Origin of the sequence: Mycobacterium sp. IS-1742, from assembly GCF_001500125.1 — a bacterium.
GTDB lineage: Bacteria > Actinomycetota > Actinomycetes > Mycobacteriales > Mycobacteriaceae > Mycobacterium.
Genome location: NZ_LQIV01000003.1, coordinates 1 through 56674, shown reverse-complemented (window position 1 = coordinate 56674; position 56674 = coordinate 1). Strand labels below are relative to the sequence as shown.

The window sequence follows — 56674 nt, the reverse complement described above, 5'->3', positions numbered from 1 at the left end:
CGACTGCGGATCCCGTTTGGACAGCTTCTTGTTGCCGTCGCCGAGCACGCTCGGCAGGTGGGCGAACTCCGGCACCCCGTCGGCCACCCCGATGCGGATCAGCGCCTCGTACAACGCGATCTGACGGGGCGTGGACGGCAGCAGATCCTCTCCCCGCAGCACGTGGGTGATCCTCATCAGCGCGTCGTCGACCGGATTGACCAACGTGTAGAGCGGTTCACCGTTGCCGCGGGTGAGCGCGAAGTCGGGGATCGTCCCCGCCCCGAAGGTGGTCTCCCCGCGCACCAGGTCCCGCCAGGTGACGTCGTGATCGGGCATCCGCAGGCGGATCACCGGATTGCGGCCCTCGGCGCGGTGGGCGGCCCGCTGCTCGTCGGTGAGGTCGCGGTCGAAGTTGTCGTAGCCCAGTTTCGGATTGCGCCCCGCGGCGAGGTGGCGCGCCTCCACCTCCTCGGCGGTCGAGTAGGCCTCGTAGGCCTCCCCTGCCTCGACCAGGCGGGTGATCACGTCGCGGTAGACGTCGCGCCGCTGCGACTGGCGGTACGGCGCGTAGGGCCCGCCGACGTCGGGCCCTTCGTCGTAATTCAGCCCGAGCCAGCTGAGCGCGTCGAGGATCGCCCGGTAGCTCTCCTCGCTGTCGCGCGCCGAATCGGTGTCCTCGATGCGGAACACGAACGTGCCGCCGGTGTGCCGGGCGTACGCCCAGTTGAACAGCGCGGTGCGGATCAGACCGACGTGCGGAGTGCCCGTCGGCGAAGGACAGAATCGGACGCGGACGCCCTTATCGCTCATCGTTTTCCTTTTCGCACAACGGGATTGGTGAGAGTCCCGATGTTCTCGACGGTGACCGAGACGGTGTCGCCGTCCTCGATCGGGGATACGCCTTCCGGGGTGCCGGTGAGGATGAGATCCCCGGGAAGCAGGGTCATCACGGCCGAGATCCACTCCACGATCGCCCCGACGTCGTGCAGCATCATCGACGTCCGGGTGAGCTGACGGGTCTCTCCGTTGACCTCGGTGCGCAGCTCGAGGTCCGACGGGTCCAGGTCGGTGACGATCCACGGACCCACCGGACAGAACGTGTCGTGCCCCTTGGCGCGGGTCCACTGACCGTCCTGCTGCTGCTGATCGCGCGCCGACACGTCGTTGGCGATCGTGTAGCCGAGGATGTTCTCGGCCACCCGCGCGGCGGGCACGTCCTTGCACGGGCGCCCGATGACGACGGCCAGCTCCCCCTCGAAATGCACGGGACTGGCGTTGGCCGGCAATTGGATCGGGATGTTGGGACCGATGATGGAGGTGTTCGGTTTGAGGAAGATCACCGGATCGGGGAAGTGTCCGCCGCCCATCTCCTCGATGTGGGCGGCGTAGTTCTTCCCGATGCACACCACCTTGCTGGCCAGGATGGGCGCCAGCAGCCGGACGTCGGCCAGCGGCCACGACCGCCCGGTGAAGGTGGGCGTGCCGAAGGGATGTTCGGCGATCTCCTTCACGACCGCGGCGGGGTCGTCGGGGGTGCCCTCGACGCCGACGAAGGCGACCCCGTCGGGACTGGCGATTCGACCAAGGCGCATGGCTGCCAGCCTAGTGTCCGCCGCGCGCACCCAGTCGGGCCATGTGCATGTGTCCATATGGTGAGACGTGAGTTCAAATAGGTGGGATTGGCGTGCCACCATGGACGAATGACCCCACCGGTGATCGGCACAGCGCGCCGCTGGTCGATGCTGGCCCTGGGCGTCGCCGCGACGATGTGCGCCAACGTCTTCATCTACGGCGCCGCATTCCTGATTCCGACCCTGCACGCCGAGCGCGGCCTCGATCTCGCGCTGGCGGGCCTGATGGCGTCGATGCCGAGTTTCGGCATGGTCGTCACCCTGATCGCGTGGGGCTACGTCGTCGACCGGGTCGGCGAACGTTTCGTGCTGACGGTGGGCTCGGGACTCACGGCGGCCGCCGCGTTCGCCGCGGCCGCGGTCGATTCGCTTCCGGCCGTGGGCGCACTGCTGTTCCTCGGGGGGATGGCCGCCGCGGGCAGCAACTCGGCCAGCGGCCGCCTGGTGGTCGGATGGTTCGCACCGCAGCAGCGTGGCCTCGTGATGGGGATCAGGCAGGCGTCGATTCCACTCGGTGTCGGCCTCGGGGCCTTGGTGATTCCGCCGGTCGCCCAGGACCACGGCGTCGCGGCGGCGCTGCTGTTCCCGGCGGTCGTCTGCGCGGCGTCGGCGGTTCTGTGTCTGGTCGGCGTCCTCGATCCACCGCGGCCGCCGCGCGCGGAGGCGGCGGCCGAAGTCCTCGCCAACCCGTACCGGGGCGGCGCGGTGCTGTGGCGGATCCACGCCGTCTCGGTCCTGCTCGTCGTGCCGCAGGCGGTGGTGTGGACGTTCACCCTCGTGTGGCTGATGTCGGAGCGGGGATGGCCGGCGACCTCGGCGGGGGCGCTGGTGACCCTCGCCCAGATCCTGGGCGCGGGCGGCAGGATCGGCGCGGGCCATCTGTCCGACCGGGTCGGCGACCGGTTGCGCCCGATCCGCTGGATCGCCTGCGCGGCCGCGGCGGTGATGGCCCTGGTCGCGCTCACCGACGCGTTGGGGTCACCGCTGAGCGTCGCGCTGATGGTGGTCGCCTCGGTGGTCACGGTGTCCGACAACGGTTTGGCGTTCACCGCCATCGCCGAGATCGCGGGGCCGTTCTGGAGCGGACGCGCCCTGGGTGCGCAGAACACGAGTCAGCATCTGGCGTCGGCCGCGTCCGCCCCGGTGTTCGGCGGGCTGATCGGGGTGTTCGGCTACCCGGTGGCGTTCGCGCTGCTGGCGGTGCTGCCGCTGTTCGCCCTGCCGCTCGTGCCGGTCGGACGGGAGGTCCACCACCGGCCGTGACGGGTGCGCTAGGTTGACGACGATGAAGCGTCTACTGCTGCACCACGCCACGCTCATCGACGGAACGGGCGCCGCACCGCTGCCGGACGCGGCGGTGCTGGTGGAGGACGGCCACATCCGTTGGGCCGGAAAGGCTTCCGAGGCCCCGGCCGATGACGCGACCCGGGTCGATCTCGGGGGTCACACCATCTGTCCGGGATTCTTCGACTGCCACGTCCACTTCAGCCTCCCCGGCGCCGGGGCGACGCCGATCGACCGGGCGCTGAATCCTCCGTCGTACCACTACTTCCAGCTGATCGACCGGCTGCGGGTGACGTTGCACAACGGGGTCACCACCGCGCGCGATCTGATGGGCATCGACGCCGGGGTCCGGGATGCGGTCGCCCACGGGCTCATCGAGGGCCCCCGGCTGCTGGTGGCGATCAACATGATGAGCCAGACGTGCGGCCACGCCGACTTCCATCTGCCGTCCGGGATCGACCTCACACCGATGATCGGCGGCTCCCTGGTCGACACCGTCGACGAGGCGCGGCGGCGCACCCGCGAGCTCATCGCCGCGGGCGCCGACGTCATCAAAGTCGCCTCCAGCGGCGGCGTGTCCTCTCCCAGCGACCAACCCGAATGGCTCGGCATGCGCCGCGAACTCATCACCGCGGTGGTGGAGGAGGCCGCGGCGTACGGCCACAAGCGGGTGGCCGCGCATGCGATCGGCCACGCCGGTATCGAAGCCGCCGTCGAGGCCGGCGTCACCAGCGTCGAACACGGTTACCAACTCGATGACGCCTTGCGGCAGCGCATGGTCGACGCGGGTATCTTCCTGGTGCCGACCCTGCTCGAGACGATGGCGGACGTGACCTCCTCACCGGCCGGTCAGGCCAAGAGCGCGCACTGGCATGCCGTCGCACAGGAGTCGATCGCCGCATCGGCGGCCGCGGGGGTGAAGATCGCCGTCGGCACCGACGCTGGCCTGAGCCCCGAACACGGCACGAATTTGCGGGAACTCGGGCTTCTCGTGCGCTTCGGCGGCCTGACCCCGATGCAGGCGATCGTCGCCGCCACCTCGACCTCGGCCGAATTGTGCGGTCTGTCCGATCAATTGGGCACGGTCGAAGCCGGCAAGCTGGCCGATCTGGTGATCGTGCGGGGCGACCCGTTGGCCGACATCGAGTCCGTCGGGGACTCCGACAACATCCTGCTGGTGCTCAAAGAGGGCCGCCCGGCGATCGACCGCGCGGGCTTCCTGCCCGCCTAGGCGGAAGCACCCGCAGCGCCGCCGCCAGGAAGCACAGCGCTCCGACGAAGGTTCCGGTGTTGGCCAGCAGCGCGTCCTCGGTGACGCCTGCCGGTGTGACGAACGCTCCGAGCGCGGACGCGCCGAACGCCACACAGCCGGCCATGTTCACCCACTGCGCCTGCCAGTCCCGCGACCCGGGCGCGAACGGTCCCGCCGCGGCGGTGACGGCGGCGATCCCCAGCGCGCCGCTGACGAGGAACGCCACGGACCCGGTGGCGTCCGGCGCCCACACCAGGTGACGCTGCTCGGTCGCCGCATGCGCCGACAGCGCAGCGCCGGTGCTGACGTTGAACAGCAGGGTGCCCATGAATTGCGTTGCCGCCGAGGCGTACTCGACACGAGAACCGCTCCTCGACCGGACCAGTTGCAGCCACCCGGCGCTGGTGAAGAAGAACGACCCCGCGAAGCACAGCCCGTTGGCGGCGCCGGCACCGGCCGCCGCGGCGAAACCGGGCACCGTGGCGAGTGCGAACAGGGCCGAGCCGATCGCGAACAGCCGGCACTGCCGTGCCAGCGTCACCTACAGCAGACCGGCGATCCGGTCGCCGACGGCCGCGGTGCGCAGTTCCTCTGCGCCACGGCCGGACAGGTGCGCTTCCACCGCTTTGTCCACCCGCGCGGCCGCGTCGTGTTCGCCGAGGTGCGCCAGCAGCAGCGCCACCGACATGATCGCCGCGGTCGGATCGGCGATGCCCTGTCCGGCGATGTCCGGGGCGCTCCCGTGCACCGGCTCGAACATCGACGGGTTGGTGCGGGTCGCATCGATGTTGCCGCTGGCCGCCAGCCCGATTCCGCCACACACCGCCGCGGCCAGGTCGGTGACGATGTCGCCGAACAGGTTGTCGGTGACGATCACGTCGAACCGGCCGGGGTCGGTGACGATGTGGATCATCGCGGAGTCGACGTGCTGGTAGGCGATCTCGACATCCGGGTAGTCGGCCCCCACCTCCTGCACGGTGCGCCACCACAGCGCGCCGGCGAAGGTCAGCACGTTGTTCTTGTGCACCAGCGTCAGATGCTTGCGCCGCTGCTGGGCGCGCCGGAACGCGTCGTCGACCACGCGGCGCACGCCGAAGGCGGTGTTGAGGCTCACCTCGGTGGCCACCTCATGGGGTGTGCCGACGCGGATCGCGCCGCCGGTGCCGGTGTACGGACCCTCGGTCCCCTCGCGCACGACGACGAAGTCGATCTCGGGGTTGCCGGCCAGCGGACCGGTCACCCCGGGGTACAGCCTGGCGGGCCGCAGGTTGATGTGGTGATCCAGTTCGAACCGGATTCGCAGCAACAGGCCGCGTTCGAGGACGCCGCTGGGCACGGAGGGATCACCGATGGCGCCCAGCAGGATCGCGTCGTGGGCCTTCAACTCCTCCAGCACGGAATCCGGCAGGATCTCGCCGGTCGCGTGGAACCGCTGGGCACCGAGGTCGTAGGTCGTCTTCTCGACGTCCGGCAGGACCGCGTCGAGCACCTTCACCGCCTCGCCGACCACCTCCGGGCCGATACCGTCTCCGGCGATGATCGCCAGGTTCGTCGTCACGACAGATCAACCACTTCCAGTGTCTTGGCGTCGACGGCCTCGGCGAGCGCCGTGCGCAGGTCGGCGGGGACGTCACGGTCGAGGCGCAGCAGGATCGTCGCCCCCGGACCTTCGGCGTCCTCGCTGAGCTGGGCGGCGTGGATGTTGACCTCCGCCGTGCCGAGCAGCGTGCCGATCTTGCCGAGCGCACCGGGCTGATCGATGTAGTTCACGATCAGGTTGACGCCCTCGGCGCGCAGATCGAAGTTGCGCCCGTTGATCTGGACGATCTTCTCCACCTGCTGCGGTCCGGACAGCGTGCCCGCGACGTTGGTCACCGTTCCGTCGGATCCGACCGCGCGCACATCGACCACGCTGCGGTGGTTGGGGCTCTCCGTGGCGGTGGTCAACTCGGACTGCACACCGCGTTCGGCGGCCAGCGCGGGGGCGTTGACGAACGTCACCTGCTGGTCGGTCACCGTCGAGAACAGCCCGCGCAGCGCCGAGAGCCGAAGCACCTCGACCTCTTCGGCGGCCAGCTCACCGCACACCCGCACCGACAGGGTCGTGGTCGGCTCGGTGGCCAGCGTTCCGGCCAGCAACCCAAGCTTGCGCACCAGGTCGAGCCACGGCGCGACCTCCTCGCCGACGACCCCGCCGCCGACGTTGACCGCGTCGGGCACGAACTCCCCGGCCAGCGCCAGACGCACACTCGCCGCCACGTCGGTGCCCGCCCGGTCCTGCGCTTCGGCGGTCGAGGCGCCGAGGTGGGGGGTGACGACCACCTGCGGCAGATCGAACAGCGGGCTGTCGGTGCAGGGTTCGGTGGCGAACACGTCGAGGCCGGCGCCGCGCACGTGGCCGCTGGTGATGGCGTCGGCCAGAGCCTGCTCGTCGATCAGCCCGCCGCGCGCGGCGTTGACGATGATCACGCCCTTCTTGGTCTTGGCCAGCGCGTCCTTGTCGATCAGCCCCGCGGTCTCGGGCGTCTTGGGCAGGTGCACCGAGATGAAATCGGCGCGGGCCAGCAGATCGTCGAGGGCGAGCAGTTCGATGCCCAGCTGCGCGGCGCGGGCGTGCGACACGTAGGGGTCGTAGGCCACCACGTGGGTGCCGAACGCCGCCAGCCGCGCGGCCACCAGCTGGCCGATGCGGCCGAGCCCGACGACACCGACGGTCTTGCCGTAGATCTCGGTGCCGTTGAACGACGACCGCTTCCAGGTGCGGGCGCGCAGCGTCGCGTCGGCGGCGGGCACCTGCCGCGCGGCGGACAACATCAGGGCGAGCGCGTGTTCGGCGGCGCTGTGGATGTTCGACGTGGGCGCGTTGACGACCAGCACCCCACGCGCGGTCGCGGCGTCGACGTCGACGTTGTCGAGGCCGACGCCGGCGCGCGCGACGATCTTGAGTTTGGGAGCGGCGGCGAGGACTTCGGCGTCGACGGTGGTGGCCGAACGGACCAGCAGGGCTTCGGCTTCGGGAACGGCGGCGAGCAGTTTCTCGCGGTCCGGGCCGTCGACCCAGCGGACTTCGACCTGGTCACCGAGGGCGGCGACGGTGCTCTCCGCGAGCTTGTCGGCTATCAGTACAACAGGGAGACTCACCCGGTCAGCCTAAAGGTCGGTAGTTTCGGACCGGCGGGCGGATACGGGCCGTAGGCAGCGACGCGGGGAGGTCATCGACGTGGACGTCACCGTCGTGGGCAGCGGTCCCAACGGGTTGGCCGCCGCGGTCGTCTGCGCCCGCGCCGGGCTGTCGGTCCGGGTGATCGAGGGACAGCCGACCCCCGGCGGTGGTGCGCGCAGCGCCGCTGACCCCGAGTTTCCCGAGATCCTGCACGACGTGTGCTCGGCGGTGCATCCGCTCGGGGTGGCGTCGCCGTTCTTCGCGGAGTTCGATCTGGCCGCGCGCGGTGTCTCGCTGGTCTCGCCCGAGGTGTCCTACGCCAATCCGCTGCTGGGCCGGCCGGCGGCGGTCGCGTACCGGTCGCTGGACCGTACCTGCGCCGAACTGGACCGCGGCGGGTCGTGGCGGCGGCTGTTCGGTCCGCTCGTCGAGCACGTCGACGGCGTGCTCGGCTTCTTCCTCGGCGACAAGCGGTCGCTGCCGCCGGACCTGCCGACGACGGTGCGCACCGGGCTGCGGGTGCTCGTCCAGGGCAGCAGGTTGTGGGGATCGCTGCGCGGCGAGGACGCCAGGGCGCTGTTCACCGGCGTCGGCGTGCACGCCATCAAGCCCATTCCGTCACCGGTGAACAGCGGTGCGGGGCTGATGCTCGGCACCGTCGCCCACACCGCGGGCTGGCCGGTCCCCGTCGGGGGCACGCAGAGGATCTCGGATGCGCTGATCGCCGATCTCGAGGCGCACGGCGGCGAACTGGTGCTCGGCGAACCCGTGACCGCGCCGCCGGCCGGAGTCGCCATCTACGACACCGCCCCGACCGCGCTGCTGGGGATCTACGGCGACGAGGTCCCGCCGCGGTACGCGCGAACCCTGCGCCGGTACCGGTACGGCCCCGGGGTCTGCAAGGTCGACTTCGTGCTGTCCGGGGAGATCCCGTGGCGCGACCCCCGGGTCCGGGACGCGGTCACCGTGCACATGGGCGGCAGCCGCGCGCAGATGGCGCTCGCCGAACGCGAGGTCGCCGCGGGACGGCATGCCGAGTGGCCGATGGTGTTGGCGTCGCTGCCGCATCTGGCCGATCCGTCGCGGGTCGACGGCGCGGGGCGGCGCCCGCTGTGGACCTATGCGCACGTGCCGTCGGGCTCGCAGGCGGACCTGACCGAGACGATCACCGCGATGTTCGAGCGCGTCGCGCCGGGTTTCCGCGATCTGGTGGTCGCCGCCCGCTGCGTTCCGGCGGCGCAGATGTCGCACCACAACGCGAACTACGTCGGCGGCGACATCATCGTCGGTGGGGCGAACCTCTTCGCCGCGATGGTCGGGCCCACATTGCGCCTCGACCCGTGGACGACGCCGATCCCCAAGGTTTATCTGTGCTCGTCGGCCACCCCGCCCGGCACCGGTGTGCACGGCATGGCCGGCTATTACGCGGCGCGCACGATGCTGCGCCGCGAGTTCGGGATCAGGCAGCTGCCGAGCCTCGCCCCCTGAAAAGTGATTTCGGTGTAGTTGGTCGCGCTCAGCGCGACCAACTACACCGAAATCGAAGAGGACTAGGCCGTTTCGGTGATCGGCCGGTCGACCCAGCTCATCAGGTCGCGCAGCTTCTTGCCGGTGACCTCGATCGGATGCTCGGCGTTCTCCTTGCGTAGCTGCTCGAGCTCCTTGTTGCCACCCTCGACGTTGGCGACCAAGCGCTTGACGAAGGTGCCGTCCTGGATGTCCTTGAGGATGTCCTGCATCCGCTTCTTGGTGTCGGCGTCGATGACCCGCGGGCCCGACAGGTAGCCACCGAACTCGGCGGTGTCGGACACCGAGTAGTTCATCCGGGCGATACCGCCCTCGTACATCAGATCGACGATGAGCTTGAGCTCGTGCAGCACCTCGAAGTAGGCCATCTCCGGGGCGTAACCCGCCTCGACCATGACCTCGAAGCCGGTCTTGACCAGTTCCTCGGTGCCGCCGCACAGCACGGCCTGCTCACCGAACAGATCGGTCTCGGTCTCTTCCTTGAAGGTGGTCTTGATGACACCGGCGCGGGCGCCACCGATGGCCGCGGCGTAGGACAGCGCCAGCGCCTGGCCCTCACCCTTGGGGTCCTGGTCGATGGCGATCAGGCAGGGCACGCCCTTGCCGTCGACGAACTGGCGGCGCACCAGGTGGCCCGGGCCCTTGGGGGCGACCATGCCGATGGTGACGTTGGCCGGGGGCTTGATCAGGCCGAAGTGGATGTTGAGGCCGTGGCCGAAGAACAGCGCGTTGCCGTCCTCGAGGTTGGGCTCGATGTCCTTGGTGAAGATCTCGGCCTGCGCGGTGTCGGGTGCCAGCAGCATGATGACGTCGGCCCACTTGGCCACCTCGGCCGGGGTGTCGACCTCGAGGCCCTGCTCGGCGACCTTCTCGCGGGACTTCGACCCCTCCTTGAGGCCGACCTTCACCTGCACACCGGAGTCGCGCAGGCTCAACGAATGCGCGTGTCCCTGGCTGCCGTAGCCGATGACGGCGACCTTGCGCCCCTGGATGATGGACAGGTCGGCATCATCGTCGTAGAACATCTCAACTGCCACTGGTAATTTCCTTCTCTGACTTGCGGTTTGGGATTTATTTCGCAGCGCCGATGCCGCGCGGACCGCGCGACAGCGACACCACACCGGACTGCACGATCTCACGGATGCCGTACGGCTCGAGCACCCGGAGCAGGGCGTCGAGCTTCTCCTGCGTACCGGTCGCCTCGACGGTCAGCGACTCGGTCGACACGTCGACCACCTTGGCGCGGAACAGGTTCACCGCCTCGATGACCTGACCGCGGGTGGTCGCGTCCGCGCGCACCTTGATGAGCGCGAGTTCGCGGGCCACCGAGTTGTCCACGTCCTGTTCGACGATCTTGATCACGTTGATCAGCTTGTTGAGCTGTTTGGTGATCTGCTCCAGCGGTGCCTCGTCGGCGCTGACGACGATCGTCATGCGGGACATGTCCTTCTGCTCCGTCGCACCGACGGCAAGGGACTGGATGTTGAAGCCGCGCCGGGAGAACAGCGCCGCGACGCGCGCGAGCACGCCGGGCTTGTCCTCGACGAGCACCGACAGGGTGTGGGTGCGAACGTTCTCGGCCATCAGGCGTGCCCCTCGTCGTTGTCGTCGAACAGCGGACGGATGTCGCGCGCGGCCATGATCTCGTCGTTGCTGGTACCGGCGGCCACCATCGGCCACACCTGGGCGTCGGCGCCGACGGTGAAGTCGATGACCACCGGCCGGTCGTTGATGGCCTGCGCCTGCCTGATCACCTCGACCACGTCTTCGGAACGCTCACAACGCAATCCGACACAGCCCAGCGCCTCGGCCAGCTTGACGAAGTCGGGGATGCGGCGCGAGTGGGTGGCCAGGTCCGTCTGGCTGTACCGCTCATCGTAGAACAGCGTCTGCCACTGCCGGACCATGCCGAGGTTGCCGTTGTTGATGACGGCCACCTTGATCGGGATGCCCTCGATCGCGCAGGTCGCCAGCTCCTGGTTGGTCATCTGGAAGCAGCCGTCGCCGTCGATCGCCCACACCTCGGTGTCGGGGCAACCCATCTTGGCGCCCATGGCCGCGGGCACGGCGAAGCCCATGGTGCCCAGACCACCCGAGTTCAGCCACGTCTTGGGTTTCTCGTAGGAGATGAACTGCGCCGCCCACATCTGGTGCTGACCGACCCCGGCGACGTAGATGGCGTCCGGTCCGGCCAGCTTGCCCAGCTGTTCGATGACGAACTCCGGTGACAGGCTGCCGTCGCTCTGCGGGCCGTAGCTCAGCGGGTAGGTCGACTGCACCTCGCGCAGGTAGGACCACCACTCGTCGATGGACAGGGTGGCGGCGTCCTTGCGCAACACCTCGATCAGCTCGGTGATCACGGCCTTGACGTCACCCACGATCGGCACGTCGGCGTGCCGGTTCTTGCCGATCTCGGCGGGGTCGATGTCGGCGTGGATCACCTTGGCGTCCGGTGCGAACGAATCGAGCTGACCGGTCACCCGGTCGTCGAAGCGGGTGCCCAGCGCGATGAGGAGGTCGCTCTTCTGCAGGGCGGCCACCGCGGAGACGGTGCCGTGCATACCGGGCATGCCCAGGTTCTGCGGATGGCTGTCCGGGAACGCGCCGCGGGCCATCAGCGTGGTCACCACGGGGATGCCGGTGCGCTCGGCCAGGTCGAGCAGCTGCTCGCTGGCCTCGCCACGGATGACGCCGCCACCGACGTACAGCACCGGCTTGCGGGCGGCGGCGATCAGCTTGGCCGCCTCCCGGATCTGCCGGTTGTGCGGTTTGGTGTTCGGCTTGTAGCCGGGCAGGTCGATCTGCGGCGGCCAACTGAACGTGCACGTCCCCTGCAGGATGTCCTTGGGGATGTCGACGAGCACCGGGCCGGGCCGGCCGGTCGAGGCGATGTGGAACGCCTCGGCCAGCGCGCGCGCGATGTCGTCGCCGCTGCGGACCAGGAAGTTGTGCTTCGTGATCGGCATCGTGATACCGGAGATGTCGGCTTCCTGGAACGCGTCGGTGCCGATCAGTCCCCGGCCGACCTGACCGGTGATGGCCACCACCGGGATCGAGTCCATGTGCGCGTCGGCCAGCGGGGTCACCAGGTTGGTGGCACCGGGCCCCGAGGTGGCCATGCACACGCCGACCCGGCCGGTCGCGTGCGCGTACCCGCTGGCGGCGTGGCCGGCGCCCTGTTCGTGGCGCACCAGCACGTGACGCAGCTTCTTCGAGTCGAAGAGCGGGTCGTACACCGGAAGCACCGCACCGCCGGGGATGCCGAAGATCGTGTCGACGTCCAGTTCCTCGAGCGAACGGATCACCGCCTGGGCGCCCGTCATCTGTTCGGGTGCCAGCGTGCGGGGCTTCATCGTCTTCGGGCTGGTCGACTGGACGGCCGACACGGCCTGTTCGGTGTCAGGCGGTGTCGCGTGTGGTGGTCGCGTGGTCGGTGCGCTCACGGTGTCCTCTTGTCGTTTCTTCCTGGTGGAGTGGACGCGTTCTCGGGCAAGAAAAAACCCCCGACAGCGGGCCGCTGTTCGAGGGTGGCGCGTCGATGCTGGTGGCTATGCCCGGCAGAGGGCCAGCGCGGCATCAACGCGCCAACCAATTACTACGAACGTCCCCGGGGTCTGCATGACACTCGACGGTAGCCTCCGCACTGCTCACTGGTCAAATTGCGGTCAGCGGTGCGACCGCCCGTCGCGTGCGGTGCCAGAATCGAAGTCGTGAGCTCCTCCGACGCCTCGGCCCCCACCGCTCCGGTGGTCATCCGGATCCCGCGCACCGCGCACCTCGCGGTCGGCTTCTTCACGCTGGGGTTGATGTCGATCGTGCTGGCCAACCCACGCCTGTTCGGGGTCCTGCTGATCATCCCGGTGGTGGCCTCGGTGCTCATCATGCGGCTGCGGACCGTGGCCGACCGCGACACGGTGACCGCGCGCAACCTGCTGGGCAGCCGGACCGTGGCATGGGAGGACATCGACGGGCTGCGGTTCAGCAAGGCGAACTGGGCCCGCGCGACGCTCAAGGACGACACCGAGTTGCGGCTGCCCGCGGTGACGTTCGGCACGCTGCCCCAGTTGACGGCGGCCAGTGGCGGCCGGGTGCCGAACCCCTACCGGTGACTACGCCAGGGGGTTGGCGCCGTTGAGCAGCACCCACATCGCGACGCCCAGCCCGACTCCGAGCAGCAGCGCGACGAACGATCCGACGAACGGCCGCCGCGCCCAGCCGCGGCCCGCGTCGAAGCCGTAGCGCCCGGGACCGGTCAGGATCAGCGCGGCGGCGACCACGATGAGCGTCACCTGGAACTCGAAGCCGCCGGGCAGGAAGAACGGGAACCCGCTCTCGGACTGGCCGGCGACACCGGCCAGCAGCGCGTTGATCAGGTAGGCCAGCGCGACCGCGGCGGCGACCGGGGTGAACAGCCCGAGTACCAGCAGCAGCCCGGCGCCGATCTGCGCGGCGGCGCCGACGTAGGTGAGGACGTTCGCGTACTCGTAGCCGACCTCGGCGAGCGAATCCTGGAAGCCGCCGAGCCCCGGTCCGCCCCACCAGCCGAACGCCTTCTGCAGGCCGTGGCCGACCAGCAGCACGCCCAGTCCGACGCGCAGCAGCATCAGCCCGAGGTCCTGGGTGCCGCGCCTGCGGGCCGCCTTGACCTGTTCGTCGGCGAGGTCGTGGCCGACCTCCGTGGGCTCCGCGCCGTAGGGCATCACCGGGTGGCCGGTGTGCGGTTGGACGTAGGGCAGCGGTTCGGGGTCGTTCATGAGGTTGAACACCGGCGGTGCGGGGGCGCCCTTGGCCGCGTCGTAGCGCGGGATCGCGGTGGTCTCGAAATCGCCGCCGTAGTTCGGCGACGGCAGATCGTCTTCGGGGTCGACCAGGCTTGCCGAGGTAGGCCGGGCCGGATTGTCGGGCCGTTGCCAGGTGCGCGCGTCCTGGGGGTGACTGGTCACGCCTGTCAGGGTAAGTGCTGATCATCGCGGAATCGTGTATTTACCTCGGCGCTTCGGCCCTCGTCTTGCCCGGGTCCGCAGCGGTTGCCCGCGGACCGGCGTGGCGCACTGCGGCGGAGAATCCGTAACCTGGCCAGCATGAGAACGCGCCGGCCGCTCCTCGGGGTGGCAGCACTGCTGTGCGCCACGGCGTTGGTCGGTTCCGGCTGCGCGCGGTTCGACGGGGCCCAGTCCCAGCCGTTCACCACCGAACCCGAACTCCGCCCTGGGCCGACGTCGTCCGAACCGCCTCCTCCGCCGCTGCCGGCCAAGCCGTTCCCGAAGGCGTGCCCGGCGCCCGGCGTGATGCAGGGCTGCCTGGAGAGCACCAGCGGTTTGATCATGCTGCCCGACAGCCAGTCCGCGCTCGTCGCCGAGCGCACCACCGGCGCGGTCAAAGAGGTGTCGGTGCGGGCCGAACCGAAGGTCAAGACGACGATCCCCGTGGACCCGGCGGGTGACGGCGGCCTGATGGACATCGTGCTCTCCCCCACCTACAGCCAGGACCGGTTGATGTACGCCTACATCAGCACGCCCAGCGACAACCAGGTGGTGCGCATCGCCGACGGCGACGTGCCCAAGCCGATCCTGACCGGCATCCCCAGGGGCGCCACCGGCAACACCGGTGCGCTGATCTTCACCAGCCCGACCACGCTGCTCGTGCAGACCGGCGACGCCGGCAACCCCGGTGCGGCCGCCGATCCCGCCTCGCAGGCGGGCAAGGTGCTGCGTATCGAACAGCCCACCACGGTCAACCAGGCGCCGACGACGACCGCGATGAGCGGGATGGGTTCGGGCGGGGGCATGTGCATCGACCCGTCCGACGGGGCGCTCTACGTCACCGATCGCACCCCGACCGGCGACCGACTGCAGAAGATGACCAAGGATTCGAAGATCTCGACGGTGTGGACGTGGCCGGACCGGCCGGGCGTGGCCGGCTGCGCGGCGCTGGACGGCACCGTGCTCGTCAACCTGGTCAACACCAAGCAGACCGTCGCGGTGCGCCAGGCCCCCGACACCGGCGCGGTGACCGGCCAGCCCGAGGTGATCCGCCAGGACACGCGCGGGCACGCCTGGGCACTGGCGCTGTCCGCGGACGGCAACGTGTGGGGCGCGACGGTGAACAAGACCGCAGGGGACGCCGAGCGCCTCGACGACGTGGTGTTCCCGCTCTTCCCGCAGGGCGGCGGGTTCCCGCGCAGCAACGCCGACAACACCTAGGCATCGGCCGCCCGCCCCGTAATGTGCTTCTCGTCCGCGAGAAGCGCATTACCAGTGGAGGTGTCAGTGACGGGACGCTGTGCGGGCCGGGTGGCCCTGGTGACCGGAAGCAGCCGGGGTCTCGGTGCGGCGATCGCGACCCGGTTGGCCGCCGAGGGGGCGGCGGTGGTGCTCACGGCGCGGACGCTGGAACCGGATCCGAAGTACCGGGGGTCGCTGCAGGAGACGCGCGACGCGATCCTCGCCTCGGGTGGCACCGCGGTCGCCGTCGCCGCGGACCTGTCCCGGCCCGAGGAGCGGGAGCGGCTGTTCGCCGAGGCGACCGCCGCGCTCGGCGCACCGGACATCGTCGTCAACAACGCGGCGGTGACGTTCCTGCGCCCACTCGACGGTTTCCCCGACAAGCGGGTGCGGTTGATGCTGGAGATGCACCTGCTTGCCCCGCTGCACCTGAGCCAGTTGGCGATCCCCGCGATGCGCGAACGCGGCCGCGGCTGGATCCTCAACGTGACGTCGGTGGGCGGCGACCTGCCGCCGGGCCCACCGTTCTCCGAGTTCGACCGCACCGCCGGGTTCGGTGTGTACGGGACGGCGAAGGCGGCGCTGAACCGTCTGACGAAAAGCCTTGCCGCCGAACTGTTCGACGACGGGATCGCGGTCAACGCCGCAGCCCCGACCAACCCGGTCGCGACACCAGGCGCCGGAACGCTCGACCTGGCCAAGACCGACACCGAGGACATCGGCCTGATCGCCGAGACGGCGCTGATCCTGTGCACCGGCGATCCTGCGACGATGACCGGACGGATCGCCCACACCCAGACCTTCCTCCGCGAGATCGGTTGGCTGCGTGAGTGAGATCGACCTCGGATCGCTGCGCACGCGGTTGGCGGCGGCGGGCGTCCGCGATGTCGGTCCGCTCGCGGGTGGGGCGTCGAGCCTGACCTTCCGGGGCGTCCTGGGTTCCCGGCCGGTGGTGGTGAAGGTGGCGCCCCCGGGGCACGCTCCCGTCGGACACCGCGACGTGCTGCGGCAGGCGCGCATCCTCGGCGCCCTCGCCGGCACGGATGTGCCGGTGCCCGCGGTGCTGTACACCGATCCCGGCACGCCGCCGGAGGTGCCTCCACTGTTCGTGATGTCACTGGCTGAGGGCGAGGCGTTCGAGCCGCTGTTCGACTCCGGAGCCGCGTCGACTGATGTTGTGCCGCAACGTTTCCCGAACGCCGCGCGGGTACTCGCAGCGTTGCACCGCGTGCCGCCCGCCGACCTCGGATTGTCCGGCGAACCGACCGTGGACCCCGGCGCGGAGGTCGACCGCTGGACGGCCACCCTGCGGACCGTCGACCCCGCACTGGTACCGGGCTGGGAGGAGGTGCGCGAGGTATTGCTGGGCGCCGCGCCGGCGCCGGTGCGCCCCAGCGTGGTGCACGGCGACTTCCGGCTCGGCAATCTCGTGGCCTCCGGGCCACGGATCACCGCGGTCGTCGACTGGGAGATCTGGTCGGTCGGCGACCCGCGGATCGATGCCGGATGGTTCCTGGTCAACGCCGATCCGGCCACCTACCGACGGCCGACGCCGTACGTGGACGTCGTGCCGCCGGTCGCCGAGTTGGCCGCCTGCTACACCGATGCGGTCGGCGTCCCGATGCCCGCGCTGACGTGGTTCATGGCGCTGGCGTGTTTCAAGTCCGCGGCCACCTGGTCGCTGATCGTCAAGCACAACCGCCGACGGTCTTCTCCCCGAAGCGACCTCGAGGCGATGGCGCCGGTGCTGCCCCACCTGTTGAAGCGGGCCACGGAGTTGTCGGGTTAGCGCGGTATCCCGGCGAGCTTGTCCGCGAACTTCGCCTCCGCCTCGGCCCGCAGACGCAGCAGATGCTCGGACGGGAAGGTGTCGGGGGCGGGTTTCACGTCGGCGAGCAACAACCGCGCCAAGGTCACCTTGTGCACCTCGGTGGGCCCGTCGGCCAGTCCCAGCACGAACGACTCGGTGAGGTACTGCACGAACGGCATCTCGTGGGACGTGCCCAGTGAACCGTGGATCTGCAGGGCCCGCGCCGACACGTCGTGCAGCACCTTCTGCATCATCGCCTTGACCGCCGAGATGTCGGCGCGCACGGCGCGATAGTCGTTGTACTGGTCGATCTTCCACGCCGTCTGCAGGGTGAGCAGTCGAAACGCCTCGATCTCCATCCACGAGTCGGCGACCATCTCCTGGACCATCTGTTTGTCGGAGAGCATGCCGCCCTGGGTGTACCGCGACACCGCGCGCTCGGTGATCATATCGAAGATCCGCCGCACCAGTCCCACGGTGCGCATCGCGTGGTGGATCCGGCCGCCGCCGAGGCGGGTCTGCGCCACCACGAACGCGCCACCCCGCGGCCCCAGCATGTGATCGGCGGGCACCCGCACGTTCTCGTAGCGCACGTAGCCCTCGCGCCCACCGCCCCCGAGAGGCTGGTAGCCGAGTCCGACGTCGCGCAGGACGTTCACGCCGGGTGTGCCACCGGGGACGACGAACATCGAATACCTCTGGTACGGAGGCGCATCCGGATCCGTCATCGCCATAACGATGATGAACGACGCCATCGAGGCGAACGACGAGTACCACTTCTCACCGTTGATCACCCAGTGATCGCCGTCCGGGACGGCGGTCGTGGTGAACACCTTCGGATCCGCCCCGCCGTGCGGTTCGGTCATCGAGAAACACGAGATGATCCGGTTGTCCAGCAACGGCTCGAGATAGCGTTCCTTGAGCTCGGGGGTGCCGTAGTGGGCGAGGATCTCGCTGTTGCCCGAGTCGGGGGCCTGGGAGCCGAACACGATCGGCGCGCACTCCGACCGGCCCAGGATCTCGTTGAGCAGGGCCAGCTTCACCTGACCGTAGCCCGGGCCGCCGAGGTGCGGGCCGAGGTGCGTGGCCCACAGTCCGCGGTCCTTGACGATCTGTTGCAGCGGCGGGATCAGCGCCTGGCGCACCGGATCGTCGAGGTCGTGCGATTCCTTGACGATCAGGTCGATGGGTTCGCATTCGGAGCGCACGAACTGTTCCACCCACGCCAACTGCTCCGCCCACTCGGGGTCGGTCGAGAAATCCCACGCCATCGACGCACTCCTCTACTTCGCGGTCCACTTCTGCCGACGCGCGGCCGCGTCATCGGTCGCATGGGACAGCACCTGGTTACGGTTCTCCAACTCCAGCGCGGCGTCGAGGCTCGTGGCGTCGGTGTTGACCTGCAGTGCGCGTTTGGTCAACTCGACGCCCAGCTGCGCCAGGCCGGCCACGTGCCCCGCCAGTTCCACTGCGCGCGTGAGCAGGTGTTCGGGCTCGACGACCTGGCTGACCAGCCCGCGCCGGTCGGCCTCCTCGGCGGCCACGGTGCGCCCGGTGAGCATCCAGTCCGCCGCGACGCTCGTGCCGACGATGCGCGGCAGGTGATAGCTCATCCCCATCTCGGCGCCGGACAACCCCAACAGGATCGCGGCGTTGCCGAATGTTGCTGCCTCCGAGCAGATCCGGATGTCGGCGGCCAGGCACAGCGCGAGGCCCGCGCCGACGCACGGACCGTTGACCGCGGCGATGACCGGCTGTGGCAGGGCGCGGATCGCCCGGGGCAGGGCGGCCATCGACTCCTGAAACCGCATGCGGTCGATGGCGGGGTCGCTCGCGTCGAGCATGCCGGCGCCGAAGTTCCGCACGTCGATGCCGGAGCAGAAGCCGCGGCCGGCGCCGGTCAGGACGATCGCGCGGACCGCGCGATCGGCGGCCAGCTCGTCGAGGGCCTGCCCCAGCTCGGACTGCATCGCCTGGTTGATGGCGTTGAGCCGGTCGGGACGGTTGAGCCGCAGGACGGCCACGCCCTCGGCGGCGGTGTCGAGATCGATGGTGTCGGCCACGCTCGGTCAGATCCGCTCGATGATCGTGGCGGTGCCCATTCCCCCGCCGGTGCACATGGTGACCAGGCCGGTGGACAGGTCCTGCCGCTCGAGTTCGTCGAGGACGGTGCCGATCAGCATCGCTCCGGTGGCGCCGATCGGGTGACCGAGTGCGATGGCGCCGCCGTTGACGTTGACCCGCTCGGGGTCCAGGTCGAGGTCGCGGATCGTCTTGAGCGGCACCGCGGCGAACGCCTCGTTGACCTCCCACAGGTCGATGTCGCCGGGACGCATACCGGCCTTGGCGAGGCAGCGCTGCGCGGCCGGGCCGGGCGCGGTGAGCATGATGATCGGTTCGCTGCCGATCGCCGCGGTGGCCCGGATCCGCGCGCGCGGCGAGAGCCCCTGCGAGCGCGTCCATTCCGGTGAGGCGATCACCGCGGCCGCCGCGCCGTCGACGACCCCCGACGAGTTGCCTGCGTGGTGCACGTGGTCGATCCGTTCGACCTTCGGGTAGCGGTCCAGGCAGATCTCGTCGAATGTCCGGCCCTCCCCCTCGACGCCCGCCGCCCCCATCGCGGCGAACGCCGGACGCAGACCGGCGAGCTTCTCCACCGTCGTACCCGGCCGGGGGTGCTCGTCCCGGTCGAGCAGCGTCGCGCCCTCGGCGTCCGTCACCTCGGTGATCGAGCGTTCGAACCGGCCCTCGGCGATGGCGCGCTCCGCGCGCCGTTGACTCTCCGCGGCGAAGGTGTCGACGTCCTCGCGCGTGAAACCCTCCAGCGAGGCGATCAGGTCGGCCGAGATACCCTGCGGCACGGTCGGAAACAGTTCGCGGAACGCGGGATTCGCGCCGTCGATGGTGGGGATCCCGACGCCGACGTCCCAGCGGGACATCGATTCCACGCCGCCGGCGACCACGACGTCCTGCGCGCCGCAGGCCACGCCGGCCGCGGCGACGGTGACGGCCTGTTGCCCGGACCCGCAGAACCGGTTGAGCGTCATCCCGGGCACCGTCTGCGGCCAGCCGGCCAGCAGCAGCGCCAGCCTCGCGATGTCGTCACCGTGCTCTCCGGCCAGCAACCCGTTGCCCGCGACGACGTCGTCGACCTCACCGGGATCGAAACCGACGCGGGTCGTCAGCGCCCGCAGGCACTGCGCGAGCAGCTCCTGGGGGTGCACACCGTGCAGGCCCCCGTCCGGTCGGCCGCGCCCACGCGGGGTGCGGACCGCATCGAGAATCCAGGCGTCCGTCATCGGGCAGCTCCCCTCGTCGCGAGCTCGGCGGCAAGGCGGAAACGCCTTCGCGTACGACGAGAAGGCTATTCTCCGAAAACGCGCGGGGCAATAACGACGCGCCCTAAGCTGAGCGAGTGCCCAGCGATTCCTCGGCGGCCACCGTTGCGCCTGCCGCGTTCCTGCGCACCACGCTGCCGCTCGACCTGTCCGGGTTGTCGGCCCTCGACAGCGGCCGCTACCACTCGATCTGGCTGCCCGATCACATGGTCAGCTTCTGGCCGGACTCGATCTGGACCCCGGAGTTCACCGACCTGGCGGCCGCATCCCCCTCGCCGCACCGCCACCTCGACGGGATGGCGGTGGCCGCCGCGGCGGCCGTTCTGACCGAGACCACACCGTTGGCGACCGCGGTCGTCGACACGGTCCGGCGCCACCCCGCCTCGTTGGCCCAGAGCGCTCTGACCATCGACCACCTGTCCGGCGGACGGTTCATCCTCGGCCTGGGCAGCGGTGAGACCGAGAACATCGTCCCCTACGGGTTCGACTTCGACCGCCCCGTCAGCCGGTTCGAGGAGGCGGTGCGGGTGATCCGGCTGCTGTGGGAGTCCGAGGGTCCGGTCGACTTCACCGGCCGGTTCTACCGGCTTCACCGCGCCCGCCTGGACACCGAACCCCACGACGGCCGCGTCCCGCCGATCTGGATCGGCGCCAGCGGACCGCGCATGCTCGACATCGTCGGCCGCTACGCCGACGGGTGGTGGCCGGCCGGGGCGTGGACGCCCGAGCACTACGCCCAGATGCTCGCCACCGTCCGCGGCGCGGCCGACCGCGCCGGGCGCGACCCGATGGCCATCACCCCGTGTTTCATCCAGGTGTGCCTGATCGCGGAAGACGATGCCGCGCTCGACGAGATCCTGCGGGCACCACTGGTGAAGGCGTTCCTGCTGCAGGTCTCCGCCGAGACCCTGCGCGCCTTCGGCCACGACCATCCGATGGGCGACGACTGGCGGGGATTCCACGACATCGACCCGGCGACGCTGACCCGCGAGCGGATCGTCGACTTCCTGGCCCGGGTGCGTCCGGAGGCGATCCTGGACCTGCTGCCGCACGGCACACCCGCCGAGGTCGCCCGCACGGTCAAGGATTACGTCGACGCCGGCCTGCGGGTGCCCAAGATCATGGACTACGGCGCGATGGCGGGTCTGCACTACGCGGCGGCGTCCGCCGGCCACGTGCGCGAGGCGGAGGACGAGTTGATGCGACTGTGCGGAGTGCCGGCATGAGCGGCCGGTTGCTGGCCGAAACCCTGTTGGCGCAGGCGGAGAACGCCACCGGGCTGCACGACTACGGCGACCCGACGCTGCCCGGGCGGTTCGCTGTCGCCGTCGACCATCTCAACGCGCAGGGTATGGACGACGAGGGCAGGCGCCGCGCGGCGGAGGTGTGCCACTGGCTGCTGACCTCCCGGCTGGAGTTCTTCGCCGACCGCGACCGCTATCCGATCGCCGACGAGGTCATCGAGCGGCCGATGTTCGTCACCGGCGAACCCCGTTCCGGCACAACGTTGATGCATGCGCTGATGTCGGTCGACCCCGACGCCCGCGCGCTGCGGTTCTGGGAGGTGATGTACCCCTCGCCCCCGCCGGGGACGGCTGCGCCGGACGATCCGCGCCGCGCCCGCGCGGACGCGGACTGGCGGGAGATCAACGCGAAGCTGCCGAAGTGGCTGCACAGCCACCCGTACAACGACATGCTCGGCGACGGACTGCCCGAGGACGAACGCACCTGGGCCTTCGACTTCCGGGTCATGACGCCGACGGCGTGGTGGCGGGTGCCGATGCAGACCGTCGTCGGTGGACTGCCGACCGATGCGGCTGCGCAGTACCGCATCCACCGGGCGATGCTGCAGCAGTGTCAGTACGGGCGTGCCCGGAAGTACTGGGTGCTCAAGGGGTTTCACGGCTTCCGGCTGACCGAGTTCTTCGGAGAGTATCCGGACGCCACGCTCATGTGGCTGCACCGCGACCCCGTGCAGGTCGCGGCCTCGCGCACGATGATGATGGCCGACATCCTCGACGGCATCGTCGGTCCCGTCGACCTGAAGGCCGCGGCGAAGATGCACCTCGACCTGACCCGTGCGAGCATCGCCAACACGATGAGCCACCCCCTCGTCGACGACCCCCGGATCCACCACGTCCGCTACACCGACTTCGTCGCCGACCCTGTGGGGACCGTTCGCGGCTACTACGACTTCAGCGGCCGGCCCCTGTCGGAGGCGGCGGAGTCCGCGATGCGCCACTACCTCGCCCACAACCGGGGAGACCGATACGGCAAGTTCCGGTACTCCACGTCGCTGCTCACCGACATCGGCGAGGACATCGACGCGCTCAACGACGAATTCCGGCCCTTCCGCGAGAGATTCGGCGTGCTGATCGAGAGGCGGGACTGAGTCGATGCACGACCGGTTGTCGGTGCACAGCGTCACGTTCCACGGCGACCCGCTCGCCGAACTCCACGACCGGTGGAGCCAGCTGGGCCTGACGCGGTTGAGCCTCATCGACACCCAGTTGTCCGACCCCGCGCTGACCCCGCTGCTCGCGACGCACGGGTACCGGATCGACGCGGTCTACCACCTGTTCGGCGCGGGCCGGGTCCCCGCCACGGGTGAGGAGTGCCGGGCCGCCCGCGATGCGCTCGACAGGCTCGTCGACGCCGCGGCCGGGCTGGGGACGCGCATGATCTACATGCTCACCGGCGGACGGGGGGCGATGTCGTGGCGGCACGCCGCGGACCGGTTCTGCGCGGCCGTCGCGCCCTGCGCGGAGCGCGCACGCCAAGCCGGTGTGGCGCTGGCGATCGAGAACGCGTCGAGCCTCTACGCCGACCTCCACATCGCCCACTCACTGCGTGACACCATCACGCTCGCCGAGATGGCCGGCGTCGGGATCTGCATCGACCTCTTCCACTGCTGGGCCGAAGCCGACCTGCCCGACCTGGTCGACCGGGCACTGCCCCGTACGGAGCTCGTCCAGCTCAGCGACTACGTGCTCGGTGACCGCTCGCTGCCCGCCAGGGCGGTTCCCGGCGACGGGGCCATCCCCGTCGAGCCGTTCGTCGACCAGGTGCTCGCCGGCGGGTACGCACACGGCTTCGACCTCGAACTCATCGGTCCGCGGATCGAGGCGGAGGGGCGCGCGGCCGCGGCGCGCCGGGCGTGTGTCCACGTCGGGGCGCTGCTCGACCGGTTGGGCACCTGATGGCCCTCGGCGACGGACCCGACGACGCCGCACTGAACGCGGCCTGGGCGACGTTCTGCGACCGGCTCGAGGCCGCGGGTGCGCAGGCGTTCAAGGACCACAACGCCACCTCGGGGGCGCAGCGCGTCGACGCGCTGCGGTTCCTCACCCAGAACCTGGGACAGGCGTTCGACCTGGCGCTCGAGACCGCCGACACCCGGTATCCGGTCGTGCACGCCTTCAATACCCCGTTGCGCAAGCTGGGCGGCGATTGCGCGGACTTCACCTACCACCAGGCCTGGATCGACGGCACGAACACCTACCGCATCACCGGCAACCGCGGTGACGCACCGTTTTTCAACGTCACCGTCCAGGGCCCGCGGGGTTCGGGACCCGGGGTGCTGCACGAACCGTTCGGGGACGTCCCCGAGGCCAACCTGTCCGGCACGGCCCTCACCACAGGTCCCGGCGGCGACGTCGAGGTCTACATCGGTGGGCCCAAGCGGGGACCGAACTGGCTGCCGACCACGCCGGGGTCTCGAAAGGTGTTCATCCGCCAGGGATTCGACCGGTGGGACGAACGGCCGGCCGAACTGCGCATCGAACGGGTCGACATGGCCTCACCGCGGCCCTTGCCCACTCCCGCCGACATGGTGGCCGCGATCGACTGGGCGGGAGATTTCGTCACCGGCGTGATGGGCGACTGGCCCGAGTTCCCGTTCACCCACGGCGGCGTCGACGCCGCCCGGCCCAACCGGTTCCCCGCCGTCGACGCCGCCACCGGCGACGACAAGCGTGGCCGCGCGGCGGCGAACATGTACTGGGAGCTCGCCGCCGACGAGGCGCTGATCATCGAGTTCGACGCGCACGACGGCCTCTGGTCGTTCACGAACATGGGCGTGTTCTTCAACAGCATGGACTACCTGTACCGCCCGGTGAGTTACACCCCGAGCAGGACGGTGACCGACGGCGACGGGCGGGTCCGCATCGTGCTGGGCCACGACGACCCGGGCTGTCACAACTGGCTCGACACCCAGGGATTCAGCCGCGGCAACGTCACCTACCGGCACATGCTCGGCGGCCGGCCCGCCGTGCTGCACACCCGCCGGGTGCCCAGGGCCGAGCTGACCGACGCGCTGCCGCCGGACACCGCGACCGTCACTCCCGAGCAGCGCACCGCCCAGATGTGGGCGCGGTTCAACGGAATACGGCTGCGGCACCGGATGTGAGCGGTCAGCTGCAGGCGGCGAGGACCAGCTCCCGCACGCGCGCCGCGTCGGCCTGACCCTTGGTGGCCTTCATCACGGCGCCGACGATCGCGCCCGCGGCCTGCACCTTGCCGCCGCGGATCTTCTCGACGATGCCGGGGTTGGCGGCCAGCGCCTCGTCGTCGGCGGCCTGCAGCGCCGAATCGTCGCGGACCACCTCCAACCCGCGGTCGGCCATCACCTGCGCAGGCTCACCCTCGCCGGCGAGCACCCCTTCGACGACCTGACGGGCCAGCTTGTTCGAGAGCTTGCCGTCCTCGACCAGCTTCACCACCGCGGCCACCTGCGCCGGCGTGATCGGCAGCGCGTCGAGTTCCACTCCGGATTCGTTGGCCTTCTGCACCAGGAAGTTGCCCCACCAGGCGCGGGCCGCCTCGCTGGACGCGCCCTGCTCGACGGTGGCGGCGACGAGCTCGATCGCACCGTTGTTGACCAGGTCGCGCATCACCTCGTCGGAGATCCCCCACTCCTGCTGGATGCGGTTGCGGCGCAGCCACGGAAGCTCGGGCAGGCTCTGACGCAGGCGCTCGACGACCTCGGCGTCCGGGGCGACCGGTTCGAGATCCGGTTCCGGGAAGTAGCGGTAGTCCTCGGCGGTCTCCTTGCTGCGACCGGGCGAGGTGTACCCGTCCTCGTGGAAGTGCCGGGTCTCCTGGTGCACCTGACCGCCCGCGGTGAGAACCGCTGCCTGACGGCGCATCTCGTATCGCACCGCCACCTCGACGCTCTTGAGCGAGTTGACGTTCTTCGTCTCGGTCCGCGTGCCGAACTCGGCCTGCCCGCTCGGTTTGAGCGACACGTTCGCATCGCACCGCATCGACCCCTGATCCATGCGCACGTCGGAGACGTCGAGCGCGCGCAGCAGATCACGCAGTGCGGTGACGTAGGCGCGGGCGATCTCCGGCGCCCGGGCGCCTGCGCCCTCGATCGGCCTGGTGACGATCTCGATCAGCGGCACCCCGGCCCGGTTGTAGTCGGCCAGCGAATTGGTCGCCCCGGCGATCCGGCCGGTGTCGCTGCCCAGGTGGGTCAGCTTGCCGGTGTCCTCCTCCATGTGCGCGCGCTCGATCTCCACGCGCCACGTGCCGCCGTCGTCGAGGGGCACGTCGAGATACCCGTTGATCGCGATCGGCTCGTCGTACTGCGAGATCTGGTAGTTCTTCGGCTGGTCGGGATAGAAGTAGTTCTTCCGGGCGAACCGGCACCACGGCACGATCTCGCAGTTCAGGGCCAAGCCGATGCGGATCGCCGACTCGACGGCCTGCTGGTTGAGCACGGGCAGCGACCCGGGCAGGCCGAGGCATACCGGGCACACCTGCGTGTTGGGTTCGGCGCCGAAGGCGTTGGCGCAGCCGCAGAACATCTTGGTCGCCGTCGAGAGCTCGACGTGCACCTCCATGCCCATCACCGGTTCGAAGCGGGTCACCACGTCGTCGTAGTCGAGCAGTTCTGCCGCCGATGTCACCGTCATGGCCCCGATCCTAGTTGCGGCGTCCCGGCCCGCGACGAAGCCCGGAAGCGACGCAGACGACACCGCGGCGCCCAGGGTGACGAAGCTCCCACCGCGCGGCGGTGGCGCCTGGTCGCACCAGTTAATAAGGGGAGCTAAAGTGTCGTGCCAAGATCAACGGATCGGGGTCAGGGGATGATGATCAGTCGGATCTGGAGCAGGGTGATCGCCGCGGCGGCGGTGGGGTCGGCGACGCTGGCCGGCGGGGCACTCGGGGTGCCCGCGGCGGGCGCCGCACCGTGCCCTGACGTGGAGGTCATCTTCGCGCGCGGCACCACCGAGGCGCCCGGCGTGGGATGGGCCGGTCAGGAGTTCGTCGAGGCGTTGCAGACCCGGTTGGGCGGCCGGTCGGTGCGGGTCCATCCGGTGGCCTACCCGGCGAGCCCGGACTGGCCGCGCGCCGCGGACGGGGTGGTCGACACCAGCAACCGCATCCGCGACATCGTGGCCACCTGCCCCGACACCAGGATGGTGCTCGGCGGGTACTCCCAGGGTGCAGCGGTCATGGGTTATGTGACGGCCGACCGGATTCCGCCCGGGTACATCCCCCCGGCCGGCATCACGGGGCCGATGGCGCCCGAGATCGCCGACCACGTGGCCGCCGTCGTCCTGTTCGGCGCGCCGTCGACCCGGTTTCTCGACGCGATCGGCGCACCGCCCATCGCGATCGGCTCGCTGTATGCGGACAAGACGCTGCGCCAGTGCATCCCCGACGATCCGGTGTGCACCTCGGACGGCGGAAACCTGTTCGCGCACAGCCAATACGGTGCCAACGGCCTGATCGACGAGGCCGCCGCCTTCGCCGCCGACCGGCTCGGCGACGCCGACGCTCAGCCGAAGAACTCCGCGGCGTCGTCGTAGCGGGTCTGCGGCACCAGCTTGAGGTGGCGTGTCGCGTCGGCCAACGAGACCCGGCCGATCTCCTGGCCGCGCAGCGACACCATCATCCCGTACTCACCGGCGTGTGCGGCGTCGGCGGCGTTGACGCCGAACCGGGTCGCCAGCACCCGGTCGAAGGGGGTGGGTGTCCCGCCGCGCTGCACGTGGCCGAGCACCGTGACCCGGACGTCGCGGTTGACCCGTTTCTCGACCTCGATGGCCAACTGCTGGGCCACACCGGTGAACTTCTCGTGGCCGAACTCGTCCATCCCGCCCTGCCGTAACTGCATGGTGCCCTCGGCGGGTTTGGCCCCCTCGGCGACCACGCAGATGAAGTGCGAATCCCCGCGGACGAACCGCTGTTTGACCAGCCGGCACACCTCTTCGACGTCGAAGGGCTGTTCGGGGATCAGGGTCATGTGCGCACCGGATGCCAGCCCCGCGTTGAGCGCGATCCAGCCGGCGTGGCGGCCCATCACCTCGACCAGCATCACCCGCTGATGCGATTCGGCGGTGGAGTGCAGCCGGTCGATCGCCTCGCTGGCCACCGTCAGCGCGGTGTCGTGGCCGAAAGTGACGTCGGTGCAATCGATGTCGTTGTCGATGGTCTTCGGGACCCCGACCACCGGCACGTTCTCCTCGGACAGCCAGTGCGCGGCGGTCAAGGTGCCCTCGCCGCCGATCGGGATCAGCACGTCGATGCCGTTGTCGTCGAGCGTCTGCTTGATCTGGTCGAGGCCGGCGCGCAGCTTCTCCGGGTGCACCCGCGCGGTGCCCAGCATGGTGCCGCCCTTGGCGAGCAGCCGGTCGTTGCGATCGTCGTTGCGCAGCTGGATCCGGCGGTTCTCCAGCAGACCCCGCCAGCCGTCCTGGAAACCGACGACCGAGGAGCCGTAGCGGACGTCGCAGGTACGGACCACGGCCCGGATCACCGCGTTGAGGCCGGGACAGTCACCGCCGCCGGTGAGAACTCCTATGCGCATGGCTCCATTCTCCCTGTGGCTCCCGCCGAGCGCACGGTTGTTCGCGGCTCGACTCGGCGTCGGCGTCCACCAACCGTGCGGTCGGCGCCTACAACGCGGTGGGCAGCGGGCCGCGGGCCGCCTCGTAGGCCGCACCCACCCGGTACAGCCGGTCGTCGGCCAGGGCGGGCGCCATGATCTGCAGGCCCACCGGGAGGTTGTCGTCCGGGGACAGGCCCGAGGGCACCGACATCCCGCAGTGCCCGGCGAGATTCAGCGGCAGCGTGCACAGGTCGAACAGGTACATCGCCAGCGGGTCGTCGACCTTCTCCCCGATCGGGAAGGCCGTAGAAGGAGTGGTCGGGGTGACGAGCACGTCGACCTTCTCATACGCCGCGTCGAGGTCACCGGCGATCAGGGTGCGGACCTTCTGCGCCTGGTTGTAGTAGGCGTCGTAGTACCCGGCCGACAGCGCGTAGGTGCCGATCATGATGCGGCGCTTGACTTCTGGCCCGAAGCCGGCGGCCCGGGTCAGCGCCATCACCTCTTCGGCGCTGCGGGTGCCGTCGTCACCGACGCGCAGACCGAACCGCATCGCGTCGAAGCGGGCGAGGTTGGACGACACCTCCGACGGCAGGATCAGGTAGTAGGCCGCCAGCGAATGGTCGAAGTTCGGGCAGTCCACCTCGGTGACGTCGGCGCCGAGAGCGGTGAGTTGCTCGACCGCCGCGGTGAACGACGACAGCACACCGGGTTGGTAACCCTCGCCGCGCAACTGTTTGACCACGCCGATCCGCACACCGCTCAGGTCGCCGGACGCCCCCGCGCGGGCGGCGGCGACGACATCCGGCACCTCGGCGGGCACCGACGTGGAATCCCTGGGGTCGTGGCCGGCGATCACCTGGTGCAGCAGCGCGGTGTCGATCACCGTGCGCGCGCACGGCCCACCCTGGTCCAGCGACGACGCGCAGGCGATCAAGCCGTACCGCGACACGGTGCCGTAGGTGGGCTTCACCCCGACGGTGGCGGTCAGCGCCGCGGGCTGACGGATCGAGCCACCGGTGTCGGTACCGATGGCCAGCGGCGCCTGGAACGCCGCCAGCGCCGCCGCGCTCCCGCCGCCGGATCCGCCGGGCACCCGCTCGACGTCCCACGGATTGCGGGTAGGCCCGTACGCGGAGTTCTCGGTCGAGCTGCCCATGGCGAACTCGTCCATGTTGGTCTTGCCGAGGATCGGCAACCCCGCTGCGCGCAACCGCACGGTGACGGTGGCGTCGTAGGGGGACCGCCAGCCCTCGAGGATCTTCGACCCGCAGGTCGTCGGCATGTCGGTCGTGGTGAACACGTCTTTCAGCGCGACCGGCACCCCCGCCAGCGGCGACGGGAGACGCTCACCGGCGGCCACCGCGGCGTCGATGCGGGCGGCTTCGGCGAGCGCCTCGTCGGCGGCCACGTGCAGGAACGCGTGGTAACGCTCGTCGGTCTCGGCGATCTGGTCCAGGCACGCCTGGGTGAGTTCGGTCGACGAGATCTCCTTGGCGGCGATGCGCCCGGCCAACGTGGCGGCGTCCTCGCGGATCAGGTCGCTGCTCGTCATTCGGGCTCCCCCAGGATGCGCGGGACGGCGAAACGTCCGTCGACGGCTTTCGGCGCGGCGTCGAGCGCCTGGTCCTGGGCGAGGCCGGGAACCACCGCGTCGGGACGCATGACGTTGACGTCGGTCAGCGGATTGCCGGTCGGCCGCACACCGGTGACGTCGACGGACTGGATGGTGCTGACGTGGCCCAGGATGGCGTCCAACTGGCCGGCGAAGCTGTCGAGTTCATCGTCGCTCAGCGCCAGGCGGGCCAGTCGGGCCAGGTGGGCCACCTCGTCTCGGGAGATCTGTGACACGACCACGAAGCCTAGTCGGGCGGCCTTTCGTGAGTCGCTTCGGGAAGCGGTCCATGCGAAAGTGGTCGCCGTGCCTTCCTATCTGCTGCGAGTACAGGTCGAGGACCGGCCCGGCCGGCTCGGCTCACTCGCCGTGGCTCTCGGGTCGGTGGGCGCCGACATCCTGTCGCTCGACGTCGTCGAGCGGGTCGCCGGTTACGCGATCGACGATCTCGTGGTCGACCTGCCCGCAGGGACGATGCCCGACCGGGTGATCACCGCGGCCGAAAGCCTCACCGGCGTCTACGTCGACACCATCCGCCCGCACACCGGGCTGCTCGAAGCCCACCGCGAGCTCGAATTGATCGACCACATCGCCGCGGCGCCCAGGGCACACAAGCTGCAGGTGCTCGCCGACGAGTCGCCGCGGATCCTGCGCGTCGGCTGGTGCACGGTCGTGCGCGCCACCGGGTCCGGCCTACAGCGCGTCGTCGGGAGCCACGGCGCCCCGGAAACGCAAGCCGAGAGCGCGCCGTGGCTGCCTCTGGCACACGCCGAGGCACTCGACGCCACCGCCGAATGGGTGCCCCGGGTTTGGCGCGACATGGACACCACGCTGGCGGCGGCGCCGCTGGGCGACCACCACACCGCGGTGGTGCTGGGCCGTCCGGGCGGACCGGCCTTCCGGCCGTCGGAAGTCGCGCGGCTCGGCTATCTCGCAGGCATCGTCACCACGATCCTGCGGTAGCGGCGCTCAGCCGCTCGCCGGGACCGGGTAGCGGTCGTTGACGTCGGCGTTGGTGTCCTTGCGGGCGCAGTGGGCGCAGCAGAAGATCGCCTCTTCCGTCTCGATCCCGTGGCCGAGGATCCGACATCCGCAGTGCGCGCATTCGGGTGCCAACTGGACCGCCGCGCACTCGATGCTGTCGAACGTCGCGCTGCGTCCGTCGGCCCACGTCACGGTGAACGCCTTGTCGTAGTGGTTGCCGCAGGTGTCGCAGGTCGCCATGAAGTCCTCCCTGTTGTCTTCGTGACCCGAGGGGTTCCCAAGGGGTCGACCGCCAAACCCGCCACACCGTTTCGCGCTTGCACGCCAGGGGTATTGGACCGATCGGCGCCCAGCCCACTGCGCCGACCCGTTTCCACCGACATGCGGAGGTTTCCTCGCGTGGCTCAGAAGCCCATCAACACCGGTCAGGACGTCGTCGACTACCTCGAGGCGCAACACCAAGCGATCCGCCAGTTGTTCGCCGAGACGCTCGACGCGGCCGACGCCGACACCAAGCGCGAGAAGTTCACCCGGCTGCGCACCATGCTGGCGGTCCACGAGACGGCCGAGGAGATGATGGTGCACCCGCGGGCGCGTCGCAAGATCGAGGGGGCGGGCGCGGTCGTCGACGCGCGCCTCGCCGAGGAGCACGACTCGAAGGTTGCACTGAGCGAACTCGAGAAGCTCGACATCGACACCGCGGAGTTCAGCAAGGGGTTGATTCATCTCCAGGCGGCCGTCCTCGAGCACGCCGAAAAGGAAGAGGCCGAGGAGTTCCCGCTTCTCACCGAGCATCTCGACACCGAGGAGCTCGAGCGTCTCGCCGTCGCGGTCCAGGTCGGCGCGCGCATCGCGCCGACCCACCCGCACGCCGGCGTCGAATCGGCAACCGCGAACTTCGCGCTCGGCCCGTTCGCCTCGCTGATCGACCGGGCGCGCGACGCGCTGCGCGGCGCCGCCTGACCCGCCGTCCACCCGGATTCGCGCCGAGCCTTCCGGCCGGCGGCTGTTACGGTCGACTTAAGACCGACGACTCCGCCGTCCGGAAGGCTTCTGCGTGGGAACGTTCCTGATCGTGCTGGCCATCGCGCTGTTCGCCGGCGCGATCATCGCCCTCGTCTTGGCCGTGCGGCGCTCGAAGAAGCCGAAGCCGGCACCCCAGCAGCGCACTGATCCGCTGCGGTTCTCGATGCCGCAGGAGTTCGGACCCCGCCAACTCGGGCCCGGCGCCATCGTCAGCTACGGCGGCGTCGATCTCGTCGTCCGGGGTTCGGTGACCCTGCGCCAGGGTCCGTTCGTCTGGTGGGAACACCTGCTCGAGGGCGGCGACGAACCGGTCTGGTTCAGCGTCGAGGAGGACGAGGGACGCCTCGAGCTCGCCATGTGGACCCGTCGCCCCGATCTGCAGCTGCAGCCGGGGGGATCTCATGTCGTCGACGGCATCGGGTTCGTCGAGGTCGAACACGGCCGCGCCTCCTACACCACCGAGGGCACCACCGGCCTGCCGCCCGGTGGCGACATGGAGTTCGTCGACTACGCCGACAACACCGGCGACACCCTGCTGGGATTCGAACGCTGGGCGCCCGAGATGCCGTGGGAGATCTCGCTGGGGCGCACGGTGCGCGCCGGCGAGCTCACCGTCTACCCGGCTCCCCCGGCCGGCTCCTAGGGCAGCACCTTGCCGTTCCACCAACTCGCCGTGGCGCCCGCCGACGTCGACGGCGCCGCCCTCGGGCTGGCCCTCGACGCGCCCGCCCCGTCACCGCTGGCCAGCATCCGGCTGCCGCATCGCCGCGGCGGCGCACTGGTCCTCGGTGTGCTCGGCGCCTCACACATCGTGACCGTCGAGCATCCCGCGGGCCGGTTCAGCGAAGAGGTGTCGTGTTCGGCCCACGCGCACGGCCGCGCGCTGCCCGGCCGTCACCACGCCCCGGGTTACCGCTTCGATTCGGAGACGACGGTCTGTGGCGCAAGGCGATTCGCGGCGTTGGCGACCCGGCTGCACGAGCGCTGCCTGACCGATGAGAACACCCTGGGTGGCCGCTTCCCCGGCGACGACGCCGCGCTGACCGTCCTGCAGGCGCACCCCGACGGCCCCGGCTGGCGGTGGCGGACGTGGCATCTCTACCCCGGTCTCTCTGGCGGCACCGTCGTCCACACGTCGAGCCGGTGGCGCCCGTGACCCGCACCGGCCTGTTCACGCTGTCCGGCGCCCTCGCCGTCGGCGGGGTCATCTGCCTTCTGCTCGGAATGTCGTTGATGGGCGGCAACATCCGTGATCACGTCGCCACGAACTACTCGCGGTACGCCGGTGACACGGACGGCACGGACTACACCTGCAGCGGATCGCCGAGCGCGGTGGCCGACGAGCTGGCCGCCCAGGTCCCGCCCGAGGCCCGCACGACCGACCGCGGAACGACGTACCTGCGCTACGACGACGAGATCGTCATCGTCGGTCCGGACGGCACCCGCCCCTGCACCATCCGCGTCGAGGAACTCGGCGCCCGCTACAGCTCGGGCGGATTCATCTTCCTCGGGCCCGGCTTCTTCCCCGGCTCACCGTCCGGTGGGTCCGGTGGCAGCCCCGGCGGTCCCGGCGGTTCGAAGTGACACCCCTCACGAAGGAGCATCCGATGTACCTGGCCGTCGAATTCGGCACCATCAGCGGTGAGAGCCTCACCCAGAACGTGGTGGCGGCGATCCTGTACTTCGTGGTCGGCGCGCTGGTCCTGGCGGCCGGGTTCGGCCTGATGGACCTGCTGACACCCGGCAGCCTGCGCCACCTGGTGTTCGTCGAATACCGACCCAACGCGGTGGCGGTCGCCTCCGGGATGTACGCGGCGCTGGCCATCGTGGTGGTGTCGGCGATCATCGCCAGTTCGAACGAGCTCGGTCAGGGGCTCGTCGACGCCGCCGTGTACGGCATCGTCGGGGTCCTGCTGCAGGGGGTGGCGCTCGTGGTGCTCGAGCTGGCGGTGCCCGGGCGCTTCCGCGACCTGATCGAGGCCGAACGCCTGCACCCCTCGGCGATCGCGACCGCGGTGGTGCTGCTGGCGGTGGGAGGGGTGAACGCCGCCGCGTTGTCATGACGACGACCGAACCCGCGCCCGCCGACCCGGCGACCATCCGGCCGTCGACGCGGTGGCGGGCGCTGCTGCTGGCGGCCGTCGCCGCCTGCGCCGCCTGCGGTCTGGTGTACGAATTGGCGTTGCTGACCCTGTCGTCCAGCATGCACGGCGGCGGCATCGTCGCGACCTCGCTGATCGTCGCCGGCTATGTCGCGGCGCTCGGGGCCGGTGCGCTGGCGGTCAAACCCCTGCTGGGACATGCGGCGATCACGTTCGTCGCCGTCGAGACGCTGCTCGGGGTCATCGGCGGGCTGTCCGCCGCTGCGCTCTACGTCACGTTCGCGTTCATCGGCGGGTCGACGTGGGTGCTGGTGGTGGGCACGGCGCTGATCGGCGGACTGGTCGGCGCCGAGGTGCCGCTGCTGATGACGCTGCTGCAGCGGGGGCGTACCGCCGGCGCCGCCGACAGCGGCCGGGTGCTGGCCAACCTCAATGCCGCCGACTATTTCGGCGCGCTCGTCGGCGGGCTGCTGTGGCCGTTCCTGCTGCTCCCCCACCTCGGGATGATCCGCGGCGCCGCCGCGACCGGGGTCATCAATCTGGTCGCGGCCGCCGTCGTCGCGGGGTTCCTGTTGCGCCACATCGTCTCCGGCCGGCAGCTCGCCGTGGCGCTGGGTGCGCTGACCGCCGCGCTGCTGTTGTTGGTGACGCTGCTGATCCGTGCCGACGGCATCCAGACCATTACGCGCCAACGGCTCTACAACGATCCGATCGTGGCGTTCGCGCGCTCGCCGTACCAGGAGATCGTCGTGACGAAACGCGGCGACGACATGCGCCTGTACCTCGACGGTGGCCTGCAGTTCTCGACCCGTGACGAGTTCCGGTACACCGAGAGCCTGGTCTACCCGGCGCTCGGGCAGGGCGCCCGCTCAGCGCTGATCCTCGGCGGCGGAGACGGGCTGGCGGCCCGCGAGTTGTTGCGCCACAACAGGATCGAGCGCATCACGCAGGTGGAATTGGACCCCGCGGTGATCGACCTGGCCCGCACGACGCTGCGCGGGACCAATCGCGGCGCCCTCGACGATCCGCGGGTCACCGTCGTCGTCGACGATGCGATGACGTGGTTGCGCACCGTCGACCGAACGTTCGACGCGGTGATCGTCGACCTGCCCGACCCGGACAACCCGGTGCTGGGCCGGCTCTACTCGACGGAGTTCTACACGCTGGTCACCCGCGCGATCGCGCCCGGTGGGCTGATGGTGGTGCAGGCCGGCAGCCCGTACTCGACGCCGACGGCGTTCTGGCGCACGGTGTCGACGATCGAGTCCGCGGGTTTCGCGGTCACGCCGTATCACGTGCACGTACCCACCTTCGGCGACTGGGGTTTCGCGCTGGCCCGCCGCGGCCCGATCCCGCCGGCGCCGACCGTGCCCGGTGACGTTGCGCCGCTGCGGTTCCTGAACCAGGAGGTGCTCGACGCCGCCACGGTGTTCTCCGCCGACGTCGCCCGGCAACCGCTGGAGCCGTCGACGCTGGAACACCCGCGGATCGTCGACGACATCCGCAAGGGATACCGCTAGTCCGCCGGCTGCTCGGGGCCGTTCTCGAGCAGGCGGCGGAAGCCGTCCTCGTCGAGGACGGGCACACCGAGTTCGACGGCCTTGTCGTACTTGGATCCGGGCGAGTCGCCGGCGACCACATACGCGGTCTTCTTGGAGACCGACCCGGCGGCCTTACCGCCGCGGGCGATGATCGCCTCCTTGGCCCCGTCGCGCGAGAACCCGGCCAGCGACCCGGTCACCACGATCGACAGTCCTTCGAGCGTGCGGGCGATGCTCGCGTCGCGTTCGTCGGCCATCCGCACGCCCGCGGCGCGCCACTTCTCGACGATCGCACGGTGCCAGTCGACGCCGAACCACTCCTTCGCGGCCGCGGCGATCGTCGGGCCCACACCCTCGACCGCGGCGAGCTGCTCCTCGGTGGCCTCGATGATCGCGTCGAGGCTGCCGAACTCGGTGGCCAGCGCCCGCGCCGCCGTCGGCCCGACGTGGCGGATCGACAACGCGACCAGCACCCGCCACAGCGGCTGGGCCTTGGCCTTGCCGAGGTTGGCCAGCAGCCGTCTGCCGTTGGCCGACACCGCGCCGCCCTTGGTGGTGAACAGCTCGGTGCGCAGCAGATCGTCCTCGGTGAGCGTGAACAGGTCGCCCTCGTCGGTGATGACGCCGGCCTGCAGCAGCGCGATGCCCGCCTCGTACCCGAGGCCCTCGATGTCGAACGCGCCGCGGCCCGCGACGTGGAACACCCGCTCCCGCAACTGTGCCGGGCAGGTGCGCGCATTCGGGCAGCGGATGTCGGCGTCGCCCTCCTTGGCGGGGGCGAGTTCGGTGCCGCACTCCGGGCAGTGCGTCGGCATCACGAACTCGCGTTCGGAGCCGTCGCGCAGATCGACCACCGGGCCGAGCACCTCGGGGATGACGTCACCGGCCTTGCGGATCACGACCGTGTCGCCGATCAGCACACCCTTGCGCTTGACCTCCGATGCGTTGTGCAACGTCGCCAGCCCGACGGTGGACCCGGCGACCTTCACCGGCTCCATGTACGCGAACGGGGTCACGCGACCCGTGCGGCCCACGTTGACCCGGATGTCGAGCAGCTTGGTCTGCGCCTCCTCGGGCGGATACTTGTACGCCACCGCCCACCGCGGCGCGCGTGACGTCGCGCCGAGGCGCCGCTGCAGCGCGATCTGGTCCAGCTTGACGACCACACCGTCGATCTCGTGTTCGATGTCGTGGCGGTGCTCGCCCCAGTAGGCGATGCGCTCCTGCACCGCGTCGATGCCCTGCACGCGGGCGGTGTGGTCGGACACCGGCAGGCCCCAGGCACGCAGCGCGACGTAGGCCTCGTGCAGGCTGTCGGGGCTGAACCCCTCGGTGTGGCCGATGCCGTGGCACACCATCCGCAGCGGGCGGCGCGCGGTGACGGCGGGGTTCTTCTGGCGCAGGGAGCCGGCGGCGCTGTTGCGGGGGTTGGCGAACGGCGGTTTACCCTCGGCGACCAGGCCCGCGTTGAGCGCCTCGAAGTCGGCGACCCGGAAGAACACCTCGCCGCGGACCTCGAGCACCGCCGGGTGGGGGAACTCGTCGGAGTCGGCCAGCCGTTCGGGCACGTCGTCGAGGGTGCGGGCGTTGAGCGTGACATCCTCGCCGACCCTGCCATCACCGCGCGTCGCGGCGCGTTCCAGCCGCCCGTCGCGGTACACCAGCGCCAGCGCCAGGCCGTCGACCTTCAACTCGCACAGATAGGCCGCGTCGTCGCCGACCTCGGCGCGGACCCGGGTCGCCCAGGCGGTCAGCTCGTCGACGTTGAAGACGTCGTCGAGGCTCAGCATCCGCTCCAGGTGCTCGGCGGAGGTGAAGTCGGTGGCGAACCCGGCCCCGCCGACCAGCTGGGTCGGCGAATCCGGGGTGCGCAGCTCGGGGTGCGCCGCCTCCAGCGCCTCGAGTTGGCCGAAGAGCTTGTCGAATTCGGCGTCGGAGACGATCGGCGCGTCCCGCACGTAGTAGCGGAACTGGTGGTCGCGGACCTCGTCGGCGAGCGCCTGCCAGCGGTGGCGCAGTTCGGCCTCGGCTTCGGTGGCCTGCTCCTGCGGCTCGGCATCCGGGGTCGACTTCGCGCTCACCCCCGAAGGCTATCGAAGCACCCTGACAACTTGCCGGGACAGGCCCTAGCCTGGCGGTTGTGCCGCATCCGATCATGTTCCGCGACGACGATTTCGGGCTCGCCGAGTTGCGCAGCATCGCACTCGGCTATCCGGAGGCCTACGAGAAGGTCTCACACGGACGCCCGTGCTTCTTCGTGTCGAAGATGTTCACGATGTACGGCGGCAGCACCAAGGAGACCGGGTCGATGACCACCGTCTCCCACTGCGTCCTGGTCAAGGTCGACGAGTCCGAACGCGAGGCGCTGGCCGCCGACGACCGCTTCTTCCTGCCCGCGTATCTGGGCCCCTCCGGCTGGCTGGGTCTCGACTTCGACCGGGCCGACGTGGACTGGGACGAGGTACGCGAACTCGTCGACGCCTCGTTCCGGTTGGTGGCGCCACGCCGGTTGGTCGAGCAACTCGACGGACTCTGACCGCGCGGGGCGCCGGTCGTGGTTCGATCGGGACACCATGAGTTTCGCCAGCCCGTACCCCGCCGTCCAGATCCCCACGACCAGCGTCTACGACTACTTGTTCAGCGACCTCGACGACACCGACGCCGCGCGGGTCGCCCTGATCGACACCCGCTCCGGCGACCAGATGACCTACGGCGAGATGCTCGCCCGCATCGACGCCTTCGCCGGCGCGCTCGCCGACCGCGGCGTCGGGGTCGGCGACGTCGTCGGGTTGCTCGCCCCCAACAGCTCGGCGTTCGCGATCGCCTTCCACGGCATCCTGCGCGCCGGCGCGACGGCCACCACGATCAATGCGCTGTTCACCGCGAAGGATGTCGCCAAGCAGCTGGCGGACTCGCAGGCCACGATGCTCGTCACCGTGACGCCGCTGCTGGCCCACGCCGCCGAGGGCGCCGCCGCGGTGGGGCTCGCCGACGACCGCGTCATCGTGCTCGACGGTCCCGCGGTGGCCGCCGACGGGCACCCCAACGCCGCCGACCTGCTCGGGCCCGGGTTCGCGCCGCCGGAGGTGAGTTTCGACCCGGCCACCCACCTGGCGGTGCTGCCCTACAGCTCGGGCACGACCGGCAACCCCAAGGGCGTCATGCTCACCCACCGCAACCTGACGGCCAACGTCGCGCAGATCCGGCCGGTGCAGGGCATGACCGCCGACGACCGGATCCTGGCCGTGCTGCCGTTCTTCCACATCTACGGGATGACGGTGCTGCTCAACGCCGCACTCCACGCCCGGGCGGCGCTGGTCATCATGCCGAGCTTCGATCTCACCGAGTTCCTCGCCAACATCGCCGACCACAAGTGCACGTACGCGTTCATCGCGCCGCCGGTCGCGGTGGCGCTGGCCAAGCACCCGTTGATCGACGAGTACGACCTCTCCTCGCTGCAGGGCATCATGTCCGGCGCCGCGCCGCTCGACGCGGATCTCGGCCAGGCCGTCGCCGAGCGGCTGGGGTGTGCGGTGGTGCAGGGATACGGGATGAGCGAGCTGAGCCCGGTCAGCCACGTCACACCGTTCGACGGCGGCGTGGAGATGGTCGGTACGGCGGCGCCGCTGGCGTCGAGCGGATGGACCGTGCCGAACTCGGAGAGCCGGCTCACCGATCCCGAGACGGGCGCCGAGATCGACATTGCGCCAAGCGGTCTGAGCCGCACCGGTGAGCTGTGGTTCCGCGGCCCGAACGTGATGGCCGGTTACCTCAACAACGACGAGGCCACCCGCGAGACCATCGACGACGACGGCTGGTTGCACACCGGCGACCTGGCCCAGGTGGACGAGCACGGCTGCGTGTACATCGTCGACCGGCTCAAGGAGCTGATCAAGTACAAGGGCTACCAGGTTCCGCCCGCCGAACTCGAGGCGGTGCTGCTCTCCCACGATGCGGTCGCCGACGTGGCGGTGATCGGCGTCGTCGACACCGAATCCGGCGAAGAGGTGCCCAAGGCGTTCGTGGTGCGCCAGCCGGGGGCGTCGTTGACCGAGGCCGAGGTGATGGAGTTCGTCGCGGGTCAGGTGGCGCCGTACAAGAAGGTGCGCAAGGTGGAGTTCATCGAGGCGATCCCGAAGTCGGCATCGGGCAAGATCCTGCGAAAAGATCTGCGTAGGTGATGAGTTGACTCTGCGCCCACGGCGTTGCCCTCTCGGGCTTTCACGCCGTGAGCGCAGAGTCAACCTGAGGTGGGTCAGCGGGTGGTGACGTCAAATGGCGTCGGGATCCGCGGCGAACGCGTCGGCGGTCTTCTGGGTCAGTTCGACGGCGATACGCGCCCATTCCGGCGTCGCGGTGGCCAGCCCGCAGGCCGGCGTCACGCCGATCCGCTCGCGCAGCACGGCGCGGGGGAAACCGAGTCGATCGGTCAGCGACACCGCCGAGGCGGCGACCTGTTCGACCGACGGTCGCGCGGCCGGGGCGGCGCCGGGCACCACGCCGAGCAGCACCGTGCGTCCGGACTCGACGAACTCGCCGATCCCGTCGAGGTCTTCGGCGGTGAGCGTGACGGTGTCCACCGCAACAGCCTGTATCTGGCTGCGCTGCAGCATGTTCCAGGGCAGCCCGACGGCGCAGCTGTGCAGCGCCACCTCACCGCCCACCCGGGCGATGCACTCGTCGAGCAGCTGGGTGGCCACCGCCTCGTCGACGGGATGCACCGGGGTGAGGCTGGTGACGCCGGTGAGCCGGCCGGCCAGCGCGGCGGGCAGCAGCGGCTCGTCGAACTGGACGACCACCGGGGTGTCGAGGCGGCGCGACACCTCCGCGCGGTGCACCGCCATACCCTCCGCCAGAGAGCCGGCGAGATCGCGGACCGCGCCGTGATCGGTGAGCGCCCGGTGGCCGCCGGGCAGTTCGAGCTCGGCGGCCAGGGTGATCGGACCCGGCGCCTGGACCTTGACGGTGCGGCCGGAGCCGCGCAGGCCGGCCTTCTCCCACGCCTCCTCCAACGCGTCGACGTCCTCGTCGAGCAGGCTCGTCGCCCGGCGGGCCGCAGAGCTCTTGCCGTTCGCGATGCGGTAACCGCGGGGCACGATGTCGATGCCGATGTCCACCAGGAGCGCGCCGGCGCGCCCGATCAGGTCGGCGCCGACACCCCGCGACGGAAGTTCCACCAGATGCGGCAGGGTGTGCAGTTCGCCGACGACGACTTCGGCGGCCTGCCGCGGATTGGTTCCGGGCCAGGAGCCGATACCGGTCGCGGCGGCGTAGACACTCACCCGGTGCACAGTATGCGACGCGGTTAGGCTCGTCAGCGGGAAGGGGACGGCGATGACCGCACGGGCCAGGGCGCTGACGGCGGCCGCTGCGGCGCTGCTGACCGCCGGGTGTGTGACGACCGTCGACGGCACCGCTATCCGGTCGGCCCCGGGCCTCGACGACGATTCCCGCTCCCCCGTCGACGTCGACACCGTGCTGCTCGAGACCGCGCAGATGCAGGCGATCACGGGCGCGGGCGAGGATCTCACCATCATTCCGAGCATGGACGGCAAGATCCCGGTCGACATCGAATCGTTGATGGAGCAGATGCCTGTGCCGTGCCGCTGGCTGTTCGCCGAGTCGCAGACCTTCGGCGACGAGGTCGAGGAGTTCCACAAGACGACGTTCCAGAATCCGCCCGACGGTGGCCTCATCTCGCAGGGCGCCGCCGGATATCGAGATGGGCCGACGGCGCGGCGGGCGTTCGACGCGGTGGTCGCGCTGGTCGACGGTTGCGGCACAACAGATTACGGTCCGGCCTACATCGGCGACTGGACGTCGACGGCCGATGCGCTCTCGACGCGGCCCGGCGACTGCGGGCGGGACTACCGCCTCAAGTCGGCGGTGCTCGTCGAGGTGACGTTCTGCAGGTTCACCGACTCGGTACCCGACATCGTGATGACCAACATCCTCGCGAAGGTGCCGGGTTAGCGGCGTGGCCGGCGCCGCCTGCGGTGGGTCGCGCGCCTGCGGTGGGTCGCTTAGGTGGACGGGTCATTCGACGGCCGTGGCTCGTTGCTCACACCGTGAGCGGATGCGGCTCGGCATAGATCAGGGAATTCGCGCAACCTGTTCAAGCCTCCCGCCGTGTCATCCGGAGCTCTGATGGAACCTGGAAGTAACCTCGCCACAGACAAGCCTAGCAACTCCAGCCACGAGCACTGCATCGTGCGTACGAAAGTCGGCCTTTGAAGAACCTCACCGAGAACCGCGACGTCACGGCGGCCCTTCTCCTCGAGCCACTTCAGTGGCGGGTTCGAGTGGTGGAAGAGATAGTCGTTGACGCAGCAACTACCTGTCTTCGCACGCGATCCCTCCAAGCGGCACCGCTCAGGCCGCTCATCGAATCGCATGTAAGTCCGGCTGACACACAAGTTCTGATCGCCCTCAATGTCGCCCCGATGCCCCGCGGCCCGCTACTCGACTTCACCATCGAGGGTCCGCTGGGCGACGCCTGGCTGCTGCCACGGATGGAGATCGCTCAGAGACAAGCGAGATATCTGACCGCGGTAGCTATGAGAGCTGGCATACGGGTTACCGGTCGGCAGAACCGGATCCTGACACGAGTTCTAGGCTTCTCCGAAACCGGATGGCTTTACGGCAGTGACGGTTTCTCGTTAGCCGACTATCTCGAGGACGGATTGGGTACCAGTGTTACTGCGCGAGTACTAGAGGAATGGGCGGCGATCAATACTTCCTGCAAAAGGCTATTGCGCCCTTTGCTAGATATGCCTGTTCAATACACTGTATGCGAGAGCCCCGCGTTAGCGATACCCGACCTGTACCCGGCTGACGTTCCCTTCGATGAGGATGACGCGACCAAATATCTGCGCGAATACCTACGCTTACTTCAAAAGATGCTAACAATGGTCGATTCCTCTCCTTTCGCAGGGGAGTTCTTACGAGCTCTTGCCGACTACGGAACGCATTACGATATGATCGTCGCAGTAAAAGTCCCCGTTGATGAGCCCTTTGTGATCAAGTACACCGAACGACGCAGCCTCACGCTTCACCCACTCCGTAGGACCGGGTCACAAATCTTAGTAATAGCTGATGCGCAGAGCAACCACGTTACCTTCAAGATCTCGGATCCAAATGTTCGTATTGCGGACTTCGCCGCCCTGGAACCCGCCAAGGACGAGTTCGCATTTGGATCCTTCCTTTCTAAGAGTGACGACCAGACGCGATCATTCTACGCACACGATACAGATCGTGATTACCGCGTCAGACTAAAATTCAAGCTTGCGCTTCTGCGTCGGCTTCAGGGAGTTCCGTATCTCGCTTCCCTCTTGATATTTCTTCTCTCTATGGTTCTAATGCGTGAACCTACTAAAGACTTGAGGACGCTCGGGTTAATTGTGGGCCCGTCGGCATTGGCAGCATCAGTCCTGCTCGCGCGGGAACCCTCAACCCTCGGGTCTCGACTCCGGTTGGCCAGTACGCTCGTGTTGGCTGGCTCGGTCCTTTTTCTGCTGTGCGCCACGGTCGTGTCGTACCTTCGTGGGACGATCCCGAGCTAGAGTTGCCACAGAGGGCGAGGGAGGCGAAGGGCGATGGCGAAAAATACTGGGCGCGGCGCACGAACCGGGTCGGTCACCAAACGGAGCCAGTTACGGACCGCGTCAGGCACGTGGGTGAAACGCGATACGACCACCGGCCGCTTCGTCCAAGCGAAGAAGAACGGCGGCAGCTTTAAAGGAGTCAGAAAGGAGAAGTGACCCTGCAGACGCGCCTTGCACCTGAGCGAGCCGCAACCGCTCCGCTATCTCCGGGCTCACATAACGCTGTTGACTTCATTCACTCGCAGTAAAGTGCCCGCTCAACGGCCGCAGTCCATCGGGCCATCGGCGTCTGTGACCATAAGCAGGTCAATGTAGCTGGATGAAACCTACGGGCCAGAGTCACACTGCGCAACGCGCCAGCTACTCGACGGAGGAACCATTCGAGCGGCCATCGAGTTACGTTGAACTGCAACGGATTACGGCATATGATGAATCTGGTTCCACACAGCGATTGTGTAGGCAGGCCAGCCGTCGGGTGAGACCTCCCACGACTCCGCGAGCCACGGGACGACGCTGCCGTCGGGCGTTCGGAGACAAGCGAATCCAGGTACTGCCGCGCGACATAGGTCTGCGGCATGTCACCGAAGCCGTGCGGGTCCAGGCAGGTGGGTTCGCGATCGGTGGCATAGACAATCGAGCCTCCGCTCACGGGGGCCCGGCGGCCGTCGACGCCAACGAGCTGTCGGATCCCCCGCCACGCGGTGAGCGCGGCCGTGAGCGTCACAGGGGGCAGGAGCAAACGGGCAGCACTGAAGGCAGGCATCGAGGGTGTGGATCTATTGGTGAACTGCACGCGTATAAGCCGGCAACGATGAATCTGGGGCTTGGTCACCATGCCGGACAACTGTCGCTTGCGTAAGCGATGAAATCGCACCAATGATGACGGACGGGGTGAATCACCGCCGCTCGCGCCGTGTAAAGCGTTGCCGCCTCGAGGCCGGCAGCCACGACTCAGTGCCCCTCGGCCCCGCTGATCGTCGCGCTGGCCAGTACCTCGTCGCCGGCGGGGTCGGGCCGGTAGATCACCATCGTCTGGCCGGGCGCGACACCGCGCAGCGGCGCCCGCAACTGCACCGACAGCACGCCCGAGTCATATGACGCCACCGCGTCCGCCAGCCCGCCGTGCGCCCGCACCTGGACCTGGCACTCCACGGGCCCCGTGAACGCGGCCCCGGACGTGAACACCGGACTCTCGCCGGTCAACCGCCACACGTCGAGGTCCTCGACACCGCCGACCCGCACCGTCCCGGTGGCCGCGTCGATGCCGGTGACGTAGCGCGGCTGCCCGTCCGCGCCGGGACCCGCGATACCGAGCCCCTTGCGCTGTCCGATCGTGAACCCGTGCACGCCTTCGTGTTCGGCGAGTTTCGTGCCACCGGCATCGACCACCGCGCCGGGTCGCACCCCGATCCGCGCACCCAGGAACGCCCGGGTGTCCCCCGACGGGATGAAACAGATATCGTGGCTGTCGGGCTTGTCGGCCACGGCCAGTCCGCGGGCGGCCGCCTCCTCGCGGATCTGCGCCTTCGGCGTGTCCCCGATCGGGAACACCGCGTGGCGCAACTGCTGTGCGGTCAGCACCGCCAGCACATAGGACTGATCCTTGTCGTGATCGACCGCGCGGCGCAGGCGGCCGTCGGACAGCCGCGCGTAGTGACCGGTGGCGAGCGCGTCGAATCCCAGCGCCAGCGCCCGCCCCGCCAACGCGGAGAACTTGATCTTCTCGTTGCACCGCACACACGGATTCGGCGTCTCTCCGCGCTCATAGGACGCGACGAAGTCGTCGATCACGTCCTCTTTGAAGCGGTCGGCGAAATCCCACACGTAAAACGGGATGTCGAGCACGTCGGCGACGCGACGGGCATCCCCCGCGTCCTCCTTCGAACAACATCCCCGCGATCCGGTCCGCAGCGTCCCGGGGGTCGCGGACAGCGCGAGGTGCACCCCGACCACGTCGTGGCCGGCGTCGACCATGCGCGCCGCGGCGACCGAGGAGTCGACGCCGCCGCTCATCGCGACCAGAACACGCATCATCGCTCACTCTTCGCGCAAGCGCTCATCGTCAGTCCACCACCCCGGACGCGGCCAGCGCCGCCTGCCGCGCCCGCTCGACGGCGGCGGGCAGCACCTCGAGCGCCGCGTCGACGTCGGCGTCGGTGCTCGTGTGGCCGAGCGACAGCCGCAGGGAACCACGGGCACTGGCCGGATCGGCGCCCATCGCGATCAGCACGTGCGAGGGCTGCGCCACCCCGGCGGTGCACGCCGAGCCGGTCGAACACTCGATTCCCTTGGCGTCCAACAGCATCAGAAGCGAATCGCCTTCGCATCCCCGGAAGGTGAAGTGGGCGTTGCCCGGTAACCGGTCGCCGCGGGCACCGTTGACGGCGACGTCGTCGATCGTGGCCAGCACACCGTCGATCAGCCGGTCCCGCAGCGCGGACACCCGGCCACGATGGGCGTCGAGGCCGTCGACCGCGACCCGCGCCGCCGCCGCCATGGCGACCGCACCGGCGACGTCGGCCGTCCCGGAACGGACGTCGCGTTCCTGGCCACCGCCGTGCAACAGCGGCACGCAGGCGGTATCGCGGCGCAACAGCAGCGCGCCGATACCGGTGGGTCCGCCGAACTTGTGCGCCGTCACGCTCATCGCCGACAGTCCGCTCGCCGCGAAGTCCACCGGCAACTGACCGACCGCCTGCACCGCGTCGCTGTGCATCGGCACACCGAACTCGGCGGCGACCGCGGACAGCTCGGCGATCGGCTGGACGGTGCCGACCTCGTTGTTGGCCCACATGACCGACACCAGCGCGACGTCGTCGTGGGACTGCAGCACCGCGCGCAGGGCCGCGGCCGTCACCGACCCGTCGGCCCGCACGGGCAGCCAGGTCACCTCGGCGCCCTCGTGCTCGACCAGCCACTGCACCGCGTCCAGAACGGCGTGGTGCTCGATCGGCGTGGTGACGATGCGGTGACGGCGCCGTTCGGCGTCGCGACGCGCCCAGAAGATCCCCTTGACCGCGAGGTTGTCGCTCTCGGTGCCGCCCGCGCAGAAGATGATCTCCGACGGACGCGCGCCCAACAGCCCGGCCAGCGTCTCGCGGGCCTCCTCCATCCGGCGGCGCGCCAACCGGCCCGCACCGTGCAGCGAGGAGGCATTGCCGACGGTGGTCAGCACGGCCGTCATCGCCTCGATGGCAGCGGGGTGCATCGGGGTGGTCGCGGCGTGGTCGAGGTAGACCGACTTCGACGAGGTCATGGCCCGTCCAGGATAGCCGTCGACCGGGCACCGCCCGGATCGCCGGGTCAGGCGGCCAGCACGTGAGCGCTCGCCGTCACCGGCGCGATGCCCCGGACGGCCGTCTCGCAGCGGGCGGCCAGGTCACGGCGGTCGTCGCCGGGCAGCTGCAGCGACTCGACGCCGATGTGGCAGACCGTCCGGCGGGCGGTGATGACCCGTCGGACCGAAGCCGCCAGGGAATCGTCGCCGACGAATGCGGGCACGGTGGACAGCCGTCCGTCGTGGTGGCGGTAGGTGATGCGCAGCGGCTGCACCGGCCGCCCCGCGTCCACGGCGGCCTGGAACATCGCCGGGCGGAAACGGCCGTGGCCCAACCCGCACCAGGTGGTGCCCTCGGGGAATGCGACGACGGAGTGGCCGGCCCGCAGCCGGTCGGTGACCGCGGCCACGACCGCGGGCAGCCGACGCAGGCTCCCCCGGTCGATCGGGATGACCTTCATCAACCGCACGACGGGTCCCAGGGCGGGCCAGTCGACGAGGTCGGCCCGCGCGACGAACGATCCGGGCAGCACCGCGCCGATGGTGAAGATGTCCAGCCAGGAGACGTGCCCGCTGACCACCAGGACGCCGCGCAGGTTGCGGATGGGCCCACCCGACACGGCGATCCGCACGCCGAAGCTGCGCAGCATCAGCCGGCAGTAGGCGCGTTGCACGTGCCACCGGCCGGGCAGCGGCAGCGCCAGCAGCCACACACACGAGAACAGCGCCGCCGCCGAGCCGACCCGCACCCCGGTGCGCACCGCGACCCACCAGCGTCGCCCGGGCCGGTCGGCGCCTGCGGCCACGCAACTCGCGTCGCAGGTGGCGCGCTGCAGCCAGGCGTGTTCGGTCGCGAGCGTCATGACGCGGTACCCCCCGCCAGCCCCTCGGCCATCTCGCCTGCCGCCGCGACCGACCGCAGCCGGCGCAGGTAGCGGATGTCGGCGTGGCGTTTGTCCAGGAGCGCCGGGAAGTCCCCGACGCCGAAGTCCGGATCGTGTGCCGGATCCCCGCAGACCTGCGCGCCCAGCCGCAGGTAGCCGCGCATGAGCGGCGGCATCGCGACCCGCGCCGGGGGCGCGATGGCGTCCAGTCCGCGGCCGTCGACCACCACCGGGCGGTACGGGTGCACGGTGTAGCGCTCCGGGGCGGCGTGACGGCGCCGCGCGAAGTCGCGCACACCGCGCAGCTGGGTACCCGCCGGTTCGCCGGCCGGCCCGGCGACCGGTACCGAGACACATCCGGTGACGTAGTCGTAGCCGCAGCGGTCGAGATAGGCCAGGATGCCGGCCCACATGAGCAGCACCACACCGCCGTTGCGGTGGTCCTGGCGCACCACCGCGCGGCCCATCTCGACCAGCGACGGCCGCAGCGGGTCGAGGGCCCGCACGTCGAATTCAGTCGCGGTGTAGAGGCCGCCCGCGGCGATGGCCCCGGCCGGGGGCAGCATCCGGTAGCAGCCGACCAGTTCGCCGGAGGTGTCCTCGCGTACGAGCAGGTGGTCGCAGTATTCGTCGAAGCGATCGGCGTCCCGACCGTCGAGAGTGCCGGCGAGGGCGAATCCCGGCTCGGAGGTGAACACGTCGTGGCGCAGCCGCTGCGCGGCGCTGATCAGGTCGGGATCGGTAGACAGGAGCAGCGAATACCGCGGGGTGTCGGCGGCGATATCGGCGGAGATGAGGACAGAAGCAGTGCTCATGTCCAGCACGGTCGCTGAGCCGTTCAGCGCGGCGGCAAGCGCTGCGTGACGTGTTCGTGCACGCTCGGTGACGAGTTGGTCGCTCGTCGGCCGCGGATCACATCGCCGCGTGCCCCGCGTCGACCGGTAGCGCCGTGCCGGTGATGTAGCGCGCCTTCGGGCCGGCCAGCCACACGACGGCGTTGGCGACGTCCTCGGGTTCCACGTACGGGACGGGCAGCAGATTGCCGGCCATGGCGTCGGAGGTGGGGTTCGCCGCGAACACGGTGGCCATGTGCTCGTTGAGGATCATCGGGGTGCCGACGCCGGTGGGATGAACGGAGTTGACCCGGATGTTGTGCGGCGCATACGCGTTGGCTGCCGAGCGCATCAACCCGACGACGCCGTGCTTGGACGCCGCGTAGGCGAACATCGCGGCGCTGCCATCGCCGCCGCGGCCGACCAGACCCTGCATGGAACTGGTGAGGATGATCGATCCGCCCCGACCCTTGCGGATGATGGACGGGGCGGTGGCGGCGATCGTGTGCCACACGCCGTTCAGGTTGATGTCGACGATGTCGCGGTAGAGCCGCTCGTCGGTCGGGTCGGTCAGGCCGATCGCCACCACGCCGGCGTTGGCCACCACGATGTCCAACTCGCCCAGCTCGGCGGTGCCGGTCTGAACGGCCGCCTGCAGGTCCGCCAGGTCCCGGACGTCGGCGATCACGGTCACCACCTGGCGTCCCGTGGCCCGCACCAGTTCGGCGGTCTCGTCGAGGTCCTCCTTGGTCGCCAGCGGGTACGGGATGGACTCGATGTCGGCGCAGCGGTCGATCGCGATGATGTCGGCGCCCTCGGCGGCCAGTGCCACCGCGTGGCTCCTGCCCTGGCCGCGGGCGGCGCCCGTCACGAGTGCGACGGTGTGATCGAGATCTCCCATGAACCTGCCTTCGTCGGTGGTGTGTCGCCGGACCCGGCGACTATACGAACGTACAAGGTGCGGGCTCCGCGAGGCGCTGCGGGTGTACGGCTCAGCGACGGGCCAGCCAGTCGCCGAAGCGGGTTGGGGCGATCACCGCGCCCTCACCGGTCACCAGGCTGGTGTCGCCGACCGGCGTGCCGAAATACCTGGCGTCCGGATCGACGACCACCGCCACGTCGGCGCTCCGCGCGGCGAGAACGGCGCGGGCCAGGTCGGCGAACGGCAGCTTGTCCGGTCCGCCGACGTCGACCACGCCGTTGACCGGCGCGCCGACGGCCACGCGAGCCACCTCGGCGGCCACGTCGGCCGCGGCGATCGGCTGGATGAGAGCGTCGGGCGCCCTGACCTGGTCGCCGACGGTGAGCGAGTCGGTGATCATCTCGGCGAATTCGTGGAACTGGGTGGCACGCACGATGGTGTATGGCAGCCCGGATTCGGCCACCGCCTTCTCCTGCGCGACTTTCGCTCGCATGTAACCGCTTTCGGGCAGGCCGTCGGCGCCGACGATCGAGAGCACGACGTAGTGGCCGATGCCCGCCGCGCGCGCCCCCGACACCAGGTTCGCCGACGACCGGCGGAAGAACTCCATGACCGGGCCGTCCTCGAACGACGGTGAGTTGGTGACGTCGACGAGTACGTCGGCACCGGTCAGCGCGTCATCCAGACCGTCGCCGGTGAGGACGTCGGCACCGGAACCGCGCGACGCCGCGACGACGTCGTGCCCCTCCCGACGCAGTAGGTCGACGACCTGTGCACCGATCTGTCCGGTCGCTCCCATGACGGTGATCTTCATCGTGTGACTCCTCTCGCTCACCCACTCAGGGTGGCACTGCGACCACACGTTTCGAGGGCAAGACGCGAAGAACCCCGGCACCGCGCGGGTGCCGGGGTTCTCGCTACCGCGTCGAGCGGGTTCAGCCCTTGCGCGCCTTGACCTTCTCGGTGAGCTGCGGGGTGACCTTGAACAGGTCGCCGACGATGCCGAGATCGGAGATCTCGAAGATCGGCGCCTCTTCGTCCTTGTTCACCGCGATGATCGTCTTGCTGGTCTGCATACCGGCGCGGTGCTGGATCGCGCCGGAGATGCCCAGCGCGATGTACAGCTGCGGCGAGACCGTCTTACCGGTCTGGCCGACCTGGAACTGACCCGGGTAGTAGCCCGAGTCCACCGCGGCGCGCGCCGCGCCGACCGCACCGCCGAGGGCGTCGGCGAGTTCCTCGACGATGCCGAAGTTCTCGGCACTGCCGACACCACGGCCGCCCGAGACGACGACGGTCGCCTCGGTGAGCTCCGGACGGTCGCCGGCCACGGCGGGCTCCCGCTTAGTGATCTTCGTCGCGGTCTCGGCCTGGGCCGGAACCTCGACGTTGACGACCTCGCCGGCACCGTCGGCGGGCTCGGCGTCGATCGCGCCCGCGCGCACGGTGATCACCGGGGTGTCACCGGTGACCTCGGCCTCCACGGTGTAGGCGCCACCGAAGATCGAGTGGGTGGCCTTGCCGCCTTCGGCAACCGCGATGACGTCGGTCAGCACACCGGAGCCGATGCGGGCCGCGAGCCGGCCGCCGATCTCCTTGCCGTCCGCGGAGGCGGCCAACAGCACCCCGGCGGGGCTGTTCGACTCGGCCAGCGCGGCGAGCACGTCGACCTGCGGGGTGACGAGGTAGTTCTCCGCGTCGTCGGATTCGGCGACGTAGATCTTCGCGGCGCCGGCGGCCTTGAGGCCGTCGACCAGCGGCTCGGCGGTGCCCGGCTTGCCCACCACGACGGCGGAGGGTTCGCCCAGCGCGCGAGCGGCGGTGATCAACTCGCTGGTGACCTTCTTGAGTGCACCTTCGGCGTGCTCGACGAGCACGAGTACTTCAGCCATTTGTCTTCCGGTCCTTCGTGTCTCGGGGAGTCTTAGATGATCTTCTGACCGACCAGGTACTCGGCGACCTTGCTGCCGCCTTCGCCTTCGTCGGTGACCTTCTCGCCTGCGGTCTTCGGCGGCTTCGGCGTCGACGAGAGCACCTTGGAACCGGCGTTCGCCACGCCGACCTCGTCGGACTCGACACCGATCTCGGCCAGCGTCAGCGTCGTCACTTCCTTCTTCTTGGCGGCCATGATGCCCTTGAAGGACGGGAAGCGCGGCTCGTTGATCTTCTCGTTCACGCTGACCACGGCGGGCAGCGGCGCCTCGAGGGTGAACACACCGTCGTCGGTCTCGCGCTCACCGGTGACCTTGCCGTCCTCGACGGTGACCTTGCGCATGTGGGTCAGCTGCGGCAGGCCCAGGTACTCGGCGATGATGGCCGGCACCGCGCCGCCCGCACCGTCGGTCGCCTCGTTGCCTGCGATGACCAACTCGGTGCCCTCGATGGCGCCCAGCGCGCGGGCCAGCGCCCAGCCGGTCTGCACCATGTCGGAACCGTGCATACCCTCGTCCACGAGGTGCACGGCCTTGTCGGCACCCATGGACAGCGCCTTGCGGATCGCCTCGGTGGCCCGCTCCGGGCCGGCGGTCAGCACGGTGACGGTGCCCTCGACCCCGTTGGCCGCTTCCTTCTCCTTGATGAGGAGCGCTTCTTCGACGGCACGCTCGTTGATCTCGTCGAGCACGGCGTCGGCGGCTTCCCGGTCCAGGGTCCAGTCGCCCTCGGAGAGCTTGCGCTCGGACCAGGTGTCGGGGACCTGTTTGATCAGGACCACAATGTTCGTCATGAGATGGTTCGTCCTCCTCGATGAGGCCGGCCGGCGGTCGGCCCGTTACCACGTTTTGTGAAACTGGCACCATGTTACTCGTCAGTAACTACAGGTGGTTTGCAGGAACACCATAGCTGGTCGAAGTTCATGCGCCCGCCTCCCCTACCACCGCGAACCCGTCGCGAACTGTTCGCGAACCGGCCACGATCCCGTCGCCTGGGTTAGCCTGCCTGCGATGAGCGCATTCGTTACCGGGCCGCGCGAGGGCGGCGACGAGACTCTCCCCCTCACCGGCGAGCGGACGATCCCCGGCCTGGCCGAGGAGAACTACTGGTTTCGTCGGCACGAGGTGGTCTACGCCCGCCTCCTGCAGCGATGCGCCGGGCGCGACGTGCTCGAGGCCGGATGCGGCGAAGGCTACGGGGCGGACCTGATCGCCGGGGTCGCGCGGCGCGTGATCGCCCTGGACTACGACGAGGCCACCGTCGCGCACGTGCGCGCCCGCTACCCACGCGTCGAGGTCCACCACGGCAACCTGGCCGCCCTGCCGCTGGCCGACGCATCGGTCGACGTGGTGGTGAACTTCCAGGTCATCGAACATCTGTGGGATCAACCACAATTCGTCGCCGAATGCCTGCGGGTGCTGCGTCCCGGCGGGCTGCTGCTGATGTCGACACCGAACCGGATCACGTTCTCCCCCGGCCGCGACACCCCGGTCAACCCGTTCCACACCCGCGAACTCGACGCGGCCGAACTGACCGACCTGCTCACCACCGCGGGGTTCGTGATCGAAGGCGTCTACGGGGTCTTCCACGGCGACCGCCTGCGCGAGGCGGACGCCCGGCACGGCGGCTCGATCATCGACGCGCAGATCGCCCGCGCCGTGGCCGACGCGCCGTGGCCGCAGGACCTGCTCGACGACGTGGCCGCGGTGCGCGCCGACGACTTCGACCTGGTGGAAGCCGGCAGCCGCGACAACCCCGATATCAATGACAGCCTCGACCTGGTGGCGATCGCGGTGCGGCCGTGAGCGACGACGCGCCTGCGGTACCGGGGCTGTTCACCCTCGTCCTGCACACGCATCTGCCATGGTTGGCCCACCACGGACGCTGGCCGGTCGGCGAGGAGTGGCTGTACCAGTCGTGGTCGGCGTCGTACCTGCCGTTGATGCGGGTGCTGCGCAGGCTGGCCGCCGAGGACCGCGGCCACCTGCTCACGCTCGGGATGACGCCGGTGGTGACCGCCCAGCTCGACGACCCCTACTGCCTGACCGGTATGCACAGCTGGCTGGCGAACTGGCGGCTGCGGGCGCTGGAGGCCGCGACGCTGCGCACGTCGTCGGACACCACGCCGGCCTGCACACCCGAGGCGATGCGGACCTTCGGCGCCCGCGAACAACGCGAAGCCGATCACGCGCTCGACGAATTCGCCACGCTGTGGCGCCACGGCGGCAGCCCGCTGCTGCGTGAGCTCGTCGACGCCGGCACCGTCGAGCTGCTGGGCGGACCGCTGGCGCATCCGTTCCAGCCGCTGCTCAACCCGCGGCTACGGGAGTTCGCGCTGCGCGAAGGGCTCGCCGACGCCGCACAGCGCTTCGCTCACACCCCGCGCGGGATCTGGGCCCCGGAGTGCGCGTACGCGCCGGGTATGGAGACCGACTACGCCGCCGCGGGCGTCGGCCATTTCATGGTCGACGGTCCGTCGCTGCACGGCGACACCGCCCTCGGCCGCCCGGTCGGCGACTCCGGCGTCGTCGCGTTCGGGCGCGATCTGCAGGTCAGCTACCGCGTGTGGTCGCCGAAGTCCGGCTATCCGGGCCACGCCGCCTACCGGGACTTCCACACCTACGACCACGTGACGGGGTTGAAGCCGGCGCGGGTCACCGGCCGCAACGTGCCCTCGTCGGGCAAAGCGCCGTACGACCCGGACCGCGCCGACGCCGCAATCGACGCCCACGTCGCCGACTTCGTGGCCGTGGTCCGGCGGCGGCTGCTCGACGAGAGCGAGCGGATCGGCAGGCCGGCGCACGTGGTCGCCGCCTTCGACACCGAACTGTTCGGCCACTGGTGGTACGAGGGCCCGGAGTGGCTGGCGCGCGTGTTGCGGGCGCTGCCCGAAGCGGGCGTGCGGGTCGGCACCCTCGGCGACGCCGTGGACGACGGATTCGTCGGCGCGCCAGTCGATCTGCCGCCGAGCTCGTGGGGTTCGGGCAAGGACTGGCAGGTCTGGGCGGGTGATCAGGTGACCGACTTCGTGCGACTCAACGCCGAAGTCGTCGACACCGCGCTGAGCACCGTCGACAAGGCGCTCACCCAGCACGCGTCGGTGGGCACCCCGACACCGCGCGACACCGTCGCCGACCAGATCCTGCGCGAGACCCTGCTCACGGTGTCCAGCGACTGGCCGTTCATGGTCAGCAAGGACTCCGCCGCCGACTACGCCCGCTACCGGGCGCACCTGCACGCCCACGCCACCCGCGAGATCGCCGACGCCCTGGCCGCCGGCCGCCGGGAGCAGGCACAGCGCCTCGCCGACGGCTGGAACCGCGCCGACGGCCTGTTCGGCGCGCTCGACGCCAGACGGTTGCCCCGGTGAAAGTCCTTCTCGTGTCGTGGGAGTACCCGCCGGTGGTCATCGGCGGGCTCGGCCGCCACGTCCATCACCTCGCCACCGCGCTGGCCGCGGCCGGCCATGAGGTCGTGGTGCTGAGCCGCCGCCCGGCCGACACCGACCCCAGCACGCACCCCACCACCGACGAGATCAGCGAGGGTGTGCGCGTGGTCGCGGCCGCCCACGACCCGCACGAGTTCGCGTTCGGCCCCGACATGATGGCGTGGACACTGGCGATGGGTCACGCCATGATCCGGGCCGGTCTGGCGATCAAGGACCACGGTCAGCCGTGGCGCCCCGACGTGGTCCACGCCCACGACTGGCTGGTCGCCCACCCGGCGATCACGTTGGCCGAATTCTTCGATGTGCCACTGGTGTCGACGATCCACGCCACCGAGGCCGGCAGGCACTCCGGCTGGGTGGCCGGCCGGATCAGCCGCCAGGTGCACGCGGTGGAGTCCTGGCTGGTGCGCGAATCCGATTCGCTCATCACGTGTTCGGCGTCGATGCGCGAGGAGATCACCGAACTGTTCGGGCCCGGCCTGCCGGAGATCCGGGTCATCCGCAACGGAATCGAGGCCGCGCGTTGGCCGTTCGCGCGCCGCCGGTCACACGGCGGGCCTGCCCAACTGCTCTACCTCGGCCGGCTGGAATACGAGAAGGGAGTGCACGACGCCATCGCCGCGCTCCCCCGGATCCGGCGCACCCATCCCGGCACCACCCTCACCATCGCCGGCGACGGCACCCAGTTGGACTGGCTCATCGAGCAGACACGAAAGCACAAGGTGCGCAAGGCTGTGACGTTCGTCGGCCGGCTGGACCACGACGGGCTCGTCGACATGCTCCACACCGCGGACGCGGCGGTGCTGCCCAGCCACTACGAACCCTTCGGGATCGTCGCCCTCGAGGCGGCCGCGACCGGCACACCGCTGGTGACCTCCACGGCGGGGGGCCTCGGCGAAGCCGTGATCGACGGGGTGACCGGGATGTCGTTTACGCCACGCGACGTCGCGGCGCTCGCCGCGGCCGTGCGCGCCGTGCTCGACGACCCGGTCGCCGCGCAGCGGCGCGCGGTCGCCGCCCGTGATCGTCTCACCTCGGACTTCGACTGGAACACCGTCGCCGCGGAGACCACGCAGATCTACATCGCCGCGAAACGCCGTGAGCGCGAACCGCATCCACGCGTCCCGATCGTCGAGCGGGCACTGCCCGACCGCTGATCTTCCGTCGGCGGACTTGTCGTACCCCTCTGCTTGTATGGGGTCATGTCCTCGGTCGCGACGTCCTATGGCGCGGATACGCGCTCGGCGGATCGTCTCGATGCGTTGTTCGAGGAGATCGGGGAGCTGATGGGTCAGCGCAACTCCATCGATGGGCGCCTGGTGGAGATCGCCGCCGAGATCGAACACGACGAGTTGATCGGCATGACCGGTACGCGCTCGCTGGCGGCATTGATGGCCTGGAAGACCGGGTCCTCACCGCGCAACGGCAAGACCATCGCCGCCGTCGCCCACCACATCACCGAATTCCCCCAGTGTGTGCAGGCCCTGCGCGAAGGCCGGCTGTCGCTCGATCAGGTCGGGGTGATCGCCGAAAGCGCCGGCCCTGGATCCGATGCGCACTATGCGGAGTTGGCCGTCAACGCCTCGGTCAGCCAGCTGCGCACCGCCATCAAACTCGAACCGAAACCGGAACCCCAGTCCGACGAGCCGGAACCCACGCCGGACCCGGGCCCGCAGCCCTCGATCGCCAAGACCAGCGATGAGCAGTACACCTACTGGCGCATCGCCCTACCCCATGTCGAGGCGGCGATGTTCGACGCCGCCCTACAGTCCCACCACGATGCGTTGGTCGCGCAGTGGAAACGCGACCACGGTGACAGTGCGGGCGCGGACCGGCCGCCGCTGCCCACCACCATCGATGCGTTCCTGGCGCTCGTCGGAGCCGGCTGGGACACCGAAGCGATACGCCGCCCGCACGGTCAGCGCACCACCATCGTCGTGCATCTCGACATCAACGACCGCATCGCCGCATTGCATCTGGGACCGCTGCTGTCGGATGCCGACCGGCAGTACCTGACCTGTGACGCCACCTGCGAGGTGTGGTTCGAACGCGACGGCCAGCCTCTCGGCGCCGGGCGCACCACCCGGCTGATCAACCGCCGCCTGCGCCGCGCCCTCGAGCACCGCGACCGCACCTGCGTCGTGCCCGGTTGTGGGGCCACCCGCGGGTTGCACGCCCACCACCTCCGCCATTGGGAAGACGGCGGGGCCACCGACCTGGACAACCTCGTCCTGCTGTGCCCGTTCCATCACCGGCTGCACCACAACGGGGTCATCACCATCACCGGACCCGCATCGGAGCTCACCGTCACCGACGGCACCGGCCGAAAACTCGAACACGGTCCCCTCGCGCGCCCACCTAATCGGCCCCCGCCCACCGTGCCGCCCTACCGCGGACCATCCGGCGAACGCGCCGACTGGTGGTGGTACACCCCATACCAACCCCCCCCCCCCAC

At 69.8% G+C, this 56674-nt stretch carries 54 protein-coding genes (1 of these 54 cut by a window edge); 27 read left to right on the top strand and 27 right to left on the bottom strand.

The features are described 5' to 3' along the window. Nucleotides 1-792: the 5' portion of a glutamate--tRNA ligase gene (gltX, locus tag AU196_RS03115; protein ID WP_059093630.1), read on the bottom strand. 681 nt of this gene lie to the left of the window's left edge; only the first 792 of its 1473 coding nucleotides appear in the window; the start codon lies at nt 790-792; its stop codon lies beyond the left edge, outside the window. Then, nucleotides 789-1574, bottom strand: coding sequence for a fumarylacetoacetate hydrolase family protein (locus tag AU196_RS03110; RefSeq protein WP_059093629.1), 786 nt, complete (start codon nt 1572-1574; stop codon nt 789-791). The genes gltX and AU196_RS03110 overlap by 4 nt, the downstream gene beginning before the upstream one ends. A gap of 108 nt (nt 1575-1682) precedes the next feature. Here AU196_RS03110 and AU196_RS03105 point away from each other — a divergent pair, with 108 nt between their 5' ends. Then, the gene (locus tag AU196_RS03105) at nt 1683-2876 is read left to right on the top strand and encodes an MFS transporter (RefSeq protein WP_059093628.1); all 1194 of its coding nucleotides are present in this window, start codon (nt 1683-1685) and stop codon (nt 2874-2876) included. Nucleotides 2877-2898: 22 nt separating this feature from the next. Further along, a complete protein-coding gene (locus AU196_RS03100) occupies nt 2899-4128 on the top strand; it encodes an amidohydrolase family protein (protein WP_059093627.1) in 1230 nt (409 codons plus the stop codon). Here AU196_RS03100 and AU196_RS03095 read toward each other — a convergent pair. From AU196_RS03095 to serA, 3 genes are read right to left on the bottom strand one after another with little or no spacing between them, the layout of a single operon-like run. Then, the gene (locus AU196_RS03095) at nt 4079-4690 is read right to left on the bottom strand and encodes a hypothetical protein (protein WP_059093626.1); all 612 of its coding nucleotides are present in this window, start codon (nt 4688-4690) and stop codon (nt 4079-4081) included. The two genes, AU196_RS03100 and AU196_RS03095, sit on opposite strands and share 50 nt — an antisense overlap. Beyond that, a complete protein-coding gene (locus AU196_RS03090; protein ID WP_059093625.1) occupies nt 4691-5707 on the bottom strand; it encodes a 3-isopropylmalate dehydrogenase in 1017 nt (338 codons plus the stop codon). Next, nucleotides 5704-7290 carry a phosphoglycerate dehydrogenase gene (serA, locus tag AU196_RS03085; protein ID WP_059093624.1) on the bottom strand — a complete coding sequence of 529 codons (1587 nt, stop codon included), beginning with the start codon at nt 7288-7290 and terminating at the stop codon, nt 5704-5706. The genes AU196_RS03090 and serA overlap by 4 nt, the downstream gene beginning before the upstream one ends. A 79-nt stretch (nt 7291-7369) precedes the next feature. Between serA and AU196_RS03080 the strand changes: the two genes are divergently transcribed. Further along, nucleotides 7370-8800 (top strand): phytoene desaturase family protein, encoded by a 1431-nt coding sequence (locus AU196_RS03080; RefSeq protein ID WP_059093623.1) that lies wholly within the window; start codon nt 7370-7372, stop codon nt 8798-8800. Nucleotides 8801-8862: 62 nt separating this feature from the next. Here the strand turns inward: AU196_RS03080 and ilvC are convergent, their stop codons facing one another. From ilvC to AU196_RS03065, 3 genes are read right to left on the bottom strand one after another with little or no spacing between them, the layout of a single operon-like run. Then, nucleotides 8863-9864 carry a ketol-acid reductoisomerase gene (ilvC, locus tag AU196_RS03075; RefSeq protein WP_197415693.1) on the bottom strand — a complete coding sequence of 334 codons (1002 nt, stop codon included), beginning with the start codon at nt 9862-9864 and terminating at the stop codon, nt 8863-8865. A 46-nt stretch (nt 9865-9910) separates the two neighbouring features. Then, entirely contained in the window at nt 9911-10423 is a 513-nt protein-coding gene (gene ilvN / locus AU196_RS03070; protein WP_059093621.1) for an acetolactate synthase small subunit, read from the bottom strand. Beyond that, nucleotides 10423-12282, bottom strand: coding sequence for an acetolactate synthase large subunit (locus AU196_RS03065; RefSeq protein ID WP_059093620.1), 1860 nt, complete (start codon nt 12280-12282; stop codon nt 10423-10425). The genes ilvN and AU196_RS03065 overlap by 1 nt, the downstream gene beginning before the upstream one ends. 267 nt (nt 12283-12549) lie before the next feature. Between AU196_RS03065 and AU196_RS03060 the strand changes: the two genes are divergently transcribed. Then, the gene (locus AU196_RS03060) at nt 12550-12948 is read left to right on the top strand and encodes a PH domain-containing protein (RefSeq protein WP_059093619.1); all 399 of its coding nucleotides are present in this window, start codon (nt 12550-12552) and stop codon (nt 12946-12948) included. Here the strand turns inward: AU196_RS03060 and AU196_RS03055 are convergent, their stop codons facing one another. Beyond that, entirely contained in the window at nt 12949-13782 is an 834-nt protein-coding gene (locus tag AU196_RS03055; RefSeq protein ID WP_059093618.1) for a DoxX family membrane protein, read from the bottom strand. Between the two features lie 138 nt (nt 13783-13920). On the opposite strand from AU196_RS03055, the gene AU196_RS03050 reads away from it, so the two are divergent. Genes AU196_RS03050 through AU196_RS03040 form a run of 3 tightly spaced genes read left to right on the top strand, consistent with a single transcriptional unit; the run spans nt 13921 to nt 16852 of the window. Beyond that, nucleotides 13921-15042, top strand: coding sequence for a PQQ-dependent sugar dehydrogenase (locus AU196_RS03050; protein WP_197415689.1), 1122 nt, complete (start codon nt 13921-13923; stop codon nt 15040-15042). 21 nt (nt 15043-15063) lie between these two features. After that, on the top strand, nt 15064-15897 hold the full coding sequence (locus AU196_RS03045; RefSeq protein ID WP_502687204.1) for an SDR family NAD(P)-dependent oxidoreductase: 834 nt from the start codon (nt 15064-15066) through the stop codon (nt 15895-15897). Beyond that, nucleotides 15890-16852, top strand: coding sequence for a phosphotransferase family protein (locus tag AU196_RS03040; protein WP_059093616.1), 963 nt, complete (start codon nt 15890-15892; stop codon nt 16850-16852). The genes AU196_RS03045 and AU196_RS03040 overlap by 8 nt, the downstream gene beginning before the upstream one ends. Here AU196_RS03040 and AU196_RS03035 read toward each other — a convergent pair. The 3 genes from AU196_RS03035 to AU196_RS03025 are packed head-to-tail and all read right to left on the bottom strand — an operon-like array spanning nt 16849 to nt 20172. Beyond that, a complete protein-coding gene (locus tag AU196_RS03035; RefSeq protein ID WP_059093615.1) occupies nt 16849-18144 on the bottom strand; it encodes an acyl-CoA dehydrogenase family protein in 1296 nt (431 codons plus the stop codon). The genes AU196_RS03040 and AU196_RS03035 overlap by 4 nt on opposite strands. 12 nt (nt 18145-18156) lie before the next feature. Beyond that, entirely contained in the window at nt 18157-18936 is a 780-nt protein-coding gene (locus AU196_RS03030; RefSeq protein WP_059093614.1) for an enoyl-CoA hydratase/isomerase family protein, read from the bottom strand. A gap of 6 nt (nt 18937-18942) precedes the next feature. Further along, nucleotides 18943-20172: an acetyl-CoA C-acetyltransferase gene (locus AU196_RS03025; RefSeq protein ID WP_082695603.1), complete on the bottom strand. Its 1230-nt coding sequence runs from the start codon at nt 20170-20172 to the stop codon at nt 18943-18945. Between the two features lie 116 nt (nt 20173-20288). On the opposite strand from AU196_RS03025, the gene AU196_RS03020 reads away from it, so the two are divergent. Genes AU196_RS03020 through AU196_RS03005 form a run of 4 tightly spaced genes read left to right on the top strand, consistent with a single transcriptional unit; the run spans nt 20289 to nt 24619 of the window. Beyond that, on the top strand, nt 20289-21437 hold the full coding sequence (locus AU196_RS03020; protein ID WP_059093613.1) for an LLM class flavin-dependent oxidoreductase: 1149 nt from the start codon (nt 20289-20291) through the stop codon (nt 21435-21437). Beyond that, on the top strand, nt 21434-22603 hold the full coding sequence (locus tag AU196_RS03015; RefSeq protein WP_059093612.1) for a sulfotransferase family protein: 1170 nt from the start codon (nt 21434-21436) through the stop codon (nt 22601-22603). Before AU196_RS03020 ends, AU196_RS03015 begins: the two co-directional genes overlap by 4 nt. Before the next feature lie 4 nt (nt 22604-22607). After that, nucleotides 22608-23411, top strand: a complete 804-nt coding sequence (locus AU196_RS03010) for a sugar phosphate isomerase/epimerase family protein (protein ID WP_059093611.1) — start codon at nt 22608-22610, stop codon at nt 23409-23411. Continuing rightward, nucleotides 23411-24619 (top strand): DUF1214 domain-containing protein, encoded by a 1209-nt coding sequence (locus AU196_RS03005; protein ID WP_059093610.1) that lies wholly within the window; start codon nt 23411-23413, stop codon nt 24617-24619. The genes AU196_RS03010 and AU196_RS03005 overlap by 1 nt, the downstream gene beginning before the upstream one ends. A 4-nt stretch (nt 24620-24623) precedes the next feature. On the opposite strand, the gene gatB is transcribed toward AU196_RS03005, so the two are convergent. Then, nucleotides 24624-26129 (bottom strand): Asp-tRNA(Asn)/Glu-tRNA(Gln) amidotransferase subunit GatB, encoded by a 1506-nt coding sequence (gatB, locus tag AU196_RS03000; protein WP_059093609.1) that lies wholly within the window; start codon nt 26127-26129, stop codon nt 24624-24626. 174 nt (nt 26130-26303) lie between these two features. On the opposite strand from gatB, the gene AU196_RS02995 reads away from it, so the two are divergent. After that, entirely contained in the window at nt 26304-27029 is a 726-nt protein-coding gene (locus AU196_RS02995; RefSeq protein ID WP_059093608.1) for a cutinase family protein, read from the top strand. On the opposite strand, the gene AU196_RS02990 is transcribed toward AU196_RS02995, so the two are convergent. From AU196_RS02990 to gatC, 3 genes are all read right to left on the bottom strand, one after another. Next, nucleotides 26999-28030, bottom strand: coding sequence for an ATP-dependent 6-phosphofructokinase (locus AU196_RS02990; protein ID WP_059093607.1), 1032 nt, complete (start codon nt 28028-28030; stop codon nt 26999-27001). The genes AU196_RS02995 and AU196_RS02990 overlap by 31 nt on opposite strands. Before the next feature lie 88 nt (nt 28031-28118). Next, nucleotides 28119-29606 (bottom strand): Asp-tRNA(Asn)/Glu-tRNA(Gln) amidotransferase subunit GatA, encoded by a 1488-nt coding sequence (gene gatA, locus AU196_RS02985; protein ID WP_059093606.1) that lies wholly within the window; start codon nt 29604-29606, stop codon nt 28119-28121. Beyond that, nucleotides 29603-29902 carry an Asp-tRNA(Asn)/Glu-tRNA(Gln) amidotransferase subunit GatC gene (gene gatC, locus AU196_RS02980; protein ID WP_059093718.1) on the bottom strand — a complete coding sequence of 100 codons (300 nt, stop codon included), beginning with the start codon at nt 29900-29902 and terminating at the stop codon, nt 29603-29605. The genes gatA and gatC overlap by 4 nt, the downstream gene beginning before the upstream one ends. A 61-nt stretch (nt 29903-29963) precedes the next feature. Between gatC and AU196_RS02975 the strand changes: the two genes are divergently transcribed. Continuing rightward, entirely contained in the window at nt 29964-30629 is a 666-nt protein-coding gene (locus tag AU196_RS02975) for an ACT domain-containing protein (protein WP_197415688.1), read from the top strand. A 6-nt stretch (nt 30630-30635) separates the two neighbouring features. Here AU196_RS02975 and AU196_RS02970 read toward each other — a convergent pair whose 3' ends face one another. After that, nucleotides 30636-30890 (bottom strand): metallothionein, encoded by a 255-nt coding sequence (locus tag AU196_RS02970; protein WP_059093605.1) that lies wholly within the window; start codon nt 30888-30890, stop codon nt 30636-30638. A 141-nt stretch (nt 30891-31031) separates the two neighbouring features. Between AU196_RS02970 and AU196_RS02965 the strand changes: the two genes are divergently transcribed. The 6 genes from AU196_RS02965 (at nt 31032) to AU196_RS02940 (ending at nt 35298) form a co-directional block, all read left to right on the top strand. Further along, the gene (locus AU196_RS02965) at nt 31032-31613 is read left to right on the top strand and encodes a hemerythrin domain-containing protein (RefSeq protein ID WP_059093604.1); all 582 of its coding nucleotides are present in this window, start codon (nt 31032-31034) and stop codon (nt 31611-31613) included. 94 nt (nt 31614-31707) lie between these two features. Next, nucleotides 31708-32319, top strand: a complete 612-nt coding sequence (locus tag AU196_RS02960) for a DUF4178 domain-containing protein (protein WP_059093603.1) — start codon at nt 31708-31710, stop codon at nt 32317-32319. A gap of 9 nt (nt 32320-32328) precedes the next feature. After that, nucleotides 32329-32832, top strand: coding sequence for a DUF2617 family protein (locus AU196_RS02955; RefSeq protein ID WP_059093602.1), 504 nt, complete (start codon nt 32329-32331; stop codon nt 32830-32832). Beyond that, the gene (locus AU196_RS02950) at nt 32829-33260 is read left to right on the top strand and encodes a DUF4247 domain-containing protein (RefSeq protein WP_059093716.1); all 432 of its coding nucleotides are present in this window, start codon (nt 32829-32831) and stop codon (nt 33258-33260) included. The genes AU196_RS02955 and AU196_RS02950 overlap by 4 nt, the downstream gene beginning before the upstream one ends. A gap of 23 nt (nt 33261-33283) precedes the next feature. After that, a complete protein-coding gene (locus AU196_RS02945) occupies nt 33284-33739 on the top strand; it encodes a DUF350 domain-containing protein (protein ID WP_059093715.1) in 456 nt (151 codons plus the stop codon). Continuing rightward, nucleotides 33736-35298, top strand: coding sequence for a polyamine aminopropyltransferase (locus AU196_RS02940; RefSeq protein ID WP_059093601.1), 1563 nt, complete (start codon nt 33736-33738; stop codon nt 35296-35298). Before AU196_RS02945 ends, AU196_RS02940 begins: the two co-directional genes overlap by 4 nt. Here the strand turns inward: AU196_RS02940 and ligA are convergent. Then, nucleotides 35295-37400: an NAD-dependent DNA ligase LigA gene (ligA, locus tag AU196_RS02935; RefSeq protein ID WP_059093600.1), complete on the bottom strand. Its 2106-nt coding sequence runs from the start codon at nt 37398-37400 to the stop codon at nt 35295-35297. The genes AU196_RS02940 and ligA overlap by 4 nt on opposite strands. Before the next feature lie 74 nt (nt 37401-37474). Between ligA and AU196_RS02930 the strand changes: the two genes are divergently transcribed. Together AU196_RS02930 and AU196_RS02925 are read left to right on the top strand one after the other, a co-directional pair. Continuing rightward, entirely contained in the window at nt 37475-37855 is a 381-nt protein-coding gene (locus AU196_RS02930; RefSeq protein ID WP_059093714.1) for an MmcQ/YjbR family DNA-binding protein, read from the top strand. A gap of 37 nt (nt 37856-37892) precedes the next feature. Next, a complete protein-coding gene (locus AU196_RS02925; protein ID WP_059093599.1) occupies nt 37893-39500 on the top strand; it encodes a 4-coumarate--CoA ligase family protein in 1608 nt (535 codons plus the stop codon). A gap of 90 nt (nt 39501-39590) precedes the next feature. On the opposite strand, the gene AU196_RS02920 is transcribed toward AU196_RS02925, so the two are convergent. After that, nucleotides 39591-40601: a uroporphyrinogen decarboxylase/cobalamine-independent methonine synthase family protein gene (locus AU196_RS02920; protein WP_059093598.1), complete on the bottom strand. Its 1011-nt coding sequence runs from the start codon at nt 40599-40601 to the stop codon at nt 39591-39593. A gap of 52 nt (nt 40602-40653) precedes the next feature. Here AU196_RS02920 and AU196_RS02915 point away from each other — a divergent pair, with 52 nt between their 5' ends. Continuing rightward, nucleotides 40654-41292, top strand: a complete 639-nt coding sequence (locus AU196_RS02915; RefSeq protein ID WP_059093597.1) for a sensor domain-containing protein — start codon at nt 40654-40656, stop codon at nt 41290-41292. Between the two features lie 257 nt (nt 41293-41549). After that, nucleotides 41550-42881, top strand: a complete 1332-nt coding sequence (locus AU196_RS25445) for a hypothetical protein (protein WP_157545997.1) — start codon at nt 41550-41552, stop codon at nt 42879-42881. A 993-nt stretch (nt 42882-43874) separates the two neighbouring features. Here the strand turns inward: AU196_RS25445 and mnmA are convergent. The 8 genes from mnmA to AU196_RS02875 form a co-directional block, all read right to left on the bottom strand. After that, nucleotides 43875-44954: a tRNA 2-thiouridine(34) synthase MnmA gene (mnmA, locus tag AU196_RS02910; protein WP_059093713.1), complete on the bottom strand. Its 1080-nt coding sequence runs from the start codon at nt 44952-44954 to the stop codon at nt 43875-43877. 31 nt (nt 44955-44985) lie between these two features. Beyond that, entirely contained in the window at nt 44986-46179 is a 1194-nt protein-coding gene (locus tag AU196_RS02905) for a cysteine desulfurase family protein (protein ID WP_059093596.1), read from the bottom strand. 47 nt (nt 46180-46226) lie between these two features. Beyond that, entirely contained in the window at nt 46227-47063 is an 837-nt protein-coding gene (locus AU196_RS02900) for a lysophospholipid acyltransferase family protein (protein ID WP_059093595.1), read from the bottom strand. Further along, nucleotides 47060-47899: a GNAT family N-acetyltransferase gene (locus tag AU196_RS02895; RefSeq protein WP_059093712.1), complete on the bottom strand. Its 840-nt coding sequence runs from the start codon at nt 47897-47899 to the stop codon at nt 47060-47062. Before AU196_RS02895 ends, AU196_RS02900 begins: the two co-directional genes overlap by 4 nt. Before the next feature lie 97 nt (nt 47900-47996). Continuing rightward, on the bottom strand, nt 47997-48818 hold the full coding sequence (locus tag AU196_RS02890) for a mycofactocin-coupled SDR family oxidoreductase (protein WP_059093594.1): 822 nt from the start codon (nt 48816-48818) through the stop codon (nt 47997-47999). 91 nt (nt 48819-48909) lie between these two features. Further along, a complete protein-coding gene (locus AU196_RS02885; protein WP_059093593.1) occupies nt 48910-49653 on the bottom strand; it encodes an SDR family oxidoreductase in 744 nt (247 codons plus the stop codon). Nucleotides 49654-49774: 121 nt separating this feature from the next. After that, the gene (locus AU196_RS02880) at nt 49775-50731 is read right to left on the bottom strand and encodes an electron transfer flavoprotein subunit alpha/FixB family protein (RefSeq protein ID WP_059093592.1); all 957 of its coding nucleotides are present in this window, start codon (nt 50729-50731) and stop codon (nt 49775-49777) included. A 32-nt stretch (nt 50732-50763) separates the two neighbouring features. Then, nucleotides 50764-51564, bottom strand: a complete 801-nt coding sequence (locus AU196_RS02875; protein ID WP_059093591.1) for an electron transfer flavoprotein subunit beta/FixA family protein — start codon at nt 51562-51564, stop codon at nt 50764-50766. A 217-nt stretch (nt 51565-51781) separates the two neighbouring features. Here AU196_RS02875 and AU196_RS02870 point away from each other — a divergent pair, with 217 nt between their 5' ends. The 4 genes from AU196_RS02870 to AU196_RS02855 form a co-directional block, all read left to right on the top strand. Further along, nucleotides 51782-52576, top strand: coding sequence for a class I SAM-dependent methyltransferase (locus AU196_RS02870; RefSeq protein WP_059093590.1), 795 nt, complete (start codon nt 51782-51784; stop codon nt 52574-52576). Then, nucleotides 52573-54141 (top strand): 1,4-alpha-glucan branching protein domain-containing protein, encoded by a 1569-nt coding sequence (locus AU196_RS02865; protein WP_059093589.1) that lies wholly within the window; start codon nt 52573-52575, stop codon nt 54139-54141. Before AU196_RS02870 ends, AU196_RS02865 begins: the two co-directional genes overlap by 4 nt. Continuing rightward, nucleotides 54138-55376, top strand: a complete 1239-nt coding sequence (locus tag AU196_RS02860; protein ID WP_059093588.1) for a glycosyltransferase family 4 protein — start codon at nt 54138-54140, stop codon at nt 55374-55376. The genes AU196_RS02865 and AU196_RS02860 overlap by 4 nt, the downstream gene beginning before the upstream one ends. Before the next feature lie 45 nt (nt 55377-55421). After that, nucleotides 55422-56674, top strand: a 1253-nt coding sequence (locus AU196_RS02855) for an HNH endonuclease signature motif containing protein (protein ID WP_059093587.1), incomplete at its 3' end; no start/stop codon positions are given.

What these genes read in the sequence shown, in the direction of transcription:
- AU196_RS02875 (WP_059093591.1), bottom strand. Translation starts at nt 51,564, where the DNA reads ATGACGAACATTGTGGTCCTGATCAAACAGGTCCCCGACACCTGGTCC.
- AU196_RS03105 (WP_059093628.1), top strand. Translation starts at nt 1,683, where the DNA reads ATGACCCCACCGGTGATCGGCACAGCGCGCCGCTGGTCGATGCTGGCC.
- AU196_RS03050 (WP_197415689.1), top strand. Translation starts at nt 13,921, where the DNA reads ATGAGAACGCGCCGGCCGCTCCTCGGGGTGGCAGCACTGCTGTGCGCC.
- AU196_RS03005 (WP_059093610.1), top strand. Translation starts at nt 23,411, where the DNA reads ATGGCCCTCGGCGACGGACCCGACGACGCCGCACTGAACGCGGCCTGG.
- mnmA (WP_059093713.1), bottom strand. Translation starts at nt 44,954, where the DNA reads ATGCGTGTTCTGGTCGCGATGAGCGGCGGCGTCGACTCCTCGGTCGCC.
- ilvC (WP_197415693.1), bottom strand. Translation starts at nt 9,864, where the DNA reads ATGTTCTACGACGATGATGCCGACCTGTCCATCATCCAGGGGCGCAAG.
- AU196_RS02970 (WP_059093605.1), bottom strand. Translation starts at nt 30,890, where the DNA reads ATGGCGACCTGCGACACCTGCGGCAACCACTACGACAAGGCGTTCACC.
- AU196_RS03100 (WP_059093627.1), top strand. Translation starts at nt 2,899, where the DNA reads ATGAAGCGTCTACTGCTGCACCACGCCACGCTCATCGACGGAACGGGC.
- AU196_RS02870 (WP_059093590.1), top strand. Translation starts at nt 51,782, where the DNA reads ATGAGCGCATTCGTTACCGGGCCGCGCGAGGGCGGCGACGAGACTCTC.
- AU196_RS02880 (WP_059093592.1), bottom strand. Translation starts at nt 50,731, where the DNA reads ATGGCTGAAGTACTCGTGCTCGTCGAGCACGCCGAAGGTGCACTCAAG.
- AU196_RS02945 (WP_059093715.1), top strand. Translation starts at nt 33,284, where the DNA reads ATGTACCTGGCCGTCGAATTCGGCACCATCAGCGGTGAGAGCCTCACC.
- AU196_RS03045 (WP_502687204.1), top strand. Translation starts at nt 15,064, where the DNA reads ATGTGCTTCTCGTCCGCGAGAAGCGCATTACCAGTGGAGGTGTCAGTG.
- AU196_RS02885 (WP_059093593.1), bottom strand. Translation starts at nt 49,653, where the DNA reads ATGAAGATCACCGTCATGGGAGCGACCGGACAGATCGGTGCACAGGTC.
- gatB (WP_059093609.1), bottom strand. Translation starts at nt 26,129, where the DNA reads ATGACGGTGACATCGGCGGCAGAACTGCTCGACTACGACGACGTGGTG.
- AU196_RS03010 (WP_059093611.1), top strand. Translation starts at nt 22,608, where the DNA reads ATGCACGACCGGTTGTCGGTGCACAGCGTCACGTTCCACGGCGACCCG.
- AU196_RS02990 (WP_059093607.1), bottom strand. Translation starts at nt 28,030, where the DNA reads ATGCGCATAGGAGTTCTCACCGGCGGCGGTGACTGTCCCGGCCTCAAC.
- AU196_RS03025 (WP_082695603.1), bottom strand. Translation starts at nt 20,172, where the DNA reads ATGACGGACGCCTGGATTCTCGATGCGGTCCGCACCCCGCGTGGGCGC.
- AU196_RS02890 (WP_059093594.1), bottom strand. Translation starts at nt 48,818, where the DNA reads ATGGGAGATCTCGATCACACCGTCGCACTCGTGACGGGCGCCGCCCGC.
- gatA (WP_059093606.1), bottom strand. Translation starts at nt 29,606, where the DNA reads ATGACGAGCAGCGACCTGATCCGCGAGGACGCCGCCACGTTGGCCGGG.
- AU196_RS02930 (WP_059093714.1), top strand. Translation starts at nt 37,475, where the DNA reads ATGTTCCGCGACGACGATTTCGGGCTCGCCGAGTTGCGCAGCATCGCA.
- AU196_RS03110 (WP_059093629.1), bottom strand. Translation starts at nt 1,574, where the DNA reads ATGCGCCTTGGTCGAATCGCCAGTCCCGACGGGGTCGCCTTCGTCGGC.
- AU196_RS02900 (WP_059093595.1), bottom strand. Translation starts at nt 47,063, where the DNA reads ATGACGCTCGCGACCGAACACGCCTGGCTGCAGCGCGCCACCTGCGAC.
- AU196_RS02965 (WP_059093604.1), top strand. Translation starts at nt 31,032, where the DNA reads ATGCGGAGGTTTCCTCGCGTGGCTCAGAAGCCCATCAACACCGGTCAG.
- AU196_RS02925 (WP_059093599.1), top strand. Translation starts at nt 37,893, where the DNA reads ATGAGTTTCGCCAGCCCGTACCCCGCCGTCCAGATCCCCACGACCAGC.
- AU196_RS03035 (WP_059093615.1), bottom strand. Translation starts at nt 18,144, where the DNA reads ATGGCGTGGGATTTCTCGACCGACCCCGAGTGGGCGGAGCAGTTGGCG.
- AU196_RS02995 (WP_059093608.1), top strand. Translation starts at nt 26,304, where the DNA reads ATGATGATCAGTCGGATCTGGAGCAGGGTGATCGCCGCGGCGGCGGTG.
- AU196_RS02940 (WP_059093601.1), top strand. Translation starts at nt 33,736, where the DNA reads ATGACGACGACCGAACCCGCGCCCGCCGACCCGGCGACCATCCGGCCG.
- AU196_RS02915 (WP_059093597.1), top strand. Translation starts at nt 40,654, where the DNA reads ATGACCGCACGGGCCAGGGCGCTGACGGCGGCCGCTGCGGCGCTGCTG.
- AU196_RS03015 (WP_059093612.1), top strand. Translation starts at nt 21,434, where the DNA reads ATGAGCGGCCGGTTGCTGGCCGAAACCCTGTTGGCGCAGGCGGAGAAC.
- AU196_RS02895 (WP_059093712.1), bottom strand. Translation starts at nt 47,899, where the DNA reads ATGAGCACTGCTTCTGTCCTCATCTCCGCCGATATCGCCGCCGACACC.
- AU196_RS02905 (WP_059093596.1), bottom strand. Translation starts at nt 46,179, where the DNA reads ATGACCTCGTCGAAGTCGGTCTACCTCGACCACGCCGCGACCACCCCG.
- ilvN (WP_059093621.1), bottom strand. Translation starts at nt 10,423, where the DNA reads ATGGCCGAGAACGTTCGCACCCACACCCTGTCGGTGCTCGTCGAGGAC.